Consider the following 50439-nt stretch of genomic DNA (forward strand, 5'->3'; position numbering starts at 1 on the left):
GCAAGATTGTGTTGAGTTCATGCCTGCCCGAGAGCGGGACTCGCGGTTTCACGGGGTGCCGTAGACCTGGAACTCCGACACCTGCCCAGCCGGCCAGCCGGTGTTGCCGGTGATCGTCAGCCGCACGTACCGCTGCGAACTCCCGGGCAGCGAGACGGTGACCTTGTTGCCGCTGGCCGGATCGAAGGTGTAACCCTTGCTGGCCACCAAAGTCGAGAAGTTGGTGCCGTCACTGCTGCCGCTGACGGTCAGGGTCTGCGTCCGCGCGCCCCAAGCGGTGGACGGCGGCAGCGTCAGGGTGATCGAGTTGAGTGGGCTCGAAGCGCCGAGATCGACCTGGAGCCATTGCGGGAACGCGTTGTTGACGCTTTCCCAGTAGCTGTTGGCGTTGTTGTCGTTGGCGTTGCCCGGTGGGAAGCCGCCCTGCGACCCGCTGGCGGTCATTGCCTTGCCCAGAGCCAGGTTCACGTCGGACGGGGCCGTCACGGCCGGATCGAACCTGTCAACCCAGTACTTGGTCCGGTCCAGGTACGCCGTCGACGAGGCGGTGCCGGTCTGGCCGTAAGCGCCGTCGTAGGTCAGGTATCCCCGTCCGGCCGGGGGATTCGAGCTGGCCGGCTCGATCTGGGAGCCCTCGTGCCACTCGTTGAACGAGGTCACCGACACCCAGTCCGGACTGCCGCCGATGCTCGGGCTCAGCGCGTTGTTCCACGTCTTGTCGTACTCGGCCCCGTTGTCCCGGTTGACGGTCGGCGTGGTGTTGCCGGGCACCGCGCGGTCGTCGAGGTAGCCGGGCGCGACGGAGGGAGCCCACACCATGCCGTGCTGATGGCAGTACGCGCCGGCATCGGCCCAGCCCGGCGCGGTCGCGGCGGCGATGCCGTCGTAGGTGTACATGCCGTTGAAATGCGCGACCTTGGTGGTGTCGGTGGTCTGCGCGAGCACGATGTTGGCCCCGGTCACCGAGTCGAGGGCGGACCAGTCGGCAATGTTCAGACTGTCGAAGACGTAGAACGCGGGTTTGTTGCCGTGCAGGGGATCCCGGTAGAACGCGGGACTCGATCCGTAGCGGGAGTCGATGTAGTCGACGTCGGAGGCCACGGAGGCGGCGGTCCGGTTGCCGTACGGCTCGATGTGCCAGGCCACCCGGATGCCGTGCCGTGCGGCGGCGGCCAGCACGCCCGAGGCCAGACCGTCCTCATAGGACCCCTGGCCCCACCAGCTGTAGATGATCACGCCGGCCCCGGAGCGGGCGATCCAGGTCATCTGTTGGTCCACGGCCCCGGCGAAGTCGCCGGAATCGTAGGCGCCGAGCGAGGGATAGTAGTTGGCGCCTATGTCGTCGGGCGGGGTGTGCCCGCCCTGGTCCCAGTGCCGGTAGCTGCCGTTCACGGTCGGGCTGCCGTACCAGGGGTAGTAGAACAGCTGGACCTTGTCGGACAGTCCGGCCGTGTTGCGGGCGAGCGCGGGCGGGGCCTGCACGGCGACCAGGGCGCCGAGCAGCAGGGCCACGACGGCGATCAGGCTTCGCAAGCTTCGCATGGCAGGGTCCATTCGGAAGCCGGGGTAGCACGGATGGGAACCGACCATAGGATTCTGAACAGCAAGCTGCAATAGCACGACTATTTAACGCAAGAAGCTGACACTACAGACAATGGGCATGCGGAAGCCCCGCCCGGTCGACAGTGTCCGGGCGGGGCGTCCTGCCGGCCGTCAGCCGACGGCGACCGCGAAAACGTGCAGCTTGGGCTGCCCCTGGGCGGCGACCGAGGTCACGTTGGGCAGGGTCACCACGGAGATCGTCTTGCCGGCCGGCAGCGGGACCGGCGAGTAGTACAGGTGCACGTTCGGTCCTTGCTGGCCGCCGCTGTTGTTCAGGTACGGCAACGTGGCGACCGCCTCCTCGCCGGGGATCGACGTCGAGCCCGACCACCAGTCGTCGAAGCCGAGCGTGTACTGCTGGCTGGTGCCGTCGGTGAAGACGATGGTGCCGGTGCCCGACACCGCGCCGGAGTCGGCGGTGCCGATGAAGCCGAGCTTGCCGCCGGATCCGGTCAGCTGCACCGATTGCCCGCCGGTGAGCACGTTGTCGGGCGCACCGACGGCAGGCCAGGTGAAGGACAGGCCGTCGTGCTGGACGGCCGCGCCGGGCGTGAGGCCGGCGCCGGCGAAGGTCTGCGCGGAGTAGCTGAAACCGCCGCCGTCGAGGTTGCCCGCGCTGGTGTTGTGATCATCGCTGACGCCGGTGTTGTTGTACGCGGCGGAAAGCGACGCGTACGGCACGGAGGTCTGGCCGGAGTCCGTCTTGGTGCCGGCGCTGCTGGACACCGTGGCGCTGAGCGGATAGGTGCCCGGCGTCGCCGTGGCCGGCGCGGTGACCTGCCAGGTGGTCTTCACCGTCTGACCGCCGGCGACCGAGGCGAACGTCGATGGCGTCGTCGCGGTCGCCGTCCAACCGGGCGGTGCGGCGATCGACATCGTCACGGTGCGGATCGCCGCCGTGCCACCGTTGGTGAACGTCGTCGTCGCCGTCCCGCTGCCGCCCGCGGTCACGACCGGCGGCACGGTCAGCCCCAGGGAGTGCCCGACGACGATCACCGCGGTGCCGGTGACGCCGTTGACGGTGGCCTTGATCGTGGCGACGCCGTCGCCCACGGCCCGAAGCAGGCCCTTGTTGTCGACGGTGGCGACCGCGGTGTTGCTGGACGCGTAACTCACCTTGGTTCTGGTCAGATCCACAAAGGACTGATCGTTGTTGACGGCCTCGACGATGTGGTCGGCGGCCGCGTGCTGCTGGCCGGTGTCGTCGGCGATCCACTGGTTCTTGCCGGTCAGGTCGAGCGTGTCGCCGGCGCGGAACTCCACCTGGCCGGGCTGCACGGTGACGTAGGCGACCTTGGGCGTGATCGCCCCGGTCACCTTGGTCTGCACGGAGCCGGCCACATCGCGCGAGTTGGACGCGACCTGGAACTGATAGGCGCCGTTGTACACGGTCTGCTTGGCACCGTCCCACTGGGACAGATCGGAGATCTTCACCGGCAGCGTGATCCGCTGCGACGCGCCCGGCTTGAGTTGGTCGGTCTTCTTGAAGCCGATCAGCCGTTTGATCGGCAGCTGCACGTTCGGCACGGTGAACTGCTGCGCCGCATAGAGTTGCGCCACGGTGGCCCCGGTCGTGCGGCCGGTGTTGGTGACGGTGAACGAGATGTTCACGGTGCCGTCGGCGTTGACCGTGGAGCGGTCGATGCGAGGTTGGGAGTAGGCGAAGGTCGAGTAGCTCAGGCCGTAGCCGAACGGATACGTCGGCGTGCCGGTGAAGTACTGGTAGGTCCGCCCGAGGCCGCCGGTCGCCGCCGGGGCCAGCCCGTAGTCGGCCATATCCGGCAGCTGCGAGTCGTCCTTGTACCAGGTGAAGTTGAGGTGGCCGCTCGGATTCTGCCTGCCGGTCAACACATCGGCCAGGGCGGCCCCCTGGGCCTGCCCGTTGGGACCGGAGAACAGGATCGCCGGCACGCTGCCCTGCACGTCGTCGAGCACGACCGGGCCGCCGGACTGCACCACCAGCGCCGTCTTCGGGTTGCCCAGCGCCGACACCTGCGTGATCAGCGAGCGGTAGTTTCCGGGCATTGCCAACGTGTTCCGGTCATGGCTCTCGTCGTTCACGGCGCTGTCCGTGCCGACGAAGACGACCACCAGGTCGGCGCTCTTGATGTCGGCCTGGGTCTGCGCCGACAGCGTGGCCGGTACGGTCGCAGTGGTGGACGTGCCGGCGGAATCGAAGATCACCTGCGCGTCGGGCATGGCCGCCTTGATGCCGCCCACCGCTCCGACCTGCACGTTCGGCTGACCCGAGTAGTCCCCGAGCGTCACCTTGTTGCCGAGGTCGCCGAGCACCACGACCTTGTGCACCTTGGACGGCGTCACCGGCAGCACGTTGTTGTCGTTCTTCAGCAGCACCAAGGAGTTGTCGGCGACCTTCTGGGCCAGGGCCTGGTGGGCCGGGCTCTGGATGGTGTCCTTGGTGATCTTCGTGTACGGCACGCTGCCGGCCGGGTCGAACTCCCCGGTCTGCATGCGAACCGTGAACAGCCGCACCAGGTCGGCGTCCAGCACACCCTCGCTGAGCACGCCCGCGTTGATCGCTTCCTGGATGTTCGGAAGCGTGTTGTCCTTCTCGTCCCCGGGACAGTTCACCGTGGTGCCGGCGCGCAGCGCGTACGCCTGCCCGCCGGCCGCGCCGGAAAGCTTTGCGCCGGTTGCGGTGTTGGTCCAGGTGGACTGGACGTCCTTGCCGTCGGTGGTGAACCCGGGCGGCGCCCAGTTGTGGCCGTTGGGCGACGTGCGGTACGTGGTGGACACGGCCCCGCAGTCGGAGGTGATGTAGCCGTCGAAGCCGTATGTCCGCTGCGCCAAGGCATTCACCGTGTAGGTGTCGGCCACGGCGGGCGTGTTGTTGATCGCGTTGTACGAGGTCATGAGCCCCGACACATGGGCGTTCTGGATCAGTTCCTGGAACTGCGCGGTGTAGTAGTCGCGGATGTCGGCGTCGCTGGCGTCGGACGTGATGCCCATGCGGTTGAGCTCGACATCGTTGAGGGCGAAGTGTTTCGCGGTCGCCGCCACCTTGAGGTACTTGCTCGGCGTGCCGTCCGTTTTGTTGCCCTGGTAGCCGTCGATGAACGCGTCGCCGATCTGTCCGACCAGGTACGGGTCCTCGCCGAAGCCCTCGTCGGTCCGGCCCCAGCGCGGATCGCGGTCCATGTTGACGGTCGGGGCCCAGTAGGTCAGAGAGCCGTAGCCGTTCACGTCGGGGCCGATGTTGTTGGGACTGACGCCCCACAGGGATTTGTCCAGGAAGCCGCGGATCTCGTCGGAGACCGCGGTCGTCTCCTGGTACGTCAGATCGGGATCCCAGGCCATGCTGGAGGCGAAGTTGGTCGGGAAGCTGGTGGCGTTGACCTGGCCCGCCGGCGGGTTGGTGGAGGAGCCCAGCCGGTTGATGCCGTGCTGACCCTCGTTGGAGTAGATGTACTGCTGGACGCCGAGGCGCGGGATGGCCGGCGCCGGAATCGTCGAGAGCTGGTCGACCTTCTCGGCCAACGTCATGCGGGACACCAGGTCCGCGGCGCGTTCGGCGAAGGAGTGGTGCGTGTCCCGGTAGACCGGCACGGGATCGGTGGCAGCCGCGCTGCCGGTGGTCAGGCCCAGCGCGCACGCAACCGCGCACGCCGAGGCCACAGTCGCCGATAATCGCATGACTTGGCTGCCTCCGTCGGAAAGTGGTGCGGGTGCCCCGCCCGGTCGTCGTTGACCGGGCGGGGCGGTCCGGATGGCCGTCAGCCGACGGCGATGGCGAACACGTGGAGCTTGGGCTGGCCCTGCGTGGCCACCGAGGCGACGTTGGGCAGGGTCACCACGGAGATGGTCTTGCCGGCCTGCAGCGGCACCGACGAGTAGTACATGTTGACCTTCTGCGTCTGCTGCCCGCCGCTGTTGTTGAGGTACGGCAAGGCGGCCAGCACGTCCTCGCCCGGGATCGACGGCGAGGACCACCAGTCGTTGAAGCCCAGCGCGAACTGCTGCGTGGTGCCGTCGGTGTAGACGATGGCGCCGCCGCCCGACGGTGTGCCGGAGTCGCCGGTGCCGATGAAGCCCAGCTTGCTGCCGGAACCGGTCAACAGCACCGATTGTCCGCCGGTGAGCACGTTGTCCGCCTGCCCGTTGCCGGAGGTCGGCCACGTGAAGGTCAGGCCGTCGTGCTGCACGGTGCCGCCTGATGCGACGCCGGCTGCCGCCAGCGCCTGGGCCGAGTAGCTCAGGCCGCCGCCGTCGAGGTTGGCCGCGCCGGTGTTGTGGTCGTCGCTGATGCCGACGTTGTTGTATGCCGCGGTGAACGACGGGTACGGCACGGCCGTCTGGCCGACATCCGTTCTGGTGCCGGCACTTGTGGTGGCCGTGGCGCTGAACGGGTACGACCCGGCCGCGGCGTTGGCCGGCGCGGTGATCTGCCACGTCGTCTTCACCGTCTGGCCGCCGGCGACCGAGGGGAACGTGGCCGGGGTGGTCGCCGTCGCCGTCCAGCCGGCCGGCGCGGTGATCGACATCGTCACGTTGGTGATGGCCGAGCTGCCGCCGTTGGCGAACGTGGTGGTCGCGGTGATGCTGTTGCCCGCCTTGACGATCGGCGGGATCGACAGCGACAGCGAGTGCCCGACGACGATCACCGCCGTGCCGGTGACGCCGTTGACCGTGACCTTGATCGTGGCCACGCCGTCGCCGGCCGCCCGGACCAGGCCCTTCGAGTCGACCGTCGCCACCGCCGTGTTGCTGCTGGCGTAGGTGACCTTGGCCTTGGACAGGTCCACGAAGGACTGATCGTTGTTCGCCGCCACCACGACGTTGTCGGCCGAGGCGTGCTGCTGGCCGGTGTCGTCGGCGATCCACTTGTTCTTGCCGGTCAGGTCGATCGTGTCGCCGGCCCGGTACACCACCTGGCCGGGCTGCACGGTGACGTACGAGATCTTGGGCGTGATCGCCCCGGTGACCGTGGTCTGCACGCTGCCGGCCACGTCACGGGAGTTGGACGCCACCTGGAACTGGTAGACGCCGTCGTACACGGTCTGCTTGGCGCCGTCCCACTGGGACAGATCGGCCATCTTCACCGGAATGGTGATCTTCTGCGACTGGCCGGGCTTCAGCACATCCGTCTTCTTGAAGCCGGCCAACCGCTTCACCGGCAGCTCAACGTTGGGCACGGTGAACTTCTGCGCCGCGTAGAGCTGTGCGACCGTGGCCCCGGCGGTCTTGCCGGTGTTGGTCACGGTGAACGACACCTTCACGGTGCCGTCGGCGCTGACCGTCGACCGGTCGACGGACGCGCCGGAGTAGCCGAACGACGAGTAGCTCAGGCCGTAGCCGAACGGATAGCTCGGCGTGCCGGTGAAGTACTGGTAGGTCCGCCCCAGTCCGCCGGTCGCCGCCGGCGCCAGGCCGTAGTCGTTCATCGGCGGCAGCTGCGAATCGTCCTTGTACCAGGTGAAGTTGAGGTGGCCGCTCGGATTCTGCCTGCCCGTCACCACATCCGCGAGGGCCGCGCCCTGGGCCTGCCCGTTGTAGCCGGAGAACAGGATCGCCGGCACGGAGCCCTGCACGTCGTCGAGGATGACGGGGCCGTCGGACTGCACGACCAGCGCGGTGTTCGGGTTGCCCAGCGCGGCGACCTGCGTGATCAGCGAGTGGTAGTTGCCCGGGATGGCCAGCGTGCTGCGGTCATGCCCCTCGTTGGCCACACTTCCGTCCGTGCCGACGAATTCCACCACCAGGTCGGCGCTCTTGATGTCGGCCTGGGTCTGCGCGGACAGCACCGCCGCGCCGGTGGACCCGGTGGACGTGCCCGCGGCGTCGAAGATCACTTGCGCGCCGGGCAGCGCGGCCTTGATGCCCCCGACCGCCCCGACCTGCACGTTGGGCTGGCCCGAGTAGTTGCCGAGGGTGACCTTGTTGGCCATGTCGCCGAGGATGACGACCTTGTGCACCTTGGACGGTGTCACCGGCAGCACGTTGTTGTCGTTCTTCAGCAGCACCAAGGAGTTGTCGGCCACCTTCTGGGCCAGGGCCTGGTGGGCCGGGCTCTGGATGGTGTCCTTGGTGATCTTCGTGTACGGCACCGAGCCGGCCGGGTCGAACTCGCCGGTCTGCATCCGGATGGTGAACACCGGCACCAGCGCGGCATCGATGACGCCCTCGCTCAACACGCCGGCGTTGATCGCCTCCTGGATGTTGGGCAGGGTGTTCTCCTCGCCCGGGCAGTTCAGCGCGGTGCCGGCCCGCAGCGCCCACGCCTGGCCGCCGGCCGGGCCGGAAACCTTGGTGCCGCTGGCGGTGTTGGTCCAGGTGGAGCCGGAGTCCTTGCCGTCGGTGGTCCAGCCGGGCGGCGCCCAGTTGTGGCCGCCGGTGGGCTGCCGGTACGTGGTGCCCACCGCGCCGCAGTCGGAGGTGATGTAGCCGCCGAAGCCGTATGTACGCTGCGCCAACGCATTCGTCGTGTAGGTGTCCGCGACCGACGGGGTGTTGTTGATCGCGTTGTACGAGGTCATCAGCCCGGACACGTGCGCGTTCTCGATCAGGTCCCGGAACTGCGCCGTGTAGTAGTCACGGATGTCGGCGTCGCTGGCGTCGGAGCTGATGCCGGTGCGGTTGAGCTCGACGTCGTTGAGGGCGTAGTGCTTGGCCGTCGAGGCGACCTTCAGGTACTTGCCGGGCGTGCCGTCGGCCTGGTTGCCCTGGTAGCCGTCGATGAACGCGCCGGCGATCTGCCCGACCAGATAGGGGTCCTCGCCGAACGCCTCGTCGGTGCGGCCCCACCGCGGGTCGCGGTCCATGTTGACGGTCGGGGCCCAGTAGGTCAGGGAGCCGTAGTTGTTGACGTCAGGACCGATGTTGTTGGGGCTCACGCCCCATAACGACTTGTCCAGGAAGCCGCGCACCTCGTCCGACACCGCGGTGGTCTCCTGGTACACCAGGTCCGGGTCCCAGGCCATGCTGGACGCGAAGTTGGTCGGGAAGCTGGTGGCGTGCACCTGGTCCGGCGGGGTGTTGGGGTTGGTGGCGGCGCCGAGCCGGTTGATGCCGTGCTGGCCCTCGCTCCAGTAGGTGTACTGCTGCACGCCGAGTCTGGGGATCGCCGGCCCGCTGTTGGTGGAGAGCTGGCGGACCTTCTCCTCCAGCGTCATCCGCGACACGAGGTCGGCCGCGCGCTCGGCGAAGGTGTAGTGCGTGTCCTTGTAGAGGGGAACGGGATCGGTGGCAGCCGAGCTGCCACCGGTCAGGGCGAGTGCGCAGACCACCGCGCACGCCGAGGCCACTGTCGCCGTTATCCGCATGACTGGGCGCCTCCGTCGTTGGAGAAGCTTCGGTGCGGGGCTGGCGGCGAGGCCATTATGGCTGTCTTTAGCCCAAAATGGCGCCCCGGCTGGACTACGATGCCCAGGATTGTCCGGTAGTGCCCCTAAGTCAAGGTGTTACGGTGACGGCATGGCGCAGGCTCCGCTCAACCTGAGGGAAGAGGGCCGGTTGCGGGTGCTGCAGGCCCTGCACCGCACCGGACACAGCAGCCGGGTGGAGCTGGTCCGGCAGACCGGACTGTCCAAAGCGACCGTGTCCACGCTGGTCGCGGACCTGATGGCGGTCGGCCTGGTGCGGGAGGACGACGAGCCGCCGGCCTCGGCCAGCCGCACCGGCCGACCGGCTCAGGGTCTGTCGCTGGTGCCGACCGCGGCGTACGCGTTGGGCGCGGACATCGGGCACCAGCACGTGCGGGTGGTGCTGTGCGACCTGCTCGGCACGCCGCTGTGGGACCGGTTCGTGGTCAAGGAGGTCGACCGGGAGCCGTCGCAGACCCTGGACCTCGTGGCCGACCTCGTCTCGCAGGCGTTGCTGGACAACGACATCCCGGTCGAACGGGTGCTGGGCATCGGCGCCGGCATCGCCTCGCCGGTCGAGCGCAGCGGCGAGCTGGGCCGGTCGATGATCATGTCCGCGTGGGCCGGGCTGCGGCCGGCGTGGGAGCTGGAGCGGCGCACCGGGCTGGTCGGCCTGGTCACCAACGACGCCAACGCCGGCGCGCTGGCCGAGCGGCTCTACGGCGTCGCCCGCGACACCGGGGACATGGTGTACGTCCGGCTGTCCGCCGGCATCGGCGCGGGCATTGTCGTTGACGGACAACTGATGCTCGGCGCACGGGGACTGGCCGGCGAGGTCGGGCACCTGCTGGCCGAGCCCGGCGGGCGGATCTGCCGCTGCGGCAACCGGGGCTGCCTGGAGACGGTGGCGAGCCCGGTCGCGGTGGCCGAGCTGCTGGCCCGCAGCTGGGGCGAGCCGGTGACGCCGCTGGACCTGCCGCGGCTGGTGGCCGAGGGCAACCCGGGGGCGTGCCGGGCCATCGAGGACGCCGGCGAGGCCGTCGGCCGGGTGCTGGCCTCGGTGGTGACGCTCGTGGACCCGGAACTCGTTGTGGTGGGCGGAGATCTGGCCTCGGCCGGCGAGCTGATCCTTGCGCCCGTCCGGTGGAACATCCGCAAGCACGCGCTGTCGCTCGGCACCCGGCAGGTGGACGTGGTGGCCGGTGAGCTGGGGGATCGGGCCGAGGTGCGGGGCGCCGCCGGCATCGTGCTGTCCAACGCCCCCCGCCTGCTCGCCACGGCCGCCAGCGCGGCCTGACGGCAAGGGTTATGCAGGGAAGGACGCCTTACCCTCGTTCAACGCGGGTAAGGCGTCCTTCCCTGCATGGGATCAGGGATCAGGGATCAGGGGGCAGGGGTCAGGGCTGCTGTTGTAGGCGGAAGGACTGCGACGCGATGCCGGTGCAGGTGGCCTGCGTCAGTTGCGTGCCGTCGCCCGAACCGGACGCCGTCAGGCACTTCTGGGTGGCCATGCTGGTGAAGTGCCAGTAGCCGCCGGGCTCCTGCACCGCCTGCCACTGCTGGTTCGTGCCGCCGCCGAAGGCCCACAGCTGGATGCCGGCGCCGTCGGAGGTGGAACGCCCCGACACGTCCAGGGACTCCGCGGTGTTCGCGCGGTTGTTGACCCGCAGCCACGGGCCGTTCGTGCCCTGGAACTGGAACTGCTGCGCGGTGCTGTTGTTGCAGGTGTACTGCTGGATCACCGTGCCGTTCGTGGTGCCGGCGCTGCGGGCGTCGACGCACTTGTTGTTGCCCTTGTTGATCACGGTGAAGAAGCCGCCCGGATTGATCTGGTCGGTGGGGGCGTCCGTGGGTGTGCCGCCGCCGAGCCAGAGCAGGCCGTCGATGATGAACTTGTCCTGGACCGGGTCCGCGAAAGTGGACGACAGTGGCGTCTTCGTCGTGTAGTTCATCGCGTCGTGGCCGAAATTGGCGTACAGCATCTTGTACTGCTTGTTCGTCCACAGAATGGGGTAGTAACCGCTGTACCACGACTGGGCCGGGTCGGTGCCGACCGGGAAGCTCGACGCGTCCACCGAGGCCAGGACCTGGATGTTCGGGTTCTGTCGCAGGTCGTTCTGCCAGCTGTACCATTCGCTCACGCCGGCCATCCACGTCGTCGGCAGGCGACGGGTGGCCGCGTGCGACGAATCGGTGTGCAGAATGGCCGTCGTCGGGAACCAGGTGTTGTTGTTGAAGGTGCCGGTTCCCATCAACGTGTTGTTGAACCATGGCCAGCCGGTGCCGGAGTCGTTGTAGGCCGACACGTGCCAGCCGAAATACGCGCCACCGTTCTGCATGTAGTGCTGGAATCCGGCCCGCTGGCCGGAGTCCGTCGGCACGTCGTCGAGGAACATGACCACAGTGGCCTGCGCCGTGGTCAGGCTGGTGAGCATCGACCAGTTGTTGGTCTGCTGGTACGAGAAGTTGTACTGCGCCGCGACCTGGGGGAACCAGACCGCCGCCTCCTTTTCGAATGCGATGTGCGCGTCGTCGTAGGTGCCGCTGTAGAAGGCGATGACCTTGAACTGCGGCGCCTGGGGCGCGGCGGGGGCGTTGGCTGCCGTGGACAACAGCAACACCATGGACAGCGCGGCCACGACCGCGCGCGCGAGTCTCGATTTCACCTTGACTGGACCCTTTCCGTTCAGGGCGACGGGTAGGGGCCGTCCGAGCTGGCGGTCTGCGGGCGACGTGCAGTCAAGGAAGCATAAATCCACCACTTAGTTCAAGACTCTAATTAGGGGAGCGCGGCCGTTTGGCGCAACGGATGCGGCCATTGCGCCTTTCGGTCCCGGCAGTGTTTCAGAAACAGTGTTGTCGACCGTCTGAGTGCATTCACGGCACCCAGCCAGGCGAATGCACAAATTTTACGGAAGTAATTATCAGCCCGTTGTGCGCGGGCCCCAAGGCGCTGTGTCCGGCGGTCCGCCGACTCTGCCCGATCCGTCGGGCTCAGGTCGCCGCGAACGTGATCACCAGGGCCGCGTCGAACAGGATCAGGCCGACGGCCTCGCCGGCCACTCGGACCAGTCGCCGGCGAGGGCGTCGAGCAGGATCGACACGGCCGTGAGCAGCGGCGCGCCGCCGAAGCCGAGGAAGATCCAGCCATTCTGGATCGCGGCGTTGACGCGCTGCATGGTCTGCACGCGGACCGCGTCGTCGGCCAGCCGCAGCCCGGGCATGACCGCGCAGCTGAAGGCGTAGAACAAGCCCGCGCCCAGGCCGGTCGCCACGGTCGCGAGAACCAGCACAATTTTTCCGACCATGCCCGGAGTCACGACCCCGGGACGGTTGCGGTCAACCGAAACTGGCGATTGCCTCTTCCAGGTAGGCGACCGCCGCCGCCTGGCGTTCGAGGTCGGGCGGGCCGCCCTGGCCGATCTGGGTTGTCCGGTGCCGCAAGGCTTCCTCGATGACCGCCCGGTGCTCGGGGAAGGCCTTGATGGCATGGTGCCCGGCGCCGCACTTGGAGGTGATGTTGCCCGTGACCAGTGAGTAGTGCAGTCGGCTGATGCCCAACACCGTCCAGGCGATCGCGGCGTCGTAGATGAGGTCGGACGGGTCGTCGAGCCACTGCCGCCAGTAGCTGTTCGCGTTGCCGCGCACCCATTCCCGCAGCTCCTCGGGATCGGCGTGCACGTCGAGCTCGGCCGGGCGCGGCCCTCGAATCGTGACGCCGTAGTTGGCCAGCGTGATCCACTCCACCGGCGACCGGCCCTCGTCGCCCGTCTTCAGCTCGCCTTCCAGCTGGAAGTGGCCGGGCGGCACTTTCGACGGGCTGGTGCGGAGATCCCCGAAGGTCACGTACAGGCCGTCGAACTTCTCCAGCCCCTGATGCACCTTCCGCAGCAGTTCGGGATCCGGGTTATCGGCGACCGCCACGAAGTCGACGTCCGAGACCTCGTCGTGGAAGTCGTCCAGGGCAACGGATCCGACCAGGTACAGGCCCTGCAACAGGCCTGGACTCTCGCGGTCCATGCGGTCCGTGTAGCGGTCGACGAGATCCTGGGCCCGCGGTGGCAACATGATCACCAAGTTACGCCGAGGCTGGCCAGCCGCCAGTTGCCGGGATCGGGCGTGCGCACGGGATCGCCGTCGAGGCGGAGGCCGGGGAAGCGGTTGATCAGGGCCGTCAGCGCGACTTCGGTCTCGATGCGGGCCAGCGCCGCGCCGAGGCAGAAGTGCGCGCCGTGGGCAAAGGCCAGGTGGCTGAAGGAGCCGGGCGTGCGCGTGACGTCGAGGCGGTCGGGGTCGGGGAAGACCGCCGGATCGCGGTTGACCGACAGCATCGACACGGTCACCTGTTCCCCCTTCGGGATCGGCACGCCGCCGATCTCCACGTCCTCGGTGGTGAAGCGGGGCACCGTCAGCAGCTGGGGGGTGCACCAGCGCAGCAGTTCCTCCACCGCCCTCGGTATCAGCTCCGGATTTTCCTTCAGCAGAGCCATTTGCTCGGGATGCCGCAGCAGCGCCTCCACGGCGTTGGCGATCAGGTTGCCCGGAACCTGGCCCGCCAGCACGAGATGCCACACCAGCACCACGAGCTCGTCGTCCGAGGCCTCCGACCGCGTCAGGTCGGTGAGCAGGTCGTCGCCCGGTTCCGCGCGCCGCCGGGCCACCGCGGCCTTGGCCCCGGCGATGACCTCGGGGATCGCCTCTTGGAACGCCTGGCCCTGGCCGCTCACCACGGCGACGCCGACCCGGCGCCACATCGGCCTTTCCGTCTCAGCGATGCCGACGACGTCGCAGATCACCTCGATCGGCATCGGATGGGCGAAGTCCCGCACCAGGTCGGCCGGCGGCTCCAGGCCGTCGAGCAGCTCGTCAACCGTCCGCTCGATCCTGGGCCGGAACTCGGCGGCCCGGCGGGCCGTGAAGGCCGGCGCCGCGAACTTGCGCAGCCGGGTGTGGTCCGGGCCGTCGATCTCGCCCAGGTTCGGCGTGTCCGGCAGGCCTTGTGGCCGCATCGCGTAGCTGGCCCGGCTCAGCCGGAACCGGGGGTCGGTCAGCATCGCTCGGGCGTGCTCGTGCCGGGTGACGATCCATAACGTGCCGAGCCCCGGCACCTCCATCGTCGCCACCGGCGAGTCCGCGCGGGCCGCCGCGTAGGTGGCCACCGGATCGAGCATCACCGCGGGGTCGGCGGGGTCGAGCTGCATGGTCGCTCCATTCAGATGATGGGATCATATGTTTCTACCATCTGAGTGGTGACGGTATCTTCGCGGCGGGCGCCGGCGCAAGAGTTCGCCGGTCGCGGCGGCGGAGTACGGCGGGCGAGGAGCGGCATGGCGCGGCTGACCAGGGCGGAGGCGCAGGAGCTCAACCGGAGCCGGGTGCTGGCGGCGGCGAGGGCGGAGTTCGCCGAGCGCGGGTTTCGCGAGGCCAAGGTCGACGTCATCGCCGAGCGGGCCGAGCTCACGCGTGGGGCCGTGTACTCGAACTTCCCGGGCAAGCGGGCGCTGTACTTCGCCGTGCTGGCCGAAGACGCCGAGCGGGCTCTTCTGTCGAGCGATCCGGAGATCGGCCTGACGCCCCGGGAGGCGCTGGCGGCGTTCGCCCGCGCTTGGGTGACCCGGCTGCCGCTGGTGAACGACCGTGATTCCGCGCGCCTGGGCTTGGACCTGATGCCGGAGGTGTTGGCGTCGGAGCAGACGAGCCGGCCGTTCGCGCAGCTGAGCCGCTTCACCGCGAGCCTGCTGGGCCTGGCCCTGGAACGGCTGGATCCGGCGGCGGGCCGCCTGGTCCGGGTGGCGGAGTCGGCGCTGACCATGCTGCACGGGGCGAGTCAGCTGGCGGTGGCCGCGCCGGGCTTTGTCGAGCCGTTCAACGTGATCACGGCTTGCGCGGCCATGCCGGACCTGGGACTGAGGGACGTCTGGCCGGAGCGGCCGCCGCTCGTGCCGCCGGTCCGGGCCGTGGACGAGCCGTGGAGCCCCCCGGCGGCAGTGGACCTGTTGACCGGCGAGCCGATCCGCGCCGGCAAGGGCGTGGTGGCCATCCTCGGACTGCACCGCCTGTCCGCCGCCGAGGAGATGATCCGCTCGGCCACGCCGTCCGACGAGGTGACGATCGCCTTGGTCACGGCCGAGCCGGCCGAGCTGTCCGCGTTGGGGCGCTTGGTGATCGCCGACTTCCGCTGGCACCTGCACCATGCGTTCCCGCGCACGGCCTGGCCCCGCGTGCAGATCGTCTCGGATTCCGGCTCCCTCGCCGCCGCGGCCGGCGTCGCGTCCATTGTGGACGGAACTGAGGTGGCGATTCGTGTCCGCGACGGGCGGATCGTGCGGCGTGCCGAGGGATTTGGGGCCTGCTATGCCGTCTGTTGAGACCTACGACCGGACGCGCGTGGTGGGGCGGCGCTGCGTGCAGTGGCTGCTCGACCGCTTGCTTGTCGCCGTGCCCGCGTTGGCTTTGCTGATCGGCTCGGTGATCGCGATCTCCGGTAACCGGTCGTTGGTGTTCGTGCCCGCGACCCTCTTCCTTGTCACCCTGTTGGTGGGCAACCTGGTGGTCGACGTGTGGGTGCCGAACCACACCTGCGGCCGCACGCCGGCGATGAGGCTGTTGGGCCTGCGGATCATCACCGAGTGGGGCGGCGCCCCGACGCTCGGCACGTATGCGATCCGTTGGCTGCTCCAGACCGTCGACGGCTTCGCGTTCGGCTTCGCCGGGTTGCTTGTCATGCTGCTCAGCCCTCGGCACCAGCGCGTCGGCGACCTGGTGGCGCGCACCTTGGTGGTCCGCGTCACCGCCGACGCTCCGTGAACAGTCCGGTGACCCCTTGCACCACCATCGCGACCCCGCACAGCGCCACGACGCCTTGCAGCACCAGTTGTTCCGTGCCGGTGCCGTACCAGCCCTGCGTGTATCCGATGATCGTCAGCACGGCGATCACCGATCCGGCCGTGATGCGCAGCCATGAGGTGCGAAGCTCTTTGGTCATGACATCGATCTTCGCCTTCGCCCGTGGTCGCCGCCTCGATCCGGCGAGTGGTTCCGTCTCAGACTTTCGGACGATCTGATGTGGTCCTGGGACCAGCGCCTGTTCGACGAGGTCTGGCTGTCGCTGCCCGCCGAGCAGGCCGCCGACGCCCGTCACCTGCTCGATCACGGCGAGTCCGCGCTGGCCTTCGACACCGCCGTCGGCTATTTGTACGGCCTCCACGTGCCGATCACCCCGTCGTTGCGGCAGCGTTTGGCCCAGTCCTCTTCGCGTCCCGATGAGGCCTTGCTCCATCTGCGTTTCTGCCCGGACGTCGACCAGCGGCGTTGGCGCGTGGGCGAGGACACCTGGGAGGGCCTGGAGTTCGAGGAGCGCCTGCCGGGCCGGGGCGATGTCGCTTGGCTGGCGTGCAACCGTTGCCCCGAGGCGCTTTTCCGGTTCGCCTCGGTCGCCGCATCGATGGGCCGTGTGCCCTACCGGTGCGGAATTCGCGACGCCGCCGGCGTCATCACCGTGTTCACTACCTCCGACGATGCCTTGGACCACTTGGAGAGGTGCTGGTCGTGAGCACTTTGGCCGTGCCGCCCTTGTTCGCCCGCTTGGCTGGTGCACAGCGGATCCTCATTGCCGGCGCCGGCGGCGGTTTCGACGTCTACGCCGGCCTCCCTTTGGCGACTGCTCTGCGCGCCTTGGGAAAGCAGGTGCACTTGGCCAACCTGTCGTTCAGCAACCTGGACGGCTTGGACATCGACTCCTGGGTCGAGCCCGGCCTCGCCGCCGTCACCCCCGACAGTCTCGGCGGCGCCGGCTACTTCCCCGAGCGCACCTTGTCCCGTTGGCTCTCGGCTCGTTCTCTTCCGTCCACTGTGTACGCTTTCCCCCGCACCGGCGTCCAGCCGCTCCGCTCCGCCTACGCCACCCTCGTGAGGCGCCTCGACCTTGACGCCATCGTCTTGGTCGACGGCGGCACCGACATCCTCATGCAGGGCGACGAGTCCGGCATCGGCACTCCCGAGGAGGACATGGCCAGCCTCGCCGCCGTCGCCGGCCTGGACGGCATCGACCGTCTCGTCGTCAGCCTCGGCTTCGGCATCGATTCCTTCCATGGCGTCAGTCACGCCGACGTCTTGGAGAATCTCGCCATGCTGCAACGTGTTGGCGGCTACCTCGGCGCCCTCTCCATCCCTCCCGACTCTCCCGAGGCCGCTGCCTATCTCGACGCCGTCTCCCACGCCCAGTCCTCCACCCCTCTGCGTCCCAGCATCGTCAACGGCCAGATCGCCGCCGCCGTCCGTGGCCAGTTCGGCAACGTTCACGTCACCTCCCGCACCTCCGGCAGCGAGCTCTTCGTCAATCCCCTGATGGCCGTCTACTTCACCGTCGACCTCCTCACCTTGGCCCGCCACGTGAAGTACCTCCCCTCGCTGGAGAACACCCGCAGCATCACCGAGATCGCCTACGCCATCGAGGACTACCGCGACACCGTCTCCCGCCGCCCTCGCCGCGCCCTGCCCCACTAGCCTCGCCGCATTCCCGTGCACAGGGCCGCCGCGCAGGCCTCGCGGTCGGGGGTGGCGCGCATCGATCCCTTTGCTGCTAGCCGTTCCCGGGCGCGGTCGTAACCACCGCCGGCTCACGGCGGTGCCTTCTCTAGCCCGCGTCCTCTAGCCCGTCGGCGAACATCGGCCTGTGGTCCACCATCGTCACCGTCCACCGGCTGTGGTGAATGAGCCTGTGGTGGGCTCCGCACAACAGCACCATGTTGTCCAGGCTGGTCGGTCCTCCGTTCGCCCATTCGACTACGTGGTGGGCGTGGCACCGCGCCGGTTCGGTCTGGCAGCCCGGGAACGCGCAGGTGCCGTCCCGCTCGATCAGGGCCTTGCGGATCCCCTTCGGGGCCGTCCGCTGCTGCCGCCCCACATTCAGGATCTCTTTGCCGGCCCCGAGCACCAGCCGCATCACCGTGCTGTCACACGCGATCCGACGGGCCTCCGCCGCGCTCATCACACCGCCGCCTTCGACCTTCGCCACACCCGTGTTGTCCATGAAATCCTGGAAGGACATCGACAACGTCAGGTGCGGCCGTTCCCCGCCCTGCTCGGGCAGGCCTTCGCTGCGGGAGGCCAGTTCGATGATCTCCGCGAACGCATCCCCCTGCCGCTCGGCGGTGGTGCGGGGGTCTGTGCCGGAGGTGGGCTTGGCCAGCGCACTGAGCATCGCCGCGATCTTCGCCCCGTACTCCTGATCAAGCATTCCCCAGAACACCATGCTGCCGTCCAGCTTGCGTTCGAAGCGGAACTCCAGCTTCGGCTCCCGCAGTTCACGGTCGTTCGGGGCTTTGCCGTCCTGGTCGAGGTGGAACAGGATCCGCTGCGCGATGTTCTTGAACTCGCCCTCATCGAACTGAACGTTCTCCAACAACGACGCCTCAACCCGGTCCCGCTCGACCGCCGGCGCTATCCGCAACGTCTCGTGGATGATCTTCAGATGCTCCCGGTCCAACTCCCCAGCGCGGCCTGCTTCGCGGATCGCCTGGCTGTGGAACAACTCCGCGTACCGAAGCCGCTCACGGGCTTCCCTGACCGTGAGCCGCCACCGCAGCACCATTGTCGACACGATCGAGGTCCGGTCTTCCTTCGACCGGCACGAGCGGTCCCACACCTCCCACACTCGCTCCAGCTGCTGGATGTAGAGCGCGCGATACTGGGTTTCGGCTTCTTCGCCGGCTTGCCACAGCTCCAGTTCGCCGTGCTGCCACCCTTCGGTGTCGGCAGGGAATTCAGGATTCGCTGACATACCCCCATTCTACTACCCTTTTGTGATCGATTTCCGTTACGCACCAACCTGTACACGATCGTGGCGACCTTCATTCCCTTCGCGGGAAAGCGCTTTCCAGCTTCCCCTGCAACGCTTCCCTCTCCATGATCCAACCCCCACCCTCCGACCCGTCCCAAGCCTTCTGTAAACACGCGTACCCGCCCACCCGATGTCGCGCAACGCACCCCGCTCACCCACCCACCTCGCGCCCCCTCCACTCCAGCACCGCATGCCGAAGAGAGAATGCTTGTTGTATAGGCAGAGGTCGGCAACCGTGCGGTGCGGACATCCGACGCACCACCGCACGCGCAGGAGTTAGCGGCAGTGCGAGACGTGGCAGCGGCGGCAATGCGCGGCCGCCGATCACGACAGCAACCTCGCTGTGAGACCTGGCAACCAGCCAACCGGCAACCGCGCGGTGCGGACACCCACCGCACCCACCGCACGCACCGCACCACCACGACTCAGAAGCCAGTGCCAGCCGGCAGGCCAGCAGCTGCAACAGCGCAACCGCTCGCCGCCGGGCACCCCACGCACCACCACCGCTCAACCACCCACCTCAAGCTCCAGCGCATACGCCAACAACTCAAACGTCGCACCCCGATAGTCCCGATCCGGCACCCTCACGAACCCAACCTCCTCATACAACCGGTGGGCGGTAACCATTGTCGGCTGCGAATGCAGCACCAGCCGACGGACGGCCCGCTGAACGCCCCACTCCACGCCAAGCTCAACCACCGCCCGCACCAACGCCCGACCAACCCCTCGCCCCTGTGCCGAAGGCGACACGGCCAGCGCCCGGATCTCGGCCTCCTCCGACCCGACCGCCAGGTCGCTGCCGGAGTGCCAATGCTCCAACGTGATCGTGCCGAGGAGATGCGAGCCCTCGACGGCGACGAGCACCACTCCGTGCGAGCCCAATGCGCGCAGGGTGTCGGCGTAGGCGGGGAAGGGGTCGAGGAAGTGGTCGGAGTTGTAGGCGGCCACCCGGAGCTCGCCGACGGCGGCGAGTTCGGCGGGTTGGGCGGTTCGCACGATCATGGGGTTATTCAAGCGGCAGGATGGGCCTATGTCATGGGATGAGGCGGCGGAGAGTTTCGACGAGGAGCCGGATCACGGGCTGCGCGACCCTGCGGTGAAGGCGGCCTGGGCCGCGCTGTTGCTGCCGAGGCTGCCTGAGGGGCGGGGGAGGATCGCGGATCTGGGCTGTGGGACGGGCAGTGTGTCGGCGCTGTTCGCGCAGGCGGGCCACGAGGTGCACGGGGTGGACCGGTCGAGCCGGATGCTGGAGATCGCCCGTACGAAGTGTGACGCGGACTTCCGGCTGGGCGACGCGGCGGATCCGCCGCTCGATCCGGGCGTGTACGACGTGGTGTTCGCCCGGCACGTGCTGTGGACGCTGCCGGCGGAGGCCCTGGAGCGGTGGGTGGGGCTGCTGAAGCCCGGAGGGCGGCTGCTGCTGGTGGAGGGCCGATGGTCGACGGGGGCGGGCATCACGGCGGAGGCGTGCCGGGAGCTGGTTCTGCGGCACCGAAAGCACGCGGAACTGTGCACTCTGGACGATCGGGCGCTGTGGGGCGGGCCGATTGCCGACGAGAGGTATCTGCTGGTCAGCGACGAGTAAGATGTGAACGGCGAACACATCTTACGAGAGGGGCGCGGCGTGCGGATCCTGGTCATCGGCGCGGGGGCGACCGGCGGGCTGTTCGGGGCGCGGCTGGCCACGGCGGGCCGGGATGTGACGTTCCTGGTGCGGCCGCGAAGGGCGGAGGTGCTGCGCGAACGGGGCCTGCGGGTGCACGGCGCGGGGCAGGACTTCGCGATCAAGCCGAAGGTGCTGGTCACCGGGGAGATCACCGAGACGTACGACGTGGTCCTGGTGTCGGTGAAGGCGGTGAGCCTGGAGTCGGCGATCGAGGACTTCGCGCCCGCCGTCGGCCCGGACACGCTGGTCATGCCGTTCCTCAACGGAAGGCGGCACCTGGAGGTCCTGGAGAAGCGGTTCGGCGCGGACCGTGTGCTCGGCGGCGTGGTCCGCGTCCAGACCACTGTGGACACCGAAGGCGACATCTTCCGGGTCGGCGAGCTGGAGGAGATGTTCTACGGCGCCCGTGTCGGCACCGCGCCGCGGCGGCTGGCGGAGCTGCACGAGACGCTCAGCGGCGCGGGCTTCCCGGCGACGCTGTCGGAGCACATCGACGCCGAGATGTGGACGAAGTGGGTGCTGATCGCCTCCTTCGGCGGTGCGACGTGCATGATGCGCGGCACCATCGGCGAGATCGTCGCGGCCGGCGGCGCGCAGTTCGCTGCCGCCCTGGTCGACGAGTGCGCGGCGGTCGCGGCGGCGGCCGGTTATCCGGTGCCGGAGCAGATCCACAACGGCCTGCGCGCGAGCGCGACGGCTCCCGGCTCGCCCGCCGCCACGTCGATGTACCGCGACCTCAGCCAGGGTTATCCCACCGAATCCGACCATCTGCTCGGCGACTTCCTCCAGCGGGCCCGCCAGCTCGACGTGCCGACCCCGCTGCTGGAACTCGCCACGATCAGCATGCGGGTGTACGAGAACAGCCGCTGACGGCCGCCCGGTCACCTCGACCGGGCCCCGACCTGCGGAACCGTGGTGAATCAGACTTTCGGTTGAGGCGGGCCGCGGCGACCACGGGCAGGATTGTCACCATGAGTCACGGCTGGACGGGCCGACGGGGTCCGCTCGTGGCCGAGTGCGTGGTGCTCGGCCTGCTGCTGGCCGTGGATCTCGGCTGGGCGGTGCGCGCGGGTGTGCCGACAGGGCTGCCGAGCACGCTGGCCTTCAACCTGGCGCCGGGTCAGTCCACGGCGGTGGCGGTGTTGGCGTTGCTGCGCAGGCGGTTTCCCAACCGGGTGCTGCTGCTGGGCTGCGTGGTGGCGGCGCTGTCCCTGATCGGCACGGCGGCGCTGCTGATCACGGCGTCGCTGGGCCAGCCGGTGCCGGTGGAGCTCGACCTCACCGAGCTGATGGCGTTGGCGCTGCTCATCGGCTCGGCCAGCCGGCGGCTGGCCCCGATACCGGCGGGCATCGTCGTCGGCGCCGGCGCGGTGGCGATGATCGCCCAGGCATTGCTCCGCTACGGACTCGGCGGCCTGCCGGCCGTGCCGGCGGCTGTGCTGTGGGGTGGGGCGGTGGCCGTCGGTTTGGTGCTGCGGGACGCGGATTCCCGGCGCCGCAGCGCTCTGACCGAGGTGCGCACCGGCGAACGGCTGATCCTGGCCCGAGAGCTGCACGATCTGGTGGCGCACCACGTCACCGGCGTGGTTGTGCTGGCGCAGGCCGGAAGGCGGGTCGCGCCCGAGCGGGACGAGGTGTTCGGCGAGATCGAGCAGGCGGGCGCGGAGGCGCTGGCCGCGATGCGCCGGCTGGTCGGCATGCTCCGCACCGACGGCGATCTCGGGGCCTCGCCCAGCGGCCTGCTCGACGCCGTGCAGCAGGCGGTGCCGCCGGAGGCGACGCTGACCGTCCAAGATGGACTGGACGTGCTGGCCGTGACGCCCGAGGCGGCGACGACGGTGCACCGGGTGATCATGGAGTCGGTGACCAATGCCCACCGGCACGCCCCGCAGGCCCGGGAGATCGACGTGGACGTGCACGTGGACGGCGACTGGCTGGTGGTCGAGGTGGTCAACGACGGCGTGCGGTCCGGGCCGTCCGGCGATCGCGGTTACGGCCTGGTCGGCATGACGGAGCGGGTCGGCGCGTTGGGCGGTAGTCTGCTGGCCGGCGCGGCGCCGGGACAGCGCTGGCGGGTGTCCGCGCGACTGCCACTGGGGAGGACCGTGTGAGCCTGCGGGTCCTGGTCGCCGACGACCAGGCCATGGTGCGGACCGGGTTTCGGCTGATCCTGAACGGGGAGCCGGACATCGAGGTCGTCGGCGAGGCGGCGGACGGCCGGGAGGCCGTGTCGCTGGCCCGCCAGCTGCGCCCGGACGTGACGCTCATGGACATCAAGATGCCCATGGTGGACGGCATTCAGGCCACCCGCCTGCTGGCCGGCCCGGAAGTGCCGGATCCGCTGCGGGTCGTCGTGGTCACGACGTTCGACCTTGACGAGAACGTGCATGCCGCGCTGCGGGCCGGGGCCTGCGGCTTCCTGCTCAAGGACGCCGGGCCGGGCCTGCTGATCGAGGCCGTGCACGCGGCGGCCAACGGCGAGGCGCTGGTGTCGCCGTCCATCACCACCCGGCTGCTTGCCCACTTCGCCCAGCCACGCATCGAGCGCAAGCCGCTGGAACCGTTGACGGAGCGGGAATTCGACGTGATCCGGCTGGTCGCCCGCGGCCGCACCAACGCCGAGATCGCGGCCGAGCTGGTGATCTCGCTGTCGACGGTGAAGACGCATCTGGGCGCTGTGCAACGGAAGTTGGCTGCTCGCAACCGCACCGAGGTGGCGATCTGGGCGTGGGAAACGGGATCCGTTCGCTGAAGCCGGTGCGTTAAAACAAGGGTGGGCGCCCGCCGATCTCCTCGTTGCTCAGGCCTTGTGCGGCGACGCGGGCTACGCCGTGCCCGGAGGTCGAGACTCGACCCCAGGGTTGAGACGGACCTCCACCCGGTTTCCAACCTGGAGCCGACGCACTCCCACCCCCGTCGGGGCGACGCTGGACGACGTCGAAACCGATTGGGGAGGAAGCGAATGTCCACGCCGCAGTCCATCCAGCTCCGCAGGTTCCTGCCGAGCATCGTGCTCAACGCCGTGGTGCCGCTGGTGATCTACACGCTGGTGCGGCCGTACTTCGCCAACGACGTGACCGCGCTGATCATCGCCGGCGCGATCCCGCTGGCGGCGACCCTGGTCGGCTTCGTAGTGCGCCGCAAGCTGGACGTCATCGGGGCGATCTCGGTGGTGGGCTTCGTGGTCGCCGTCGCCGCGCAGCTGCTCACCGGAGGCGACGGCCTGATCGTGAAGGTCCAGGGCGTGGTCGTCACCGGCCCGGTCGGCGTGCTGTTCCTGCTGTCCGCGCTGATCGGCCGCCCGCTGGTCGGGGTGATCTTCCAGTTCCTGGCCCGCCGCAACCCCGCCATGCGGGTGCCCACGAAGAGCCGGTCCACGGCGCTCACCCTGGTCATCGGCGGCATGTTCGTCCTGCACGCGGTGGTGGCCGTCACCCTCGCGCTGACCCTGCCGACGCCGGTGTTCCTGGCCGTGTCCAACCCGATCGGGCTGAGCATCATCGCCGTCGGCTTCGGGATCATCTTCCTGATGCGCCGACGGTGGCAGGTCAGCGCCGCTGACGTTCAGCCGCGCTGACGATCAGCCCAGCAGCCGCAGTCCGCCGACCAGCTTGTCGACCAGGTTGCGCGGCCCGACCAGGCTGATCGCGTAGTAGCTGAGCTCGGCGGACTTGGCCAGGGTGTCCAGGTACTCCTGGTACACCCGGCTGGTCTGGGCCGGCTCGGGCATGTCGACGAGGTGCACGCCGACCTTGCCGATCGCCTTGGCCCGCACCGCCGCGATCTTCTCGCGGTCGGCGGCGAGGATCGCGCAGCCGGTCCAGGGCAGGCCCGGGTGGTGGTCGCCGACGGCGTCCGCGCCGCCCGGGCCGAGCAGGGTGGGGACGGCGTTGCCGACCGAGGCGGCCAGGCAGCCGACGGCGTTGGCGATCAGGCCGGGGTTGAGGTCGTGGTCCACGACCATCACCCACTTCAGCCGGGCCTCGCGGGTGGGCCGGTCGATGCGGATCTCGTCGGGGGCGAAGGCGGGCAACATGGGCCAAGCTCCTCATGGTGTGCGGTGGATGGCCGAGATGCTAGGCGGAGTCACCAGCGCTTACCATGGGTGCCGAATTTCGTTCGGCAAAGGGGCTGATTTCGGGATGTTGGACGAACTAGATCAGGCGCTCCTGCTGGCGCTGCAGCACGATGCACGGCAGACCAACCGCGACCTCGCGGCCGCGACCGGGGTCTCCCCGTCCACCTCGCTGGAACGGGTGCGGGGTCTGCGCGAGCGCGGCGTCATCAAGGGCTACCTGGTGGACGTCGACCTGCCGGCCATCGGCCGCGGCGTGCAGGCCCTCATCGCCGTGCGCATCCGGCCCCCGTCCCGCCGCCACATCGAGGCCTTCCGGCAGTGGGTCGCCGGCCGGCCCGAGACCATCGGCGTCTTCGTGGTGTCCGGCAGCGAGGACTTCCTGATCCACGTCGCCGTGCCGGACAACAACAGCCTGTACAGCTTCGTCATCGACCGCCTCACCGAACGCCCCGAGGTCGCCGACGTGCGGACCAGCGTGGTGTACGAGCACATCCGCAACCCCCGCATCACCCCGGCCTGAGGGAAGCGGAGCGAGGGGGTCAGCCCGGCTGGTGGGAGCCGGTCATCAGCTCGGCCAGGTCCTCCGGCCTGATGAACGACGGCGGCGGCTTCGGTCCCCAGTTGAACAGGCCCTTGGCCCCCTCCAGCACCTCCGGCTTCCACACCGCGTCCTCCACGATGCAGTCCATGTCGGAGTAGTACTCGGAGAAGTTGCCGGCGGGATCCTTGAGGTACCAGAAGAAGTTGGAGCCGGCGTGGTGCCGGCCGAGGCCCCAGACGTGCCGCTCGGGGTGGTCCTCCAGCATGGCCGAGGCGCCGCGGCCGACCTCGTCGATGTCGTCCACCTGCCACGAGCTGTGGTGCATGTACGTGACGGGCGCCTGGAGCACCAGCACGTTGTGGTGGTCGGTGGAGCAGCGCAGGAACGCGCCCTCGTTCTTCATCTCGTCGCTGAGTTTGAAGCCGAGGCCGTTGGTGAAGAACCGGCGGGTGGCGGCGTAGTCGGTGGAGCCGATCACCACGTGTCCGAGCTTGCGCGGCTTGACCTTGTTGGTGCGCAACACACCTGGCGTCCGCTGGTTGGTGCGCACGATGTGGCCGGGGGCGTTGAGCAGCGGCGGAATCGTCGGCTCCTGCGAGATCCGCGGCGCGATGCGGACCACGGCGCGCACGCCGGTCGCCCGCTCGACGGCGGTCACGCTCTCGGCTGTCTTCTCCGTGTCAATGTCCAAACCGGACAGTCGTGAGACCACGGCGCCGAGGTCGTCGGCGTCGTCGGCCCGCACGGCCACTTCGAGCAAACGGCGGGTCGGCGCTTGGAGCACGCGCAGCTGACGACCGCAGTCCACAGTGGACAGCCAGCCGTCCGAGGAGGGCGTGAGGCCGAACTCCGTATAGTAGGAGATGGTCTCCTCGACATCGGGCACGCCGATGGTGATGGCGGCCAGTCCGTGCAGTGCCATCACGCACCGCCGCTGAAGGTGTGCCGCATGGTGCCGATGCCCTCGATGTAGGTGACGAGTTCCTCGCCCGCCTTGAGGAAGCGTTGCGGCTTGCGGCCCATGCCGACGCCGGACGGGGTGCCGGTGAAGATGATGTCGCCGGGTAGTAGCGGCGTGATCGCCGACAGCCAGGCCACCAGCTCGGCCACCGAGAACACCAGGTCGCTGGTGCGGCTGCGCTGCACCTGCTCGCCGTCGATGAGGCAGCCCAGCTCCAGGTCGTCCCGGTCGGGCACTTCGTCCGGCGTGACCACGACGGGGCCCAGCGGGCCGAAGCCCGGGTAGGACTTGGCCATGCTGAACTGCGGCGCCGGGCCGGACCGCTGCAGGACGCGCTCGGACAGGTCCTGGCCGACGGTCAGGCCGGCGACGTGGTCCCAGGCGTCCGCGACGGTCACGTGGTCGGCGGCCTTGCCGATGACGGCGACCAGCTCGACCTCCCAGTCCACGTCGCCCGGGGGCAGCGTGACCTCGCCGGTGGGGCCGGTCAGGCAGGTGACGAACTTGGTGAACACCGTCGGCTGGTCGGGGACGGCGAAGCCCGACTCCTTGGCGTGCGCGGTGTAGTTCAGGCCTATCGCGTAGATCTGGCGGGGCCGGGGGACCGGGTTGCCGTAGTCCTCGGGCGCGACCGGAGCCGCCGCGCTGTCGTCGAGCGTCGCCGCGAACGCCTTCACGTCGTCCCACTGCTCGTACGCGAGCTGGATGTCCGGCGAGAACCGGCCGTTGCTGGCCTCGGCCAGGTCCACGGCGCGGTCGGGCGCGGTCAGGACGGCCGCGCGGCCCTTGATGTCGGCCAGCCTCATGGTGGTGCCTCCCTTGGTGGTGCCCCGGTCGGGCACCTCAACAGTGAACCAACTTTCGAAAGTTGAGTCAACGTTCGTACTGGGCTAGGGTTTGTGCATGGCGACCACCGGCACCGGGGTGACCCGTACCGACGGGGTGCACGCACGGCTGCGTGAGGACATCCTCGGCGGCGTGCTGCCGCCCGGGCAGCGGCTGAAGTTCCCCGAGCTGTGCCGGCGCTACGACACCTCCGTCGGCGCCGCGCGCGAGGCGCTGACCAGGCTGGCCTCCGCCGGGCTGGTGCGCAGCCAGGCCCACCAGGGCTATGTGGTGACGCCGCTGTCGGTCGAGGACCTGACCGAGCTGACCGTGGCCCGCGTGGAGATCGAATGCCTCGTGCTGCGCATGGCCATATCCGAGGGCGACGTGCGCTGGGAGGCCGACGCCATCGCCGCGCATCACCTGCTGGAGCGCGCGACTTACCTCGATCCCGACAACCCGGCCAGATCAACCGGCGAATGGGCCGCCGCGCACACCTCGTTCCATGAGGCGCTGCTCGCCGGCGGCGGCAACCGCCGGCTGCGCGAGGTCGCCAACGGGCTTCGCGACGAGGCCGAGCTCTACCGTCAGTGGTCCATCACGCCGGCCCAGGCCAAGGGCCGTGACGTCGCCGCCGAACACCGCGCCATCCTCGACGCCGTGATCACCCGCGACGCCGACCTGGCCGTTCGCCTGCTCGGGGAACACATCTCGATGACCACCCGGCTGCTCAAGGACGCGGCCGAGGCCTAGAGCCGCACGGTTCCGCCGTCCAGGTCGATACGGTTGGGCGGGGCGCCGTCCGCCTCCTCGTCACGCATCATCGACTGCGACTGCCGGTGCTCGATCTCCATGCGCTTGCTGCCGTAGAAGGCCGCGCCGATCTCGTCGAAGCCGGTCGCGCTGATCGGGGGACCGGTGCGCCGGCGCCGCCAGGGCAGCCAGCTGACGCGGCTGGCCCACAGCCCCATCCGCTCCAGCGCGGCGAGCACCACCAGCAGCACCACCAGCCCGGGCAGTGACATCGCCCACAGCAGACCCATGCCGGGCCCAACGACCCGGGAACCGTCCTGGTTCCCGTGCGGTCGAACCGCGGTGCCGTATGTGGTCGAACGATACGGCCGGTCGACCCGGCGGATGATCGGCTATTGGGTTCACGTGAGGAATGTATGACGGCATGACGAACCGCACGCGTGTGCGAATCCCGGGTAAGCGCCCTGGTGAGAGGCTTGTCGGGCAAGGGTTTTCCGACTGCGAGCGCGTTACATTAATAGATGACGGGCGCATGTATACAATTCCGGTCCGCTGACCGCTTTCGCCACGCATCAATTCGGGCATCGAACGCAAGGCCGATCGGGCACGCGGACTTGACCTGTTCGACGGGGCCGTGCACAGAATTGGCGTGAATGCGGCACGCGTCGCGATGGGGGGTTGGCAGTGAGGGAATTCGATCCGTCGTTCCGTGTCGGCGGTTCACGCGTGGCGGCGGTGTGAACGAGGTGTCCGGGACGCGGAAGCGGTGCGATGTTGTGGACGAGACCGACGTGCTGATCGCCGGGGCCGGCCCGGCCGGCCTCGCGCTCGCGCTCGACCTGGAGCGGCGTGGGGTGCGCTGCCTGGTGTTGGAGCCGGGCGACGGCCAGGTGGACACGCCCGCGGTCAGTCCGATCGGCCCGCGTTCGATGGAGCTGTTCCGGCGCTGGGGGGTGGCCGAGAAGATCCGCTGCGCGGAGTTCCCGGGTGCGCGGCCGCCGGACATCGCGTGGGTCACGCAGGTCGGCGGGCACGAGATCCACCGCTTCGAGCGGTTCACACACGACACCCACACGCCCGAACCCGAGCAGATCTGCCCGGCCGACTGGCTGCTGCCGGTGCTGCTGACGGCCGTCGGCACGCACCCGGGCGGCTCGATCCTGTTCCGGCACCGGCTCGACGGCTTCACCCAGGACACCGACGGCGTCACCGCGCGCGTCGCGCGGCTGGCCGAGGGCGACACGACCACCATCCGCGCCTCCTACCTGGTCAGCACCAACGGCCCGTGCTCGCTGGTCCGCAGCGCCTGCGGGATCCAGTCCACGCCGCGGTTCGAGCCGCAGGTGTTGCGCAGCATCGTGTTCCGCGCCCCCCGGCTGGCCGAGGGCCTGGCCGCCCGCGGGCACCGGCCGGCGTTGACGTATTTCCTGCTCCAGTCCTGCGGAGCTCGCTTCCCGTTGCAGGCCATGGACAACAACGGCACATTCAAGCTCATCGCCGGCAGTGACGAAGGCGCGATCGACGCCCTTTCCCTGGTGCGCGACGCGATCGCCTTCGACACGCCGGCCGAGGTGCTGTCGGACGAGCTGACCAATGTGCCGCTCATGGTCGCCGAACGCTATCGCGCCGGGCGGGTTTTCCTGATGGGCGCCGCGGCGCACACGCTGTCGCCGCCCGGGGGTTTCGGCCGCAACATCGCCATCGCCGACGCGGCCGACCTGGGTTGGAAGCTGGCCGCCGAGCACGCGGGCTGGGCCGGCGCCGGGCTGCTCGACAGCTACGATGCCGAGCGCCGGCCGGTCGCGCTGGAGGGTCTGGAGGCGGCGGGGATCGCCTTGCGCTCCAGGGGATCCGACGACCTGTCCGGCCGGCTGCGGGACGACACGTCCGAGGGCGTGCTGGCCCGGACCGAGCTCGGGTTGCAGCTGGCCGAGAGCGTCGCGCACTGGGACGTCGACGCCCCGGAGGTCCACTTCGGACACGGGTACCGGTCGTCGCTGGTGGTCGGCGACGAGGTGAAGATGACCGCGCCGTGGCGGCCGAGCAGCGATCCGGGTTTCCGGGCCGCCCATGCCTGGCTGCGGCCCGGTGTGTCCACTTTGGACGTCTTCGGGGACGGTTTCGTGCTGGTGTGCTTCGCGCCGCACCAGCGGCTGGGCGAGGTGGTGCGCGCGTTCGAGCAGCGCGGCGTGCCGTTGCAGATCCTCAAGTGCGCGGATCCGGAGATCGCCGAGCTGTACCGCTACCCGTACGTGCTGGTCCGTCCGGACGACCATGTCGCCTGGCGCGGGCACCAGCCGCCGGCCGATCCGCTGCTGCTGGCGGACATGGTGCGCGGCGCCTGCTGACGCCTGAAAGGAAGCCGGGTCGTCGCCGCCACGACGACCCGGCCGATCAGGGGTGTCCGGTGCGGGCCCCACTGCCCGCGACCAGGGGTGTTGCGCCGTCGACCCCCGCGAGCCGGAGCGGGGAGGACGGGTTCGGCAGGGCTTCGGAACCGGTTCCGAAGGTGTGTGGTGCAGTTAACAACGCCGTCACGTCCGCGTCAAGTGCCGGGGGCGTTGACAGGCTTCGTACCGTGAAGTGAGAGCGTTCCCACGGTCCGGGCCCACCTCCCGGCCGTGTCACCGCGAGCCGCCGGTCCCTGCCCACCGCGCGAAGGGTTCGCCGTCTCATGACACTCGCCCGTTGGCCCGCGTGGCTGTTCGCCGCGCTCGCGGCCGTCATCGTGACCGCCCTGCTGACCGTGCCCGGCGTCGGACACGCCGCGCCCGCCCTGCTCTCCCAGGGGCACTCCGCCGCCTCCTCGTCCGCCGAGAACGCCACCTTCCCGGCCTCGTCGGCCGTCGACGGCGACAGTGGCACAAGATGGTCGAGCCAGGCCGCCGACCCCCAGTGGCTGGCCGTCGACCTCGGGGGCCCGCACTCGCTGTCCCAGGTCGTGCTGAACTGGGAAGCCGCCTACGCCAAGGCATTCCAGATCCAGGTCTCCACGGACAACGTCAACTGGACCAACCTGACCCCGGTCACCGCCGGCAACGTCGGCGTCCAGACGCTGTCGGTGTCCGGGACCGGCCGCTACGTGCGCATGTACGGCACCCAGCGGGCCACCCAGTGGGGGTACTCGCTGTGGGAGTTCCAGGTCTACGGCGATGACACCGCCGCCGCCTGCAACGCCACCGTGAACTCGGCCCTCAACCAGCCGGTGCTGGCTTCGTCCACACAGGACGCCGGCGCGTTCCCGGCTTCCTCGGCCGTGGACGGGAATCCCGGCACCCGGTGGTCGAGCGTCGCCGCGGATCCGCAGTGGATCCGGGTCGACCTGGGCAGCGTGCGCCAGGTCTGCGGCGTCGAGCTGGACTGGGAGGCGGCCTTCGCGTCGTCGTTCCAGATCCAGGTCTCCACCGACGGCAACAGCTGGAGCAACCTGACCCAGCCGATGGCCGGCCTCGCCGGCAACCAGACGCTGACCGTCAACGGCTCCGGCCGGTACGTGCGGATGAACGGCGCCCAGCGGGCCACGCAGTGGGGCTACTCGTTGTGGGAGTTCATCATCCACACCGTCGGCGCCCCGCCGACCACCACCACGACGACGCAGCCGCCCCAAGGCGACTGCCCGTGGGTGAAGTCGACCGCGCCGGTCGCGCAGCGGGTCGACCAGCTCATGGCCGCGATGACCAACGCGCAGAAGGTCGTGGTGCTGCACGGAAACGGCGCCACCGGGCCGTACATCGGCAACACCGACCCGATCCCGGCGCTGTGCGTGCCGGCGATGGGGCTGCAGGACGGGCCGGCCGGCGTCGGCGACAGCCTCGACGGCGTGACCGAGCTGCCCGACCCGACCGCGCTCGCCGCGACCTGGGACGTCAACGCGGCCAAGCAGTACGGGACCGTGATGGGGCAGGAGTTCGCCGGCAAGGGCGCGAACGTCGTGCTCGGGCCGACGATCAACATCGTCCGCGATCCGCGCTGGGGCCGGGACTTCGAGACCTACAGCGAGGACCCGTACCACGCCGGGCAGACCGCCGTCGGCGCCGTGCAGGGCATCCAGGGGCAGGGCGTGATGGCGCAGGTCAAGCACGCCGCCGCCTACAACGTCGAGGGCGGGGCGTCGCGGGGAACGCCGTCCGACAACGTGATCATCGACGACCGGACGCTGCACGAGATCTACCTGCCGGCGTTCCAGACCGTGTTGACGCAGGGGCAGGCCGCGTCGGTGATGTGCGCCTACAACCAGATCAACGGCACCCCGGCCTGTCAGGACTCGGCCGTCATGAACACCGCGCTCAAGCAGGCCACCGGCTGGGACGGTTTCATCGGCTCCGACTGGGGTTCGGCCACCGGCGGCGCCCCGCAGCTGGCCAACGGCGGGCTGGACATGGAGATGCCCGGCGGCGCCTTCTTCGGGCAGGCGCTGATCGACGCCGTGAACCAGGGCAAGGTCAGTCAGTCCACTTTGGACGACATGACCCGGCGCGTGCTGACCCAGATGTTCAAGTTCGGTCTGTTCGACCACGGGGCGACCGGCAACACCGGGGCCGTGGTCACCAGCGCCGCGCATACCCAGGTCGCGCAGGACGTCGCCGCACAGGGTTCCGTGCTGTTGAAGAACAACGGCGTGCTGCCCCTGTCGGCATCCTCGCTGAAGTCGATCGCCCTGCTCGGCGGCGACGCCATCGACCCGCAGAACATCGGTGGCGGCAGCGCCAAGGTCAATCCCTCACCGGCCGCCGTCAATCCGATCAACGGCATCACCAAGCGGGCCGGCAGTGGCGTCAGCGTGCAGTGGGTCGCCGGGGCCGGCGAACACGTGCAGACGCCCGACATCCCCGCTGCTGTGGCCCTGGCCCAGAAGTCGGACGTGGCCGTCGTTTTCGCCTCGTACGGGGAGAGCGAGACCGACGACCTGTCGTCGATCGATCTCCAGTTCTCGCAGAACGACCTCATCAGCGCCGTCGCCGCGGCCAATCCGCGGACGATCGTCGTGCTCAACACCGGATCGGCCGTGACCATGCCGTGGCTCAACAACGTCGCCGGCGTGATCGAGGGCTGGTATCCCGGGCAGGAGAACGGCGACGCCATCGCCAGCCTGCTGTTCGGCGACGTCAACCCCTCCGGCAAGCTGCCCGTCACCTTCCCGCGCAGCATGGCCGACATGCCCACCGCCGGCGCGCAGCAGTTCCCCGGAGCCAACGACCGGATCGAGTACTCCGAGGGCATGAACGTGGGCTACCGCTGGTACGACGCCCGCAACATCACGCCCCTGTTCCCCTTCGGTTTCGGCCTGTCGTACACCACGTTCGGCTTCTCGGGCCTGACGGTTTCCGCCCAGGCCAATGGTTCCGCCACCGTGCGGGCCACCGTGACCAACACCGGCTCCAAGGCCGGGGCCGAGGTGCCCCAGCTCTACATCGGACAGCCCGCCGCCAACGGCGAGCCTCCCCACCAGCTGAAGGGATACCAGAAGATCACCCTCACGCCGGGGCAGAGCCAGGTCGTCACGTTCACGGTGACGCCGCGGGACCTTGCCCACTGGAACGGCTCGGCCTGGACGACCAACACCGGCTCCTACGGGGTGTTCGTCGGTGACTCGTCACGGAACCTGCCGTTGACCGGAACCATCGCTGTCACCGCCGGCAGCTGACCCCGGGGCGGGGCTCGACACACCCCCTGCCGTCGAGCCCCGTCCACACCCCGCGAGTCCCGCCCACAGTCACACCGAAATGCTGAAACGGATTCGGCATTTCGGTGTGACGCTGAGCGGGACTCGCGGGGGGTTCAGGCGGAGTCGCGGATCACCAGGGAGGTCGGCACGACGTGGGGCTCCTCGGGGAGGGGGGTGCCGTCCAGCAAGTGGTCCAGGAGCATGGTGGCGGCGGCCTCGCCCATCTCGCGGGAGGGCTGGCGCACGGTGGTGAGGGCGGGCACGGAGTGGGTGGCCAGCGCGATGTCGTCGAAGCCGATCACAGCGACGTCGGACGGGACCGAACGACCGGCCTCGCGGAGGCTGTCGAGGGCGCCGACGGCCATCATGTCGTTCTGGGCGAAGACGCCGTCGAACGAGACGCCGGAGCGGAGCACCTCCTGCATGGCGGCGAGACCGCTCTCGGGGGTGAAGTCGCCCTCGACGAGGACGGCCTCGGCCATGACGTCGCGGAAACCCTGCACCCGGTCGACGGTGCAGCCGAAGGTGGCCGGGCCGGTGATCATGACGACGCGCCGCCGGCCGATGGAGGCGAGGTGCTGCGCGGCGGAGGCGGCGCCGGCGCGGTTGCTGGTGGCAACGGAGGGAAAACCGCGGTGGTGCCCACGGTCGTCGATCATCACGACCGGCAGGCCGGACTCGTGCAGGGTCTCGATGTAGCTGAGGGTGTCGGGCGGCTCGACCAGCAGCAGCCCGTCGAAGGCCTTGGCCGACACGTGCCGGGCGAACTGGGTCATGGAGTCGGCGCCGCGGTTGACGGTGTTCAGCAGCAGGCCGTAACCCTTGGCCTCCAGCACGTCGGCCACGCCCTGCAGCACGTCGCCCATCCACGGCCAGGTCAGGCCGGGCACCAGCATGCCGACGGTGTTGGTGCGGCCCTTGGCCAGCCCGACCGCGCCCGCGCTGGGGATGTAGCCGGTGGCGGCGATCACCTCGCGGACCCGGATCGCGGTCGCGGCGTCCACGTCGGACTTGTTGTTCAGCACCCGCGACACGGTCGTCTTGCTCACCCGTGCCCGCCGGGCGACCTCGGCGATCGTGACCCGCATGGCCTCACGTTACCCGGCGACGCGCGCCGGCGACACGCGGCGGTTGACAGCGGAGCGCCGGCATTTAGTATGGGCAATGAACTAACTAAGGAGGCGCCGTGCCACCCACGCGGGAAGACAGGTTCAGCTTCGGTCTCTGGACCGTCGGCTGGCGCGCGAACGACCCGTTCGGCGAGCCGACGCGGCCGGCGCTCGACCCGGTGGAGTCGGTGCACCGGCTGGCCGAGCTCGGCGCATGGGGCGTCTCCTTCCACGACGACGACCTGATCCCCTTCGGATCGGACGACGCCGTGCGCGAGGAGCGCATCGCCCGCTTCCGCAAAGCCTTGGACGAGACGGGAATCGTGGTGCCGATGGCCACCACGAACCTGTTCGCCCACCCGGTGTTCAAGGACGGCGGCTTCACCAGCAACGACCGTTCGGTGCGGCGTTTCGCGCTGCGCAAGGTGTTGCGCAACATCGATCTCGCGGCCGAGCTCGGCGCTTCGACGTACGTGCTGTGGGGCGGGCGCGAGGGCTCCGAGACCGACGCGGCCAAGGACGTGCGGGCGGCGCTGGACCGCTACCGCGAGGCGATGAACGTGCTCACGCAGTACGTGATCGACCAGGGTTACGACATCAAGTTCGCACTGGAGCCCAAGCCGAACGAGCCGCGCGGCGACATCCTGCTGCCGACCATCGGCCACGCCCTGGGCTTCATCTCGACGCTGGAGCACGAGGAGCTCGTCGGCCTCAACCCGGAGGTCGGCCACGAGCAGATGGCCGGGCTCAACTTCGTGCACGGCATCTCGCAGGCCCTGTGGCAGGACAAGCTGTTCCACATCGATCTCAACGGCCAGAAGGGCCCGCGGTTCGACCAGGACCTGATCTTCGGCCACGGCGACCTGCTGTCCGCCTTCTTCCTCGTGGACCTCCTGGAGAACGGCGGCTACGAAGGCCCGCGGCACTTCGACTACAAGCCGTTGCGCACCGAGGACATCGACGGCGTGTGGGCCAGCGCGGCCGCCAACATGCGCACTTACCTGCTCCTGAAGGAACGCGCCGCCGCCTTCCGGGCCGACCCGGACGTGCAGGAGGCGTTGGCCAAGGCCAAGGTCGCCGAGCTGGCCGAGCCGACGCTGGCCGACGGCGAGTCGGTGGCCGACCTCCGGGCCGCCGACGCGGACTTCGACCCGGACGCCGTCGGCGCCCGCGGCTACGGCTTCGTGGAGCTGGAGCAGCTGGCCGTCGAGCACGCGATGGGAGCCCGCTGACATGACGCTCGTCGCCGGCATCGACTCGTCCACCCAGTCCTGCAAGGTAGTTGTGCGGGACGCCGACACCGGGGCGCTGGTCCGCGAGGGCCGCGCCGTGCATCCGGTCGGCACGGAGGTCGATCCGGCGGCGTGGCAGCGGGCGCTGGACGAGGCGACCGCCGACGCCGGCGGTCTCGCCGACGTCGCGGCCCTGTCCGTCGGCGCCCAACAGCACGGCATGGTGTGCCTGGACGAGTCCGGTGACGTCGTCCGGCCGGCATTGCTGTGGAACGACACCAGGTCGGCAGCCGCCGCGGCCGACCTGGTGTCGGAACTCGGCGGCCCCGAGCCGTGGGTGGACGCGGTCGGCAGCGTGCCGGTCGCCTCGTTCACGATCACCAAGCTGCGCTGGCTGGCCGAGCACGAGCCGGCCAACGCCGCCCGCACGGCCGCGGTCTGCCTGCCGCACGACTGGTTGACGCAGCGGCTGGCCGGCGGCGATCTCCACACGGATCGCAGCGATGCCAGCGGAACCGGCTACTGGTCGCCGGCTTCCGGTTCGTACCGCGAGGATCTGCTGACTCGCGCCTTCGGCCGCACGCTCACGCTGCCGCGCGTGCTTGAGCCTGCGGGGGCCGCCGGTCACACGCCCTCCGGCGCGCTGGTCGCCGCCGGTGCCGGCGACAACGCGGCGGCAGCCCTTGGCGTGCAGGCGGAACCGGGCGATGTCGTGGTGTCGATCGGCACCTCCGGCACCGCCTTCGCGTCCAGCGTGAAGCCGGCCGGCAGCCTGGTCGTGAACGGATTCGCCGACGCACAAGGCCGATTCCTGCCGCTGGTGTGCACCTTGAACGCCGCCCGCGTGCTCGACGCTACGGCCCGGATGCTGCGGGTCGGCGTCGACGAGCTGTCCGAGCTGGCCCTGTCCGCGCCCGCCGGCGCCGACGGACTCGTGCTGGTGCCGTACTTCGAGGGCGAGCGCACTCCCAACCGGCCCGACGCCTCCGGCACGCTGCACGGCCTCCGGCTGGACACCGCCACCGCGGCGCACCTGGCCCGCGCGGCCGTCGAGGGCCTGCTGTGCAGCCTCGCCGACGCCGTGGACGCCTTGGTGGAGCTGGGAATTCCGGCGACACGGGTGGTGATTGTCGGCGGCGGGGCCAGATCCGAGGCGGTCCGTCGGATCGCGCCCACGGTTTTCGGTTGCCCCGTCGTGGTTCCCGAACCGAGCGAATTCGTCGCCGACGGAGCCGCCAGGCAGGCAGCATGGGCGTTGAGCGGTGAGATCGACCCTCCACAGTGGAGCGCGCTCACTTCTCGCTGCTACGAGGCCAATCCGGTGCCCTCGGTGCGTGAGCGGTACGCGCACGCCCGGGACCTCGTGCTCAACCGTCCATAATGCCAACCGTTGCGCCGCAGTCGAATCAGGCCTAGTCTTCGCCGCACTGGCGAGGTCCTTGCCGCCACAAGGGTCTTCTTGTCGACGATGACAAGGAGTATTCGACATGGGACTGTCTCGACGTGCGTTTCTCGCCTCGGCGGTCGCCGCCGCGGCGAGCACGGGATACTTACCCACCGCGTCCGCGAGTCCGCTGGCCAGCCCGGTCGGCGACGTCGTGGGCAAGATGACGGTCGGCTACCAGGGCTGGTTCGCCTGCGTCGGCGACGGCGCCCCGATCAACACCTGGTGGCACTGGAGCCAGAACGCCGGCCAGGCGCCGTCGCCGTCCAACAACAACATCAAGGCCTGGCCGGACATGCGCGAGTTCAGCCGCGGCTACCAGACCTCCTACAGCAACCTGAACAACGGCAACGCCGCCACGTTGTTCTCTTCCTACGACCAGCAGACCGTCGACACCCACTTCGCGTGGATGCACCAGTACGGCTGTGACACCGCGGCCCTGCAGCGATTCAACCCCAACAGTCCCGAGGGGCCGACCCGTGACGCCATGGCCGGCAAGGTTCGGTCGGCCGCCGAGAGCCACGGCGTGAAGTTCTACATCATGTACGACGTCACCGGCTGGTCGGCCATGCAGTCGGAGATCAAGGCCGACTGGACCAACAAGATGCGTGCCCACACGGCGTCGTCGGCCTATGCCCGCCAGAACGGCAAACCGGTCGTCTGCATCTGGGGTTTCGGCTTCACCGACGGCAATCACCCGTGGGACGCCGGCACCTGCCTGGACGTGATCAACTGGTTCAAGGGCGAGGGCTGCTACGTGATCGGCGGCGTGCCAAGGGAATGGCGGGTCGGCGGCGCCGGCAGCCGGCCCGGCTTCCTCGACACCTACCACGCCTTCAACATGCTCTCCCCGTGGATGGTAGGCGCCATCAAGAACGCCGGCGAGTCCGACAACATCTACAACACCGTCAACGTCGGTGACCAGGCCGACTGCAACAGCCACGGCATCGACTACCAGCCCTGTGTCCTGCCCGGCGACGTCTCCGAGCGCCAGCGCGCCCACGGCGACTTCATGTGGCGGCAGTTCTACAACATGGTTCGTGTTGGGGCACAAGGCATCTACATCTCCATGTTCGACGAGTTCGGCGAGGGCAACCAGATCGCCAAGACCGCCCCCGACGCCTCATGGGTGCCTGCCGGCTCCGGTCTGTGGGCCCTCGACGAGGACGGCACCTGGTGCTCCTCGGACTACTACCTGCGGCTCACCGCCGACGGCGGGCGCATGCTGAAGAAGCAGATCGGGTTGACCGCCACCCGGCCGACCAGCCCGGGATAACCTCCGCTGCCGAGCCCCCCTGATGCAGGGAAGGACGCCTTACCCTCGTTGAACGAGGGTAAGGCGTCCTTCCCTGCATCATCAGACGCCGAGGGCCCGGCACACCCGATCCACGTCCGCCAGGGTGGTGCGCCAGTTGCTGAAGGCGGCGCGGATGGCCGGGTCTCCCTTGTAGACGGTTGGCGTGAGGAAGGCCTCGCCGCTGCGGGACAACGCCTCTAACACCTCGGGGACCTGACGGTCGACCGGCGTGAAGCAGACGACGTTCAAGCGCACGGGGGCCAGCAGCCGCCACGAAGGGCTGGCGGCGAGGCGGGAGCCCAGAGCCTGGGCGCACGCGATGTTGCGTTCGACGATCTCGCGGTAGCCCTCGCGGCCGTAGGCGGAGAGGGCGAACCAGGCGGGCAGGGCGCGGAGCCGGCGGGAGGTCTCCGGGGTGAGGTGCATCGGGTCGGGGACCGCGCCGGGAGCGCCGAGGTAGGGGGACTGGTTCTCGAACACGCGGACCTGGAGGTCCTGGCGGCGGGTGAACTGCACGGCGGAGTCGTAGGGCACGTTGAGCCACTTGTGCAGGTCGATGCACACGGAATCGGCCTCCGACCAGCCGTCCACCAGCTCCGCGTACGCGGGCGACACGGCGGCGAAGCCCCCAAAGGCGGCGTCGACGTGCAACCAGAACGGGTACCGGGCCTTCAGGTCGACGATGGCCCGGATGTCGTCGAAGTCGACCGTGTTCACGGTGCCGGCGTTGGCCACCACGATGGCCGGTCCGGCGGCCAGTTCGCGTTCCAGCGCGGCCACGTCGACGGCCTCGCGGTCGGGCAGCGTCGGCACGGAGATCAGGCGTTTGCGGCCGATTCCCAACACCGACAACGACTTGCCGATGCTGGAGTGCGGCGTGCCCGACAGCACCCGGACCGGCTCGGTCAGCCCCTCGTCGGTCACGGAGACGCCCAGCCGCGTGCCCAGCCATTCGCGGCCGATGGCCAGCCCCACCAGGTTGGACATGGTGGCGCCGGTGACGAAGGCCCCGGGCATGTCCAGCCCGAACAGCGACCCGAGCCACGCCACCGCCTCGCGTTCCAGGGCGACGGCCGAGGAGCCGACGGAGCCGTGCGCGTTCTGGTCGAGGGTCGAGGTCAGCCAGTCGCCGGCCAGCGCCGCCGGGGTCGAGCCGCCGGTGACGAAGCCCAGGTAGCGGGGTCCCGCGCTGGCCGCGAACCCCGGCTCCCAGCGCTCCGCGAAGGCCGCCATCGCCGCCCGCAGGCCCTCCCCGGACTCGGGCAGCGGGGCCGAGCCGGCATCGGACGCCATGGCCGCGACCGGCCGGGAGTCCAGGCCGTCGAGGATGCGCCCGGCGTACGTTCGGGTCGCTTCCAGCAGGTCGGGCAGCTCGGCGAGGTCCTCGGCCAGTTTCGCGAACATGGGGCCAAGACTAGGGTGGCCGCTCATGTGGGTGCGGACCGCTGCCGTGGCGACGGTGATCGCTGCCCTGGTGGCCGCGGGCGTGGTGATCGGCCGAGCCACGAGCGCGGAGCCACCCGTGGCGGCCCCGTTGACGCTGCTCCACGCCGACAACGACACCGACGACGGGCCGCCGGCGCCTGGCACCCGGGAGGCGACGGGGACCAACGGCGACGCGACCCTGCACGTCGCGGTGTCGCCGGCCAACGGCTGGCTGGGCATCGAGGTGGAGGCCGCGACGGTGCCGGTCGGCACGCGCTGCCGGCTGTTCGCCTACGACCACGCCGGCAAGGGGTACGAGGCCGGCGGCTGGGTGCAGAGCGAGCACCCGGACTTCCCGATCTACGGCGCGGTGATCCTGGACCCGGCCGACCTGGCCTCGGTCTCGCTGGTGGACGACAGCGGCGCGAAGGTGGTCAGCGCCCGGATCCCGCCGCCCTGAGCTCAGTGCTGGGTGGGCACGCCGTGGCTCGTGATCGTCGTGCCGGTGGTCGTGCCGGATTCGGTGGTCGTGGGGCCGTGGTCCGTGGTCGTGACGGTCGGCGTGGTGTCGTCGACGGTGGTGGTCGCGATGGTCGTGGCCGGAGGCGGCGGCGAGGCGGGCTCGACGGGGCGGCCCCCCGACACCAGCAGCAGCGAGACCGTCACGCCGGCGAACACCACCACGACCCCGGCGACGCCGCTGCCCCAGCGCAGCATCCGGATGCGGCGGCCGCGGCGGGCGATGGTCGTCGGGGTGAAGCCCAGCGGCGGCCCGGCCTGGTCACCGGCTCGGGCCAGCAGGGCGCGCACCTTCTCGTCGTCCGAGGAACTCACGGCTCACCTCCCGTCCGGTGACAGCACGTCGAAGTGGGGGCCCAGCCGCCGCCGCAGGGCGGCCACGCCGCGGGCGGCCTGGCTCTTGACGGTGCCAGTGGAGCAGCCCAGCGCCTCGGCGGTCTCCTCGACCGACAGATCGTTCCAGTAGCGCAACACGAGCACCGCGCGCTGCCGTGGCGGCACGGAGGCCAGCGCGGCCTGCACGAGCAGGCGTTCCTCGGCGTCGCCGCCGAACGACGCGGGCAGCTCGGGCGGCTCGTGGGTGAGGTGCTCGCGCTTGCGCCACAGCCGCCGGTTCTCGGCGAGGAACGTCCGCACCACCACCTTGCGCGCGTAGGCGTCCAGCCCGACCTGCCGCAGCCGGGGCCAGGCCAGGTACAGCTTGGTCATCGCCACCTGGGTGATGTCCTCGGCCCGGTGCCAGTCGCCGCACAGCAGGTACGCGGTCGCCCGCAGGGCATGCGCCCGTGCCGCGAAGTACTCGCTGAAGTCGTCGTCCCTGGCCACCGCCGCCGAGTATGCCATCGAAAACCGCGTGCAACCCGCCGGAGCCGTCGAGGCATACCTACCCCTGAACGGGCCGCCGACCGGCGGCGCCCGCCTGCCCACCGGACGACAATTGCGCACAGAACTCATCACGGCCGCCGATGTGACGGTGGCGGCCGAGCCCGCGGCGAAGGCCGACAAGCTGGTCGACCGCCTGACCCGGCACGTCCTGGCCCCCGCCGGCGTCTACCTGGCGGTTCGCCTGGTCGGCGTGGCGATCCTGGGTGTGCTGGCCGCCGTGCATGACCGGAACCTGCTGGACGTGCTGAAGGCCTGGGACGGCGACTGGTACCTGACGATCGCCCGTGACGGCTACGCCACCACCAACTTCGGCATGGTGGACGCGGCCGGCCACTTCACGCCGAACACGACGCTGGCCTTCTTCCCCGGATATCCGCTGGTGGTCGGCATGCTCGGCCGCCTGACGACTACGGCGTTACCGCTGGTCGGAGTCGCCGCGAGCCTCATCGCCGGCCTGGCTGCCTCGTACGGGGTCGTACGACTGCCGCAGGATCGGAAAGCGGGCCTGATCACGGTCGCGCTGTTCGCCGCGACGCCGATGGCCGTCACGTTGTCCATGGTGTACTCGGAGGCGCTGTTCAGCGCGCTGGCCGCGTGGACGCTGGTCGGGGTCATGGAACGCCGCTGGTGGTTGGCCGCTTCCTGTTGCGCGGCAGCGGGTCTGGTCCGGCCCAGCTCGGGCGTGCTGATCCTCATCGTGATCGTGGCCGTGGTCATCTACGGCCGTTCGGCCAAGGCGTGGATCGCGGCGATCGTCTGTCCACTCGGGCTGGTCGCCTTCCTGGGCTGGGTTGCCGACCGCACCGGCAGCGTGACCGGCTGGTTCACCGTGCAGAAGGCCGGCTGGGGCACGGCCTTCGACTTCGGGGCCAACACGGGGGAGTTCATCCGCTACGTGCTGACCGGCGACACCTCGGTCATGGAGACGGCCAACATGGTGACGGTGCTGGGCGCCGTCGTCCTGTGTGTGATCGCCGTCCTGCGCAAACTGCCGTGGCCGCTCGTCGCGTACGGCCTCGGGCTGGTGGTGATGACCGCCGGATCGAGCGGCGTCACCTACTCCAAGATGCGGCTGCTGGTGCCGGCGTTCACGCTGCTGATCCCCGTGGCGATCGGACTGAGCCGCCGCCGTAACGGCACCGTGCTGGCCGTTCTCGTCGCGTCCGCGCTGGTCAGCGGCTGGATCGGGGCGTACGCGCTGACCGGCTGGAAGTACGCCATCTGATCAAAAGGGCACCATCTGGCGTCCGGCCTGAACCGGTGCCGGGGTCCGTCCGTGTATGTCGCGAACGGGTTCCGGAACGGCCGGAACCGCTTGCCCCGCCTGGAGAATCCCGATGATCCGCACTGCTGTCGCGCCCGCTGCCGCCCTCATGGCGACCGGTGACCAGGTGACCGCCTCCGTCCTCGTCGGCTGATTTCCGATCCTCCGCAAAGGACCTCAGTGATGATCTCCAAGGTCGGTCACGCCGTTGCCGCACTGGCCGCCGTCGCGGTGCTGACCAGCGGCTGCGCCCGGGTCGTCGCGGGCACCGGGGCCGTCGAGCGCCCGGACCCCAACCAGGTCGCCGGGCTCGCCGTCACGGGCGGCGACAGCGGCCCGCGACCGGGCGTCGCCGACGCCGGCCTGCCGGTGGCCAACACCGACGGCAGCGCCGTCGACCGGCTGGCCGAAAACGCCGTCGCCGATGTGCAGTCGTTCTGGGAGAAGGAACTTCCGGCCGACTTCGGCAAGGATTTCAAGCCGGTCAAGGGTTTGCTCTCCTACGAGTCGAACGGTCCGGCGCTCAAGGTGTGCAACTCCAGCACCGCCGGCCTGGTCAATGCCTTCTACTGCCAGAACGACGACACCGTGTCCTGGGACCGGGCGCAGCTGCTGCCGCAGCTCAACGACTCCTTCGGCCCGATGTCCGTGGTCGCCGTGCTGGCCCACGAGCTCGGCCACGCCGTGCAGTTCCGGCTGGGCAGCGTCAACCAGGCCACCCCGACGATCGTCAAGGAGCAGCAGGCCGACTGCTACGCCGGCACCTTCTTCCGTTCCGTCGCCGAAGGCCAGGCGCCGCACTTCCAGCTCTCCACCGGCCCCGGCCTGAACTCGATCATGGCCACGTTGTTCTTCATCCGCGACACCGCCGGCGCCAGCGCGCAGGCGGATGGCGCGCACGGCAACGCCTTCGACCGCGTGACCGCGTTCCAGCTCGGCTTCTCCGACGGCGCCAAGCGCTGCGCGCAGATCGACGTGCGCGAGGTGCAGGGCCGGATCACCGAGCAGCAGTTCGACCCCAACGACCAGGATCGCGGCCTGGGCAAGGGAAATCTCCGGGTCAGCGACCAGAGTGCCCTGGGGGACCTGCAAACCACGCTCCAGGCGGCCTTCCCCGGCGTCAAGCCGCAGCTGGTCGCCGGCCAACCGTCCTGTCCGGACGCCAAGCCGACCTCGCCGGCCTCGTACTGCCCGGACACCAACAAGATCTCACTCGACCTGGCCAACCTGGTCCGGATCGGCACACCGCCCCAGAAGGGGTCCAAGGGAGGTATCGGTGACTTCGCCGCATTCGCCGAAATCGCGTCGCGGTTCGCGCTCGCCGTCGAACACGCATCCGGCCACGCCGTCGACGGTCCGGCGACCGGCCAGCTCACGGCGTGCCTGACCGGCATGTGGGCCGGCACGATCACGCCGCAGCACCAGGGCGCGCTGCAACTGTCGCCCGGTGACCTGGACGAGGCGGTGGGCGAGATGCTCATGGGCGAGAGCCTGATCGCCGCCGACGTGGACGGCGCCACGGTGCCGTCGGGCTTCGCGCGGGTGCAGGCCTTCCGGGACGGGTTCACCTCGACCGGGCCGGCCATCTGCACCAGCAAGTACGGCGCCTGATACCCGCCGGGCATCACAGGCGCGGCAAAGGGTCTTGGACTTCGGGGCCTGACCGGGGCGAAGCTCTTGTCAGGCAACGAAAGGATCCCAGCCATGAAGGTCTTCGTCACCGGCGGCTCCGGTTATGTGGGCGGCCCGACGATCCGGGCGCTGGTGCGCAACGGCCACCAGGTCGCCGCACTGGCCCGCGCCGACAACTCCGTCTCCGCGGTCGAGGCGTCCGGCGCGGTCGCGGTACGCGGCGCGTTGACGGACACGGATGTGTTGCGGGAACAGGCTTCCCTCGCCGACGCCGCCATCCACCTCGGCATGGCCAACGAGCGCACCGCCGAGGTCGACCTCGCCGCCGCCCAGGCGATGCAGGACGGCCTGGCCGACCGCGGCCCCTACGTGCACACCGGCGGCACCTGGGTGTTCGGCGACACCGACGGCGTGGCCGACGAGACGCACCCGATGTCCCCGCCGGCCCTCACGTCGTGGCGGCTGGACAACGAGAAGCAGGTGCTGGCCAACGGCGGCCGGCCGGTGATCGTCATGCCGGGCCTGGTGTACGGCAACAACGGGGGCCTGATCCAGGCGTTCTACGTCGACCCGGCACGCCGGGACGGGGAGCTGCCGCAGATCGGCGACGGCAGCACCCACTGGGCGCTGGTGCACGTCGAGGACCTGGCCGACCTGTACGTGCGGGCCCTGACTGCCAAGCCCCGCAGCGTTTTCGTCGGCGTCGACGACCAGAACCCGACCATCGCCGACGTCAGCCGGGCCCTGGCCCACGCGACCGGCGTCCCGGTGCGGGCGATGGATCTGGCCGAGGCGACCCGGCGGATGGGCCCGATCGCCGAGGCGTTCGCCCTCGACCAGCAGCTGACCGGCGCGAAGGCCCGCCGGGAGCTCGGATGGCAGCCCCGGCACACCGACGCCGTGGCCGAGCTGGCGCTTTAGCAGTCGATCGGCTGTGCGGTGGCTCTGCTGGTCTTCGGAGGCGATACTCAGCGTGATGGACGTCGACCTGCGCAAGCTTCGCTACTTCGTCGCCGTCGCCGAGGAACTGCACTTCGGCCGGGCGGCGGAGCGGCTGCACATCGCCCAACCCGTGCTGTCGCGGCAGATCCGGGTGCTGGAGGACGAGCTGAAGGTGCAGCTGTTCGCCCGCGACCGGCGACGCACCGAGCTGACTGCGGCAGGGGAGCAGCTGCTGGCCGACGCCCGGCCGCTGCTGGCCAGCGCCACCGCGCTGCGCCTGCGCGTCGGGCGGGCGGCGCGTGGGGAGAACTCGTTCACGGTCGGCTTCATGCCCGGTTTGATCGTCACGGCTGCCGTGCGGGCCTTGTCCGAGCGGCATCCGTCGCTGGTCGTCAACGTCGTGCGGACCTCATGGGACGATCAGGTCGAGGTCGTGCACGACGGCCGTGTCGACGTCTCCTACATCCGGCTGCCGGTCGACCAGTCCGGGCTGACCGTGCGGCCGCTGCTGACCGAGCCCCGCGTCGCCGTGCTGCCGGCCGATCACCGGCTGGCCGGCAAGGAGACCATCGCCATCGCCGACCTCGCCGACGAGCACCTGTTGCAGGATCCCGACGCGGTGCCGGAGTGGCGCGACATCGCCACCGAGCTGCGCGACGGAACCCGGACGCCGGTCGGCCGGTTCCACGCCGTCGAGGAGAAGCTGGAGCACGTGGCCACCGGGCGGGGCATCACCGTGCTGCCGCTGTCTACGGCGTCCTTCTACACGCGGCCGGACATCGTGCACGTGACGGTCCGTGACATCGCGCCGAACCAGGTCTGCCTGGCCTGGGAGGCCGGTCGCCGCGGCGGGCTCATCCAGGAGTTCGCGGCCCTGGCCGGCGGTTAGGCGGTTCCGACGACGGCGCAGCCGATGGCGAACTCCGTGGCCGGGTCGCAGCCGATGAGCTCCTCGACCAGCTCGTCCCGAATCGCGGCGGTGAACGTGGTCCGCAGGCCCAGGGCGGTCGCGGCGAGTGACAGGGTCTGGTTCACGCGACCGGCGTCGAGCTGGAGCACGCGGTAGGCGCGAGGTGTGTCCTGGTTGCGGACGATGCTCGTGTAGAAGACGGCGAGGCCGGCGCCGGCGACCCAGTGCTGATCGCCGCAGGCCGCCACCAGATCGGCGTCGGCCACGGCATCGCCGACCAGGGCGAGCTCGTGCGTGCGGCAGTCGTAGTGGTAGACGCCGGGCTTGAGGCCCTCCACGTCCCGTACTGCCGGGTACAGTTCGGTCGAGTTCGCGGCGCTGACCTGGAGCAGCGCGCCGAGCGAGGCCAGTGGCAGCGGACCGGGGCCGAAATCCCGGTGGTCGCGGCGAAGCTGGAGCACCTCCAACAGATCCCGGTTACGCCACTGGGCGTCCTCGGCCGCCGGCAGCGGGATCCGCTCGGTGTCGGGGAAGGCGCTGACTGGATCGAGCCGGTCAGCGGGCCGATCGGTGCCGGGAAACCGGGTGCCGCGGGTGGTCCGCGTCGAGTAGTGGTACGCCCTGGCCACCGGCCCCCACTGGCCCCAGGCGTGCAGCACGGCCTGCTCCTGGGCGTCCCGCTGCGAGCCCTCGGCCACGAGCACGTCGTTGGCGAGCAGGGCGTCCCGGGCCGGTCGCAGCCGCTCCGGCACCGAGTCGCGGTCCCGCCAGCGCAGGAACCAGCGCATCACCTCGTCGGTGTCGGTGCCCAGCGCGAGCTGCCGGTGGTCCAGGTAGTCGTCCCAGATGACCTGGCCATCGATGATGAACACCCCGCCGCACGCGGAGATCCGCAGCCGCATCAGGCCACGCCGGGCGACGCGCGGTCGGTGTCCACAAACTCGTCCATGCCCGTCAGGTTATCGTCGTCTAACCGGAACGGACCACATCGTTACCGGCCGCGACCAGGATCAACTGCCCGTTCGACCGAATGCGCGGGCCTGAATCCGGTACAGCCGCGCGTATCGCCCGCCGGCGGCCATCAGCTCGGCGTGTGAGCCCCGTTCGACCAGCCGGCTGCCGTCGAGCACCAGGATCTGGTGGGCCATCCGCACGGTGGCGAACCGGTGCGAGACGAGCACCGTCACCCCGGGGCCGCCGGCGTGGGCGTAGCGGTCGAACAGGGCGTCCTCGGTGGCGGCGTCCAGGGCCGAGGTCGGCTCGTCCAGCACGAGCAGCAGGGGATCGGGGCGCATGAAGCCGCGGGCCAGCGCCACCTTCTGCCACTGGCCGTGCGACAGGTCGACGCCGTTTTCCCAGGTCACGCCCAGTTGCGCGGCCAGATCCGGCACGGCGTCGCCGGCGCCGGCCCGGGCGACGGCTTCGTGCAGCGCGACCGGGTCGTCGATGCGCCTCAGGTCTCCGACGCCGATCGATTCGCCGGCGGTGTACTCGAACGGGAAGAAGTCCTGGAACGCGCCGGAGATCCGTTCCCGCCATCGCTGTGCGTCGATCGTCGCGAGATCGACGCCGTCGACGAGGATGCGGCCGCCGGTGGGTTGGTAGAGCCGGCACAGCAGCTTGACCAGCGTGGACTTGCCGGCGCCGTTCTCGCCGACGACGGCGACGGTCGCGCCGGCATCGAGGGTGACGGTGACGTCGTCGAGCACGTTCCGGTCGGTGCCGGGGTAGCGGAAGCTGACGTTCTCCAGGTGGATGCCGGTTTTCAGGCGAGCCGGCGGATGGCGGTCGGCGTGCTGGGCCTGGGCCGTCGCGTAGTCCTCCAGCCAGGCCAGGCGGCGGGCGACGTCGAGCCAGATCGTGCGGAAGAAGTGTGTCTGCTGGACGGTGTTGGCGACGTACCGGGCGAGCCGGCCGCCGGCGGCCAGGACGAGCAGCAGCGTCGCCGGTTGGTGCATGGCCGAGGCGATCGCCGCGAGGAAGGCCAGCCCGAACAGGGCATGCGCGCCGGCCTGCCACCAGGCCGTGCGCCAGCGGGCGCCGGCTATCGGCCGGTGCCGTTTCCACCACGCCTCGCGGCGTAGGTCCGCGATCTTGTCCTGGACGCCGAAGACGCGGATCTCCTTGGCCGGCCCGGGCGTCGTGCCGAGCTCGAACAGGTGCTTGGCCAGCCGGTCGTGCTGCGCGCCGGCCTCTTCGGCCCTCCGCTCGGCACCGGCCCGCCACGTCGACACCAACACGGCCGGGATCGCGACGACGCCGAGCAGCCCGAACCAGGGGTTGGCGGACATCAGCAGGGCCACCGTGATCACGAGTCGGACGAGGGCGCCCAAGGTCGAGAACAGCTGCTGGTAGATCTCGCTCAGGGCGGCGGCGTGATCGCGCAGCACCCAGATGCGGTCCATGACCTCGGGGCGCTCGTGGTGCTCCATGGTCGTGATCGAGGACTGAAGCCTGGCCACGTGTTCCTCGACGACGATCGCCGCGCGGTCGGCGAACCGCCGGTTGGCACGGTCGCTGACCGTGGTCAGCAGCCAGCCGCCGATGGCCAGCACGGCGAGTGCCCCCGCGGCCAGTGCGGTGTGCGTGGCCAGTTGTGAGAAAGCCAGTGCCAGCAAGGCATCGGGGATCGCCGCGCCGACCGTCGTGACGAAGGCGACCGCGATCAGCGCGGGGCTGGCGCGGTAGCCCAGTTCGAGGGAGCGGGCCAGCGAGGGCAGCCAGCCGGGGAGCTCAGTCATCGAGGAACCTCGCCGCCTGGAGGTCGAACATCGTGCGGTACTGGCCGTTCGCGGCCATCAGCTCGTCGTGGCTGCCCAGCTCCGCCACCTTTCCGTTGTCCAGCACGCAGATCCGGTCGGCCTGTCGGACCGTGCCGAAGCGGTGCGAGACCAGGATCGTGGTGCAGCCCCTGGTTTGCTCAAGGAAGTTCGTGAAGGCCTCGGCCTCGCCCCTGACGTCCAGCTGGGCCGTCGGCTCGTCCAGCACGACGATGCCGGCGCCCTGCTTCACCGCCGTCAGCGCCCGGGCCAGGGCGATCCGCTGCCACTGGCCGCCGGAGAGGTCCGTGCCGCCGTCGTATCCCTTGGACAGCACCGTGTCCAGGTCGGTGAAGTCCGCGCCGGTGGCCCTCAGCGCGGCCCGTACGTCCTCTTCGGACGCTCCGGTGGGGGCGACGTTGTCTTTCAAGGGAAGTTGGTAGCGGATGAAGTCCTGGAACACGGCCGTGACGTTCTCCCGCCAGTTGCTCAGGGTCTTCAGGTCCTCGCCGTCGGCCTCGACGGCGCCGCCGGTCGGGTCGTGGAGGCGGCAGATCAGCTTGACCAGGGTCGTCTTGCCCGCGCCGTTCAGGCCGACCACGGCCATCGAGGTGCCGGCCGGGATGGTCAGATCCAGGCCGTCCAGCACGGGTTCGTCGCTGTTGGGGTAGCTGAATCGGACATTCCTGAACCGAATGGTCGTGCCCTTGGCCATGCGTGAACCGGTTGGCAGGGTGCCGACCTCGGACATCCTGCTCTCCAGCCGGGCCGCCGCCCGGACCGCCTCGATCGCCGGCGGCAGCGCCCAGTTCAGGCCGCCGAAGGCCAGCGCCGCCGTGCCGATCGCCGCTTGGGCGTAGGTGGCCCTCTCGCTGAGCGTGCTCCCGTCTGTCGCCAGCATCCAGAACACCAGACCGTTCGCCGCCGCCAGCAGGGCCAGCGTCCAGCCCACGCCGCGCTGGCGCAGCTTCGTGGCCTGCCAGCGAAGGTCGACCAGTCTCCGTCTGTTGTGGACGAACTGGCGGACCGTCCAGTCGCTGAGGCCGAAAAGCCGGATCTCCTTGCCGGCCGGGGGATCCACCGCCAGCCGGTACGTGTACTCCGCCCGCCGCTGCGCATACTGCACCTCCGGCGTGTCCCGGTGCCACACGCTGGCGTCCTTCAGCAGCCAGTGCGTGGCCAGCCAGGCCGCCGCCAGCGCCGCCCCGGCCCACCAGTGGTACGTCGCCAGCAGGATCGCCTGGCCCGCACCCGCCAGCGCCTCCACCAGGCTGCCCGCGATCATGCCCATCGACAGCGCCAGCGGCGGGCCCGACACGCCCTGGTCGAAGTCTCTCGCCACCGCCAGCTCGCCGGCCAGGGCCGTCGACTCCAGGTGGGCGATGCCCGGCGGCCCCGTCGCCGCCGTGATCAGCCGGTCCTGCAGCCGTGACGACAGCCGGTCGCCCAGGTTCGTGCTCACCTGGCCGTGCACCGGGGCCAGCACCTGCATCAGCAGGAACACCACGCCCAGGCCGATCAGCGCCGCCGGCTCTTGCGTCCCGATCAGCCGCCCCGTCTCATAGGCAAAGCCCGCCGGCAGAACCGCTTGCATGACAAGGAGAATCCACCACGCCACGGTCAGGCCGGCATGCGTGCGCCAGAGCGCTTTGACGAAATCCCCCACGAGGCCAGGCATTGAACCGGGTAGGGCAGCAGCCCGCAACGGATTAACCCCGCGAGTCCCGCTCTCGGGCAAGCATGTGTTGAGTTCATGCCTGCCCGAGAGCG

Annotated in this window: 43 protein-coding genes; 22 read left to right on the forward strand and 21 right to left on the reverse strand. The window is 69.8% G+C overall.

Features of this window, described 5'->3' with window-relative positions; translation table 11 throughout:
* Window positions 1–48: 48 nt before the first annotated feature.
* The 3 genes from AB0M73_RS40125 to AB0M73_RS40135 form a co-directional block, all read right to left on the reverse strand.
* The gene (locus AB0M73_RS40125; protein ID WP_363902923.1) at window positions 49–1542 is read right to left on the reverse strand and encodes a discoidin domain-containing protein; all 1494 of its coding nucleotides are present in this window, start codon (window positions 1540–1542) and stop codon (window positions 49–51) included.
* Window positions 1543–1713: 171 nt separating this feature from the next.
* A complete protein-coding gene (locus AB0M73_RS40130) occupies window positions 1714–5256 on the reverse strand; it encodes a glycoside hydrolase family 3 C-terminal domain-containing protein (RefSeq protein WP_363902926.1) in 3543 nt (1180 codons plus the stop codon).
* A gap of 80 nt (window positions 5257–5336) precedes the next feature.
* Window positions 5337–8882 (reverse strand): glycoside hydrolase family 3 C-terminal domain-containing protein, encoded by a 3546-nt coding sequence (locus tag AB0M73_RS40135; RefSeq protein WP_363902929.1) that lies wholly within the window; start codon window positions 8880–8882, stop codon window positions 5337–5339.
* Window positions 8883–9033: 151 nt separating this feature from the next.
* Between AB0M73_RS40135 and AB0M73_RS40140 the strand changes: the two genes are divergently transcribed.
* The gene (locus AB0M73_RS40140) at window positions 9034–10218 is read left to right on the forward strand and encodes an ROK family transcriptional regulator (protein ID WP_363902932.1); all 1185 of its coding nucleotides are present in this window, start codon (window positions 9034–9036) and stop codon (window positions 10216–10218) included.
* A gap of 100 nt (window positions 10219–10318) precedes the next feature.
* Here the strand turns inward: AB0M73_RS40140 and AB0M73_RS40145 are convergent, their stop codons facing one another.
* From AB0M73_RS40145 to AB0M73_RS40160, 4 genes are all read right to left on the reverse strand, one after another.
* Complete coding sequence (locus AB0M73_RS40145) at window positions 10319–11587, reverse strand: ThuA domain-containing protein (RefSeq protein ID WP_363902935.1); 1269 nt, start codon at window positions 11585–11587, stop codon at window positions 10319–10321.
* A gap of 372 nt (window positions 11588–11959) precedes the next feature.
* Entirely contained in the window at window positions 11960–12229 is a 270-nt protein-coding gene (locus AB0M73_RS40150) for a hypothetical protein (RefSeq protein WP_363902937.1), read from the reverse strand.
* Window positions 12230–12260: 31 nt separating this feature from the next.
* On the reverse strand, window positions 12261–12989 hold the full coding sequence (locus tag AB0M73_RS40155; RefSeq protein ID WP_363902940.1) for an aminoglycoside adenylyltransferase domain-containing protein: 729 nt from the start codon (window positions 12987–12989) through the stop codon (window positions 12261–12263).
* Between the two features lie 2 nt (window positions 12990–12991).
* Complete coding sequence (locus tag AB0M73_RS40160) at window positions 12992–14122, reverse strand: cytochrome P450 (protein WP_363902943.1); 1131 nt, start codon at window positions 14120–14122, stop codon at window positions 12992–12994.
* 126 nt (window positions 14123–14248) lie between these two features.
* Between AB0M73_RS40160 and AB0M73_RS40165 the strand changes: the two genes are divergently transcribed.
* Window positions 14249–15289 carry a TetR/AcrR family transcriptional regulator gene (locus tag AB0M73_RS40165; protein ID WP_363903042.1) on the forward strand — a complete coding sequence of 347 codons (1041 nt, stop codon included), beginning with the start codon at window positions 14249–14251 and terminating at the stop codon, window positions 15287–15289.
* Window positions 15276–15728 carry an RDD family protein gene (locus AB0M73_RS40170; RefSeq protein WP_363902946.1) on the forward strand — a complete coding sequence of 151 codons (453 nt, stop codon included), beginning with the start codon at window positions 15276–15278 and terminating at the stop codon, window positions 15726–15728. The genes AB0M73_RS40165 and AB0M73_RS40170 overlap by 14 nt, the downstream gene beginning before the upstream one ends.
* Here the strand turns inward: AB0M73_RS40170 and AB0M73_RS40175 are convergent.
* On the reverse strand, window positions 15709–15906 hold the full coding sequence (locus AB0M73_RS40175; protein ID WP_363902949.1) for a hypothetical protein: 198 nt from the start codon (window positions 15904–15906) through the stop codon (window positions 15709–15711). The genes AB0M73_RS40170 and AB0M73_RS40175 overlap by 20 nt on opposite strands.
* 78 nt (window positions 15907–15984) lie before the next feature.
* On the opposite strand from AB0M73_RS40175, the gene AB0M73_RS40180 reads away from it, so the two are divergent.
* Complete coding sequence (locus AB0M73_RS40180; protein WP_363902952.1) at window positions 15985–16473, forward strand: hypothetical protein; 489 nt, start codon at window positions 15985–15987, stop codon at window positions 16471–16473.
* Window positions 16470–17426, forward strand: a complete 957-nt coding sequence (locus tag AB0M73_RS40185; RefSeq protein ID WP_363902955.1) for a DUF1152 domain-containing protein — start codon at window positions 16470–16472, stop codon at window positions 17424–17426. The genes AB0M73_RS40180 and AB0M73_RS40185 overlap by 4 nt, the downstream gene beginning before the upstream one ends.
* 130 nt (window positions 17427–17556) lie before the next feature.
* On the opposite strand, the gene AB0M73_RS40190 is transcribed toward AB0M73_RS40185, so the two are convergent.
* Together AB0M73_RS40190 and AB0M73_RS40195 are read right to left on the reverse strand one after the other, a co-directional pair.
* Window positions 17557–18702 (reverse strand): DUF222 domain-containing protein, encoded by a 1146-nt coding sequence (locus tag AB0M73_RS40190; RefSeq protein ID WP_363902958.1) that lies wholly within the window; start codon window positions 18700–18702, stop codon window positions 17557–17559.
* Window positions 18703–19269: 567 nt separating this feature from the next.
* Window positions 19270–19764, reverse strand: a complete 495-nt coding sequence (locus AB0M73_RS40195) for a GNAT family N-acetyltransferase (RefSeq protein WP_363902961.1) — start codon at window positions 19762–19764, stop codon at window positions 19270–19272.
* A 28-nt stretch (window positions 19765–19792) separates the two neighbouring features.
* Here AB0M73_RS40195 and AB0M73_RS40200 point away from each other — a divergent pair, with 28 nt between their 5' ends.
* The 5 genes from AB0M73_RS40200 to AB0M73_RS40220 all read left to right on the forward strand — a co-directional run bounded on the left by AB0M73_RS40200 (window position 19793) and on the right by AB0M73_RS40220 (window position 24005).
* Window positions 19793–20347, forward strand: a complete 555-nt coding sequence (locus AB0M73_RS40200) for a class I SAM-dependent methyltransferase (protein ID WP_363902964.1) — start codon at window positions 19793–19795, stop codon at window positions 20345–20347.
* A 39-nt stretch (window positions 20348–20386) separates the two neighbouring features.
* Window positions 20387–21298 carry a ketopantoate reductase family protein gene (locus AB0M73_RS40205; protein WP_363902967.1) on the forward strand — a complete coding sequence of 304 codons (912 nt, stop codon included), beginning with the start codon at window positions 20387–20389 and terminating at the stop codon, window positions 21296–21298.
* Between the two features lie 101 nt (window positions 21299–21399).
* A complete protein-coding gene (locus AB0M73_RS40210) occupies window positions 21400–22539 on the forward strand; it encodes a histidine kinase (protein ID WP_363902970.1) in 1140 nt (379 codons plus the stop codon).
* Window positions 22536–23180 (forward strand): response regulator transcription factor, encoded by a 645-nt coding sequence (locus tag AB0M73_RS40215; protein ID WP_363902973.1) that lies wholly within the window; start codon window positions 22536–22538, stop codon window positions 23178–23180. Before AB0M73_RS40210 ends, AB0M73_RS40215 begins: the two co-directional genes overlap by 4 nt.
* Window positions 23181–23390: 210 nt before the next feature.
* Window positions 23391–24005: a VC0807 family protein gene (locus AB0M73_RS40220; RefSeq protein ID WP_363902976.1), complete on the forward strand. Its 615-nt coding sequence runs from the start codon at window positions 23391–23393 to the stop codon at window positions 24003–24005.
* Window positions 24006–24008: 3 nt separating this feature from the next.
* Here the strand turns inward: AB0M73_RS40220 and AB0M73_RS40225 are convergent, their stop codons facing one another.
* Complete coding sequence (locus tag AB0M73_RS40225; RefSeq protein ID WP_363902978.1) at window positions 24009–24464, reverse strand: DUF2000 domain-containing protein; 456 nt, start codon at window positions 24462–24464, stop codon at window positions 24009–24011.
* Window positions 24465–24570: 106 nt separating this feature from the next.
* On the opposite strand from AB0M73_RS40225, the gene AB0M73_RS40230 reads away from it, so the two are divergent.
* A complete protein-coding gene (locus tag AB0M73_RS40230) occupies window positions 24571–25026 on the forward strand; it encodes an Lrp/AsnC family transcriptional regulator (RefSeq protein ID WP_198047459.1) in 456 nt (151 codons plus the stop codon).
* 19 nt (window positions 25027–25045) lie between these two features.
* Here the strand turns inward: AB0M73_RS40230 and AB0M73_RS40235 are convergent, their stop codons facing one another.
* A complete protein-coding gene (locus tag AB0M73_RS40235) occupies window positions 25046–25969 on the reverse strand; it encodes a VOC family protein (RefSeq protein ID WP_363902981.1) in 924 nt (307 codons plus the stop codon).
* Window positions 25969–26814: a fumarylacetoacetate hydrolase family protein gene (locus tag AB0M73_RS40240; RefSeq protein ID WP_363902984.1), complete on the reverse strand. Its 846-nt coding sequence runs from the start codon at window positions 26812–26814 to the stop codon at window positions 25969–25971. Before AB0M73_RS40240 ends, AB0M73_RS40235 begins: the two co-directional genes overlap by 1 nt.
* A 97-nt stretch (window positions 26815–26911) precedes the next feature.
* On the opposite strand from AB0M73_RS40240, the gene AB0M73_RS40245 reads away from it, so the two are divergent.
* Complete coding sequence (locus AB0M73_RS40245) at window positions 26912–27586, forward strand: GntR family transcriptional regulator (protein WP_363902987.1); 675 nt, start codon at window positions 26912–26914, stop codon at window positions 27584–27586.
* On the opposite strand, the gene AB0M73_RS40250 is transcribed toward AB0M73_RS40245, so the two are convergent.
* On the reverse strand, window positions 27583–27858 hold the full coding sequence (locus AB0M73_RS40250; RefSeq protein ID WP_363902990.1) for a DUF6191 domain-containing protein: 276 nt from the start codon (window positions 27856–27858) through the stop codon (window positions 27583–27585). The genes AB0M73_RS40245 and AB0M73_RS40250 overlap by 4 nt on opposite strands.
* Window positions 27859–28362: 504 nt before the next feature.
* Here AB0M73_RS40250 and AB0M73_RS40255 point away from each other — a divergent pair.
* Complete coding sequence (locus AB0M73_RS40255) at window positions 28363–29934, forward strand: FAD-dependent monooxygenase (protein WP_363902993.1); 1572 nt, start codon at window positions 28363–28365, stop codon at window positions 29932–29934.
* Between the two features lie 326 nt (window positions 29935–30260).
* Complete coding sequence (locus tag AB0M73_RS40260) at window positions 30261–33230, forward strand: glycoside hydrolase family 3 C-terminal domain-containing protein (RefSeq protein WP_363902996.1); 2970 nt, start codon at window positions 30261–30263, stop codon at window positions 33228–33230.
* A 134-nt stretch (window positions 33231–33364) separates the two neighbouring features.
* Here AB0M73_RS40260 and AB0M73_RS40265 read toward each other — a convergent pair whose 3' ends face one another.
* Window positions 33365–34339 (reverse strand): LacI family DNA-binding transcriptional regulator, encoded by a 975-nt coding sequence (locus AB0M73_RS40265; protein WP_043724241.1) that lies wholly within the window; start codon window positions 34337–34339, stop codon window positions 33365–33367.
* 98 nt (window positions 34340–34437) lie between these two features.
* Here AB0M73_RS40265 and xylA point away from each other — a divergent pair, with 98 nt between their 5' ends.
* The 3 genes from xylA (at window position 34438) to AB0M73_RS40280 (ending at window position 38312) form a co-directional block, all read left to right on the forward strand.
* On the forward strand, window positions 34438–35592 hold the full coding sequence (xylA, locus tag AB0M73_RS40270; RefSeq protein ID WP_363903001.1) for a xylose isomerase: 1155 nt from the start codon (window positions 34438–34440) through the stop codon (window positions 35590–35592).
* A 1-nt stretch (window position 35593) separates the two neighbouring features.
* On the forward strand, window positions 35594–36973 hold the full coding sequence (gene xylB, locus AB0M73_RS40275; RefSeq protein WP_363903004.1) for a xylulokinase: 1380 nt from the start codon (window positions 35594–35596) through the stop codon (window positions 36971–36973).
* Window positions 36974–37079: 106 nt separating this feature from the next.
* Window positions 37080–38312 (forward strand): glycoside hydrolase family 71/99-like protein, encoded by a 1233-nt coding sequence (locus tag AB0M73_RS40280; RefSeq protein WP_363903007.1) that lies wholly within the window; start codon window positions 37080–37082, stop codon window positions 38310–38312.
* A gap of 81 nt (window positions 38313–38393) precedes the next feature.
* Here the strand turns inward: AB0M73_RS40280 and AB0M73_RS40285 are convergent, their stop codons facing one another.
* The gene (locus AB0M73_RS40285) at window positions 38394–39737 is read right to left on the reverse strand and encodes a pyridoxal-dependent decarboxylase (RefSeq protein WP_363903010.1); all 1344 of its coding nucleotides are present in this window, start codon (window positions 39735–39737) and stop codon (window positions 38394–38396) included.
* A 25-nt stretch (window positions 39738–39762) separates the two neighbouring features.
* Here AB0M73_RS40285 and AB0M73_RS40290 point away from each other — a divergent pair, with 25 nt between their 5' ends.
* Entirely contained in the window at window positions 39763–40218 is a 456-nt protein-coding gene (locus AB0M73_RS40290) for a hypothetical protein (RefSeq protein WP_363903013.1), read from the forward strand.
* Between the two features lie 2 nt (window positions 40219–40220).
* On the opposite strand, the gene AB0M73_RS40295 is transcribed toward AB0M73_RS40290, so the two are convergent.
* Both AB0M73_RS40295 and AB0M73_RS40300 read right to left on the reverse strand, forming a co-directional pair.
* Window positions 40221–40592, reverse strand: coding sequence for a hypothetical protein (locus AB0M73_RS40295; protein ID WP_363903016.1), 372 nt, complete (start codon window positions 40590–40592; stop codon window positions 40221–40223).
* A gap of 3 nt (window positions 40593–40595) precedes the next feature.
* Window positions 40596–41120, reverse strand: a complete 525-nt coding sequence (locus AB0M73_RS40300; protein WP_363903019.1) for a SigE family RNA polymerase sigma factor — start codon at window positions 41118–41120, stop codon at window positions 40596–40598.
* A 94-nt stretch (window positions 41121–41214) separates the two neighbouring features.
* Between AB0M73_RS40300 and AB0M73_RS40305 the strand changes: the two genes are divergently transcribed.
* The 4 genes from AB0M73_RS40305 to AB0M73_RS40320 all read left to right on the forward strand — a co-directional run bounded on the left by AB0M73_RS40305 (window position 41215) and on the right by AB0M73_RS40320 (window position 45889).
* A complete protein-coding gene (locus AB0M73_RS40305) occupies window positions 41215–42387 on the forward strand; it encodes a hypothetical protein (RefSeq protein ID WP_363903022.1) in 1173 nt (390 codons plus the stop codon).
* A gap of 222 nt (window positions 42388–42609) precedes the next feature.
* The gene (locus AB0M73_RS40310; protein ID WP_363903025.1) at window positions 42610–44037 is read left to right on the forward strand and encodes a neutral zinc metallopeptidase; all 1428 of its coding nucleotides are present in this window, start codon (window positions 42610–42612) and stop codon (window positions 44035–44037) included.
* Window positions 44038–44130: 93 nt separating this feature from the next.
* Window positions 44131–44979 carry an NAD-dependent epimerase/dehydratase family protein gene (locus AB0M73_RS40315; protein WP_363903028.1) on the forward strand — a complete coding sequence of 283 codons (849 nt, stop codon included), beginning with the start codon at window positions 44131–44133 and terminating at the stop codon, window positions 44977–44979.
* A gap of 55 nt (window positions 44980–45034) precedes the next feature.
* A complete protein-coding gene (locus AB0M73_RS40320) occupies window positions 45035–45889 on the forward strand; it encodes a LysR substrate-binding domain-containing protein (protein WP_363903031.1) in 855 nt (284 codons plus the stop codon).
* On the opposite strand, the gene AB0M73_RS40325 is transcribed toward AB0M73_RS40320, so the two are convergent.
* The 3 genes from AB0M73_RS40325 to AB0M73_RS40335 all read right to left on the reverse strand — a co-directional run bounded on the left by AB0M73_RS40325 (window position 45886) and on the right by AB0M73_RS40335 (window position 50263).
* Window positions 45886–46812 carry a SagB/ThcOx family dehydrogenase gene (locus tag AB0M73_RS40325; protein WP_363903034.1) on the reverse strand — a complete coding sequence of 309 codons (927 nt, stop codon included), beginning with the start codon at window positions 46810–46812 and terminating at the stop codon, window positions 45886–45888. The two genes, AB0M73_RS40320 and AB0M73_RS40325, sit on opposite strands and share 4 nt — an antisense overlap.
* Window positions 46813–46920: 108 nt before the next feature.
* Window positions 46921–48651 carry an ABC transporter ATP-binding protein gene (locus tag AB0M73_RS40330; RefSeq protein ID WP_363903037.1) on the reverse strand — a complete coding sequence of 577 codons (1731 nt, stop codon included), beginning with the start codon at window positions 48649–48651 and terminating at the stop codon, window positions 46921–46923.
* Window positions 48644–50263 (reverse strand): ABC transporter ATP-binding protein, encoded by a 1620-nt coding sequence (locus tag AB0M73_RS40335; protein ID WP_363903040.1) that lies wholly within the window; start codon window positions 50261–50263, stop codon window positions 48644–48646. Before AB0M73_RS40335 ends, AB0M73_RS40330 begins: the two co-directional genes overlap by 8 nt.
* Window positions 50264–50439: the final 176 nt, after the last annotated feature.

This window comes from Kutzneria sp. NPDC051319 (assembly GCF_040682195.1).
Lineage (GTDB): Bacteria > Actinomycetota > Actinomycetes > Mycobacteriales > Pseudonocardiaceae > Kutzneria.

Excerpts from the sequence above, each read along its gene's own strand:
- AB0M73_RS40125 (WP_363902923.1), bottom strand. The coding sequence starts at position 1,542 with ATGCGAAGCTTGCGAAGCCTGATCGCCGTCGTGGCCCTGCTGCTCGGC.
- AB0M73_RS40130 (WP_363902926.1), bottom strand. The coding sequence starts at position 5,256 with ATGCGATTATCGGCGACTGTGGCCTCGGCGTGCGCGGTTGCGTGCGCG.
- AB0M73_RS40135 (WP_363902929.1), bottom strand. The coding sequence starts at position 8,882 with ATGCGGATAACGGCGACAGTGGCCTCGGCGTGCGCGGTGGTCTGCGCA.
- AB0M73_RS40140 (WP_363902932.1), top strand. The coding sequence starts at position 9,034 with ATGGCGCAGGCTCCGCTCAACCTGAGGGAAGAGGGCCGGTTGCGGGTG.
- AB0M73_RS40150 (WP_363902937.1), bottom strand. The coding sequence starts at position 12,229 with ATGGTCGGAAAAATTGTGCTGGTTCTCGCGACCGTGGCGACCGGCCTG.
- AB0M73_RS40155 (WP_363902940.1), bottom strand. The coding sequence starts at position 12,989 with ATGTTGCCACCGCGGGCCCAGGATCTCGTCGACCGCTACACGGACCGC.
- AB0M73_RS40160 (WP_363902943.1), bottom strand. The coding sequence starts at position 14,122 with ATGCAGCTCGACCCCGCCGACCCCGCGGTGATGCTCGATCCGGTGGCC.
- AB0M73_RS40165 (WP_363903042.1), top strand. The coding sequence starts at position 14,249 with ATGGCGCGGCTGACCAGGGCGGAGGCGCAGGAGCTCAACCGGAGCCGG.
- AB0M73_RS40170 (WP_363902946.1), top strand. The coding sequence starts at position 15,276 with ATGCCGTCTGTTGAGACCTACGACCGGACGCGCGTGGTGGGGCGGCGC.
- AB0M73_RS40175 (WP_363902949.1), bottom strand. The coding sequence starts at position 15,906 with ATGACCAAAGAGCTTCGCACCTCATGGCTGCGCATCACGGCCGGATCG.
- AB0M73_RS40180 (WP_363902952.1), top strand. The coding sequence starts at position 15,985 with ATGTGGTCCTGGGACCAGCGCCTGTTCGACGAGGTCTGGCTGTCGCTG.
- AB0M73_RS40190 (WP_363902958.1), bottom strand. The coding sequence starts at position 18,702 with ATGTCAGCGAATCCTGAATTCCCTGCCGACACCGAAGGGTGGCAGCAC.
- AB0M73_RS40195 (WP_363902961.1), bottom strand. The coding sequence starts at position 19,764 with ATGATCGTGCGAACCGCCCAACCCGCCGAACTCGCCGCCGTCGGCGAG.
- AB0M73_RS40200 (WP_363902964.1), top strand. The coding sequence starts at position 19,793 with ATGTCATGGGATGAGGCGGCGGAGAGTTTCGACGAGGAGCCGGATCAC.
- AB0M73_RS40210 (WP_363902970.1), top strand. The coding sequence starts at position 21,400 with ATGAGTCACGGCTGGACGGGCCGACGGGGTCCGCTCGTGGCCGAGTGC.
- AB0M73_RS40220 (WP_363902976.1), top strand. The coding sequence starts at position 23,391 with ATGTCCACGCCGCAGTCCATCCAGCTCCGCAGGTTCCTGCCGAGCATC.
- AB0M73_RS40225 (WP_363902978.1), bottom strand. The coding sequence starts at position 24,464 with ATGTTGCCCGCCTTCGCCCCCGACGAGATCCGCATCGACCGGCCCACC.
- AB0M73_RS40230 (WP_198047459.1), top strand. The coding sequence starts at position 24,571 with ATGTTGGACGAACTAGATCAGGCGCTCCTGCTGGCGCTGCAGCACGAT.
- AB0M73_RS40235 (WP_363902981.1), bottom strand. The coding sequence starts at position 25,969 with ATGGCACTGCACGGACTGGCCGCCATCACCATCGGCGTGCCCGATGTC.
- AB0M73_RS40240 (WP_363902984.1), bottom strand. The coding sequence starts at position 26,814 with ATGAGGCTGGCCGACATCAAGGGCCGCGCGGCCGTCCTGACCGCGCCC.
- AB0M73_RS40245 (WP_363902987.1), top strand. The coding sequence starts at position 26,912 with ATGGCGACCACCGGCACCGGGGTGACCCGTACCGACGGGGTGCACGCA.
- AB0M73_RS40250 (WP_363902990.1), bottom strand. The coding sequence starts at position 27,858 with ATGTCACTGCCCGGGCTGGTGGTGCTGCTGGTGGTGCTCGCCGCGCTG.
- AB0M73_RS40260 (WP_363902996.1), top strand. The coding sequence starts at position 30,261 with ATGACACTCGCCCGTTGGCCCGCGTGGCTGTTCGCCGCGCTCGCGGCC.
- AB0M73_RS40265 (WP_043724241.1), bottom strand. The coding sequence starts at position 34,339 with ATGCGGGTCACGATCGCCGAGGTCGCCCGGCGGGCACGGGTGAGCAAG.
- xylB (WP_363903004.1), top strand. The coding sequence starts at position 35,594 with ATGACGCTCGTCGCCGGCATCGACTCGTCCACCCAGTCCTGCAAGGTA.
- AB0M73_RS40280 (WP_363903007.1), top strand. The coding sequence starts at position 37,080 with ATGGGACTGTCTCGACGTGCGTTTCTCGCCTCGGCGGTCGCCGCCGCG.
- AB0M73_RS40285 (WP_363903010.1), bottom strand. The coding sequence starts at position 39,737 with ATGTTCGCGAAACTGGCCGAGGACCTCGCCGAGCTGCCCGACCTGCTG.
- AB0M73_RS40290 (WP_363903013.1), top strand. The coding sequence starts at position 39,763 with ATGTGGGTGCGGACCGCTGCCGTGGCGACGGTGATCGCTGCCCTGGTG.
- AB0M73_RS40300 (WP_363903019.1), bottom strand. The coding sequence starts at position 41,120 with ATGGCATACTCGGCGGCGGTGGCCAGGGACGACGACTTCAGCGAGTAC.
- AB0M73_RS40310 (WP_363903025.1), top strand. The coding sequence starts at position 42,610 with ATGATCTCCAAGGTCGGTCACGCCGTTGCCGCACTGGCCGCCGTCGCG.
- AB0M73_RS40315 (WP_363903028.1), top strand. The coding sequence starts at position 44,131 with ATGAAGGTCTTCGTCACCGGCGGCTCCGGTTATGTGGGCGGCCCGACG.
- AB0M73_RS40320 (WP_363903031.1), top strand. The coding sequence starts at position 45,035 with ATGGACGTCGACCTGCGCAAGCTTCGCTACTTCGTCGCCGTCGCCGAG.
- AB0M73_RS40325 (WP_363903034.1), bottom strand. The coding sequence starts at position 46,812 with ATGCGGCTGCGGATCTCCGCGTGCGGCGGGGTGTTCATCATCGATGGC.
- AB0M73_RS40330 (WP_363903037.1), bottom strand. The coding sequence starts at position 48,651 with ATGACTGAGCTCCCCGGCTGGCTGCCCTCGCTGGCCCGCTCCCTCGAA.
- AB0M73_RS40335 (WP_363903040.1), bottom strand. The coding sequence starts at position 50,263 with ATGCAAGCGGTTCTGCCGGCGGGCTTTGCCTATGAGACGGGGCGGCTG.